Origin of the sequence: Rhizobium sp. BK212, from assembly GCF_014197475.1 — a bacterium.
In the GTDB taxonomy this organism is placed as follows: domain Bacteria; phylum Pseudomonadota; class Alphaproteobacteria; order Rhizobiales; family Rhizobiaceae; genus Rhizobium; species Rhizobium anhuiense.
Genome location: NZ_JACIFS010000004.1, coordinates 280110 through 336818, shown reverse-complemented (window position 1 = coordinate 336818; position 56709 = coordinate 280110). Strand labels below are relative to the sequence as shown.

The following is a 56709-nucleotide window of genomic DNA, read 5'->3' as shown; positions in this document are numbered from 1 at the left end:
AGATCAAGCACAACAATATCCTCGGCTATTTCATCGAGGTCACCGCCGGCAATGCCTCGCCGATGACCGATACGGCGGAGGCCAAGGCGCGCTTCATCCACCGCCAGACGATGGCGAGCGCGATGCGCTTCACCACCACTGAACTTGCCGATCTGGAAAGCCGCATCGCCAACGCCGCCGACCGGGCGCTTTCGATCGAACTCGCAGCCTTCGACAGGATGACGGCGGCCGTGGTTGCGGAAGCCGAGGCGATCAAATCGGGCGCGAAGGCGCTTGCCGTCATCGACGTCGCCGCGGGCCTGGCGCTTCTCGCCGAAGAGCAGGCCTATTGCCGCCCGCAGGTCGACGGCTCGAAGATGTTTGCCATCGAGGGCGGGCGCCATCCGGTCGTCGAGCAGGCGCTGCGGCGGCAGGCCGGCGGCCCCTTCGTCGCCAATCATTGCGATCTGTCGCCGAAGACCGGCGACCGGGACGGGGCGATCTGGCTCTTGACCGGCCCGAACATGGGCGGCAAGTCGACCTTTCTGCGCCAGAACGCGCTGATCGCTATCCTGGCGCAGATGGGCTCCTTCGTGCCGGCGACATCAGCCCATATCGGCATCGTCGACCGGCTTTTCTCCCGTGTCGGCGCCTCCGACGATCTGGCGCGCGGGCGCTCCACCTTCATGGTCGAGATGGTGGAAACGGCTGCGATCCTCAACCAGGCGAGCGACCGTTCGCTCGTCATCCTCGACGAGATCGGCCGCGGCACCGCCACCTTTGACGGCCTGTCGATCGCCTGGGCGGCCGTCGAACACCTGCATGAGGCCAATCGCTGCCGCGGCCTCTTCGCCACGCATTTCCATGAGCTGACCGTGCTTTCGGAAAAGCTTGGCCGGCTGTCGAACGCCACGATGCGCGTCAAGGAATGGGACGGCGACGTCATCTTCCTGCACGAGGTCGGGCCGGGGGCGGCGGATCGCTCCTACGGCATCCAGGTCGCGCGCCTTGCCGGGCTGCCGGCCTCGGTCGTGGCGCGGGCCCGCGACGTGCTTACCCGTCTGGAAGATGCCGACCGCAAAAACCCGGCGAGCCAGCTGATCGACGACCTGCCGCTCTTCCAGGTGGCGGTGCGCCGCGAGGACACGGCCCGCGGCCCGTCCAAGGTCGAGGAGGCGCTGAAGGCGATGAGCCTTGACGATATGACGCCGCGCGAGGCAATGGACGCACTTTACGACCTCAAGAAGAAACTGAAATAGGAGCGGCGCGCCATGTTCATGGAAAAACTGGTTCGCGAAACCGAGCGCCTCTCGCTCATCTGCTCCATGCTCGACACGATGCGGCGCGCCGATAAGGACCGCAATGCGCGTGGCTGGACCTCACCGATCGGCATGCTGAAAATCACCCGCTGCTGCGCCGTGATCTGCGAGCTCGGCTCCGCGATCGCCAAGGCGGGTTATCGCGAATGCGACAGGCAGACGATCGAGGAGATCATGGGCGAGACACGCCAGGTGCTGCATTTGCTGAATGCGCGGGCCGCCAGCTGAAGTTTTCGCAAAAAGCCCGCGCCTTGCGTCAAAGCGTCCTCGCCTCTTGCCGTGAACCAACACCATTTCGCCAAATTTAAAGGTTCTTGCAGTATGAAAGCCCGTGTCAATCGCCGGGCAAAGGGGCTATAGCGCATGCAGACGAAACAAGCGGCAGGCCGTGAACCGGCAGTCCGGCATGAACAGGAAACCGCCCCGGCGACAGCGATGCGCGACCTCGATTTCTCCAATATCCTCGATGTCGAATTGCTGCAGAAGCAGTGCGACGCCGTTGCCGAGGCCAACAGCAACCGGCCCGACCTCCTGCGCGCCGATCTTCTGGCGGTGCTGAAAAAGGCGAGCGCGGAAGGCCGGCAGAAGGCGCGCGCCGCCCTCTTGGCCGACGGCGGCGGGCTCAATTGCGCCTACCGGATTTCCTGGCTGCAGGACCAGATCATCACCGTCCTCTACAATTTTGCCACCGCCCATATCTTTCCGCGGCAGAAGGACAAATTCGCGGTCACCGCCGTTGGCGGCTATGGCCGCGACACGCTGGCGCCGGGTTCGGATATCGACCTGCTCTTCCTCTTCCTGCCGAGACCGGCCGAAGAGACGCACAAGGCGGTCGAGTTCATGCTCTATGTGCTCTGGGATATGGGCTTCAAGGTCGGCCACGCCACCCGCACGGTGGAGGAATGCATCGCGCTTTCCAAATCCGACATGACGATCCGCACCGCCATCCTCGAGATGCGCTACATCTGCGGCCTGCAGCGGCTGGAAACCGAGCTCGAGACCCGCTTCGACAAGGAGATCGTCACCGGCACCGGCCCGGAATTCATCGCCGCCAAGCTTGCCGAGCGCGACGAGCGCCACCGCAAGGCCGGCGACACACGTTATCTCGTCGAACCGAATGTCAAGGAAGGAAAGGGCGGGCTTCGCGACCTGCACACGCTGTTCTGGATCTCGAAATATTATTATCACGTGCGCGACCAGGCGGAGCTGGTCAAGCTCGGCGTGCTGTCCAAACACGAATACCGTCTGCTCGAGAAAGCCGACGATTTTCTCTGGGCGGTGCGTTGCCATATGCACTTCCTGACCGGCAAGGCCGAGGAACGCCTGTCCTTCGACATCCAGCGCGAGATCGCCGAAGCCTTCGGCTACCACACCCGCCCGGGCCTTTCGGCCGTCGAGCGCTTCATGAAGCACTATTTCCTGGTCGCCAAGGATGTCGGCGATCTCACGCGCATCCTCTGCGCCGCGCTCGAAGACCAGCAGGCGAAGACGATTCCCGGCCTGACCGGCGTCATCAGCCGCTTCACCCATCGCAACCGCAAGATCGCCGGCAGCGTCGAATTCGTCGAAGACCGCGGCCGCATTACGCTCGCCGATCCGGAAGTCTTCAAGCGCGATCCGGTCAACATCATCCGGCTCTTCCACGTCGCCGACATCAACGGGCTGGAATTCCATCCGGACGCGCTGAAACGCGTCACCCGGTCGCTTGCCCTGATCGACAACAGCCTGCGGGAAAACGACGAGGCGAACCGCCTGTTCATGTCGATCCTGACGTCGAAGCGCGATCCGGCCCTCATCCTGCGCCGCATGAACGAGGCCGGCGTGCTCGGCCGCTTCATCCCCGAATTCGGCAAGATCGTCGCGATGATGCAGTTCAACATGTATCACCACTATACGGTCGACGAACATCTGATCCGCACCGTCGACATTCTCTCCGAGATCGACAAGGGGCGCGCCGAGGAGCTGCATCCGCTTGCCAACAAGCTGATCTCGGGCATCGAGGACCGCGAGGCGCTTTATCTCGCCGTTCTTCTCCACGACATCGCCAAGGGCCGCCAGGAGGATCATTCGATCGCCGGCGCCCGCGTCGCCCGCAAACTCTGCGCCCGCTTCGCCCTGTCGCAGAAGCAGACCGAAATCGTCGTCTGGCTGATCGAGGAACATCTGACGATGTCGATGGTGGCGCAGACCCGCGACCTCACCGACCGCAAGACGATCACCGATTTCGCCGATCGGGTGCAGTCGCTCGAGCGGCTGAAGATGCTGCTGATCCTGACGATCTGCGATATCCGCGCCGTCGGTCCGGGCGTCTGGAACGGCTGGAAGGGCCAGCTGCTGCGCACCCTCTATTATGAAACCGAATTGCTGCTCGCCGGCGGCTTTTCCGAGGTTTCGCGCAAGGAGCGGGCCAATGCCGCCGCCGAGGCGCTGCATGCGGCCCTTGCCGATTGGAGCCAGAAGGACCGCAACACCTATACCAAGCTGCACTACCAGCCCTATCTGCTCTCCGTGCCGCTGGAAGACCAGATTCGCCACGCGAATTTCATCCGTCAGGCCGACAAAGCGGGCCAGGCGCTCGCCACCACGGTGCGGACCGACAGTTTCCACGCGATCACCGAGATCACCGTGCTGTCGCCCGACCATCCGCGGCTGCTCGCCGTCATCGCCGGCGCCTGTGCCGCGGCCGGCGCCAACATCGTCGACGCGCAGATCTTCACGACATCGGACGGGCGGGCCCTCGACACCATCCATGTCAGCCGCGAATTTCCCGACGATGCCGACGAGCTGCGCCGGGCCGCGACGATCGGCCGGATGATCGAGGATGTGCTTTCCGGCCGCAAGCGGCTGCCCGAGGTCATCGCCACGCGCACGCGCAACCGCAAGAAAAGCAAGGCCTTCGTCATTCCGCCGTCGGTCAACATCACCAACAGCCTGTCGAACAAGTTCACGGTCATCGAGGTCGAATGCCTCGACCGGCCGGGATTGCTGTCGGAAATCACCGCCGTGCTCTCCGATCTGTCGCTCGACATCCAGTCGGCCCGCATTACCACCTTCGGCGAGAAGGTGATCGACACCTTCTACGTCACCGATCTGGTCGGCCAGAAAATCTCCGGCGACAGCAAGCGCGCCAACATCACCGCCCGGATGAAGGCGGTCATGGCCGAGGAGGAAGACGAGCTGCGCGAGCGCATGCCTTCCGGCATCATCGCGCCGGCCGCCACCGCCCGGACCCCGACTTCCGCCGAAAAGAAAGCCGGTTCCCCCATATGAGCATGAGCCCCAACGCATGAGCCTCGTCAAGAAATTCGCGACCGTCGGCGGCGCCACCCTCGGCAGCCGCATCTTCGGTTTCGCCCGTGAAACGCTGATGGCGGCGGCGCTGGGCACCGGACCGATGGCCGACGTCTTCTACGCCGCCTTCCGCTTTCCGAACCTCTTCCGCCGGCTGTTTGCCGAGGGCGCTTTCAACGCCGCCTTCGTGCCGCTCTTTGCCAAGGAGATCGAGGCGAACGGCACGGAGGGCGCCAAGCGCTTTTCGGAAGAAGTCTTCGGCGTGTTGTTTTCGGTGCTGCTGCTCATCACCATCGTGATGGAGCTTGCCATGCCGCTCTTGGTGCGCTTCGTCATCGCGCCGGGTTTTGCCGACGATCCCGACAAATTCTCGATCACCATCCGCATGGCGGCGGTGATGTTTCCCTATCTGATGTGCATGTCGCTGACGGCGATGATGAGCGGCATGCTGAATTCGCTGCATCATTTCTTCGCCGCCGCCATCGCGCCGGTTTTCCTCAACGTGGTGATGATCGGGGCGCTGTTTTATGCGCTCTATACCGGCGCCGATCCGCTGGCGACGGCCTGGTATCTCTCCTGGGGCGTTCTTGCCGCCGGCGTGCTGCAGCTCGCCGTCGTCTATGTCGGCGTGCTTGCGGCCGGCATGAGCATCGGCTTCCGCTTCCCGAAGATGACGCCCAACGTCAAGCGGCTGCTGATCCTGGCGGTGCCGGCCGCGGTGACCGGCGGCATCACCCAGATCAACCAGCTGATCGGCCAGGCGATCGCCTCCTCGCGCGACGGCGCCATCGCAGCGCTGCAATATGCCGACCGCATCTACCAGCTGCCGCTCGGCGTCGTCGGTGTGGCCGTCGGCGTGGTGCTTCTGCCGGAGCTTGCCCGGGCGCTGAAGGGCGGCAACCTGCGCGAGGCTGGAAACCTGCAGAACCGCTCGATCGAATTCGTGCTGTTCCTGACGATTCCCGCCGCCTTCGCGCTCTGGATCCTCTCCGACGAGATCATCCGCGTGCTCTATGAGCGCGGCGCCTTCCATCAGGAAAACACCGCCGTCGTCGGCGCGATCCTGGCGATTTACGGCATCGGCCTGCCGGCCTTCGTGCTGATCAAGGCGCTGCAGCCGGGGTTTTATGCCCGCGAGGACACCAAGACGCCGATGCGCTTTTCGGCCATCGCAGTCGCCACCAACTGCGCCACGGCGCTGACCCTCTTCCCCTATATGGGCGCGCCCGGCATCGCCGTTGCCGAAGCCACCGCCGGCTGGATCAGCACCGTGCTGCTGTTCACCACGCTGTTGCGCCGCGGCCATCTGACATGGGAATGGGCGCTGGCAAAACGCGCCGCCCTGTTGATCGTCGCCGCAGCCGTCATGGGGGCGGCCATCGTCTTCCTCAAGCAATATTGGGCGCCGTGGCTCGCCTCCGGCGCGCCGCTTCTTACCAAGATCGGCGCCCTCGGACTGCTGATTGCGATCGCCATGCTGGTCTATTTTGCCGCCGCCTTCCTGATCGGCGGGGCAGATCTCGGCATGATAAGGCGCAATCTGAACCGCAAGCCGGCCCCGGCAGAAGACGCGTAATCGCGCCCTAGCGCATCGGCCCGAAAATCGGAATCGATTTTCGGAAAGCGCGATGCGAAGATTGAAAGTGTTAGAGCGTCCTTTGTGTGTCCGAAAGGACGCACGGCGCTCTAGCAGTCGACCCAGCGCCTTTGCGGTCCGACGTCGACATGGACGATGCCATTGCAATAGGTGCCGATGCCGCCGATGCCGGGCGCACTTCTTGCCGCCGCGATGATGGTGCGTTCCGAGAGACCGGGCATCCTGATATCGGCCGCCAGGCATTTCCCATGTAGGGAGCCATGGCGGCGGGGATGCGGTCTGTGGCCAGAGGTTATTACCGGGCGTCGCCCGGTCTTTGCGGCAATATGCGACAAGATCGCCCGCAGCCGTTCGGGAAAGCAGCCGGCCCGGACGCTGACGGTCTGCACTGTGTAGGCGGTGCGCGCCTCATGTTTGGGAAGATGGACGGCGTGCCTTTTGATCTCTTGACCGACAGCACCCGTTGCTGATTGTAGGGCGAAAAGGCCTGCCATGGCGAGCAAAGTTGCGTTCTGCATGGTCGCTCCGATCGGCTATCCGGCGACCCCAACGGCACCGGCATCAGGCGGAGGATTTTCAGTTCAAAAAAAGCTTTTCTGTGAAATTTTATACTCAATTGTGAGTAAACAGCTTGATCAATTCGGCTTAAAATAACGGATATTTCCGATCCAAAATGGAATAAACGTCTCAATCGGGAGATAGACATGACGATCCAGTCGCTTTTCCTCGTCACCCTCGTGGTCGACGACTACGACCGCGCCAAGACCTTTTATTGCGATGCCCTCGGCTTCGACTGCCTGCAGGATGAGCGACAGCCAGAGGGCAAACGCTGGGTGGTGGTGAAGCCCAAGGGCGAAGACGGAGCGGCGTTTCTGCTGGCGCAGGCGGCAAATGCGGCGCAGCGGGCGGCAATCGGCAATCAAACGGGCGGGCGTGTCGGCTTCTTTCTGAAGACCGACGATTTCATGCGCGACCATGCCGCGATGCTGGCCGCCGGCGTGCGTTTTCTGGAGGCGCCGCGCCATGAGCTCTACGGCACGGTCGCGGTCTTTGCGGATCCCTACGGCAACACCTTCGATCTGATCCAGCATCACGCGGCCTGAACCCCTTGATTGCGACCGGGCGGCCGTGCATAAGCCGCGGCGTTAGCAACATGGGTGAAAACCCTGCCGCATAACGCAGCAATTTGAACTGTTACAGCGTCCTTTGCGCGCCTGAAAAGACGCGCGGCGCTGTGGGCCCTCCACCAGCCTATTGAGGACGACATGAGCGAATTCAAGAAACTCGTATTCTCCGGCGTGCAGCCGACCGGCAATCTGCATCTCGGCAATTATCTCGGCGCGATCCGCCGGTTCGTGGCGCTGCAGGAAGGCAATGACTGCATCTATTGCGTCGTCGACATGCATGCGCTCACCGCCCAGCTCGTGCATGAGGACATGCCGAGCCAGACGCGCTCGATCGCCGCCGCCTTCATCGCCGCCGGCATCGATCCGGAAAAACATATCGTCTTCAACCAGTCGGCCGTGCCGCAGCATGCCGAACTCGCCTGGATCTTCAACTGCGTCGCCCGCATCGGCTGGATGAACCGCATGACGCAGTTCAAGGACAAGGCCGGCAAGGACCGCGAGCAGGCCTCGCTCGGGCTTTACGCCTATCCGAGCCTGATGGCCGCCGACATTCTCGTCTATCGCGCCACCCATGTGCCAGTCGGTGAGGACCAGAAGCAGCATCTGGAGCTTGCCCGCGACATCGCGATGAAGTTCAACCTCGATTATGCCGAGCATATCGGCAGGACCGACTACGGCATCGACATCACCGTCGGCAACGAGCCGGTGCATGCCTATTTCCCGATGGTCGAGCCGCTGATCGGCGGACCGGCGCCGCGGGTCATGTCGCTGCGCGACGGCACCAAGAAAATGTCGAAATCCGATCCTTCCGACCTCTCGCGCATCAACCTGATGGACGACGAGGACGCGATCTCGAAGAAGATCCGCAAGGCAAAGACCGATCCGGACGGTTTGCCGAGCGAGGTCGACGGGCTGCAGGGCCGTCCGGAAGCCGACAATCTGGTGGCGATCTATGCAGCACTTGCCGACAAGTCGAAGGCGGATGTGCTGGCCGAATTCGGTGGCCAGCAATTCTCCGTCTTCAAGCCGGCGCTGGTCGAACTCGCCATCCAGGTACTGGCGCCGATCACCGGCGAAATGCGCCGGCTGATGGACGACACCAGCCACATCGACGCCATCCTGCGCCAGGGCGGCGAGCGCGCCAGGGCCCGCGCCGAGGTGACGATGCGCCAGGTGCGCGACGTCATCGGCTTCCTCTACTGAGATAGATCTCCTCTTCTCCCCGCCGCGGGAGAAGAGGATTTTCTTCTCGGACATCAGGGCAAAAACTGGGCTTGCAAATTTCCCGCTTCGGGTGTCAGAGTCCGCGCCATGGTATCGAAACGACTCTCACGGCTCGAAGGTCATCGCCGCAAATTCATGGCGGTGATCGACGGTACACCCGAATGCCAACGCGCCGTTCATTATGCCGGCCGGCGCGCGAAGAATTCCAATGGCGGGCTGGTGCTGCTCTACGTCATCCCCGACGGGGATTTCCAGCAATGGCTTGGAGTCGAGGAGATCATGCGGGCGGAAGCGCGCGAGGAGGCCGAGGCGGTCGTTGCCAAGATCGCCCAGATCGTGCGCGAAACGATCGGTATCGAGCCCGAGATCGTCATCCGCGAGGGCAGTGCGGCCGAACAGATCAATACCGTGATCGAGGAAGACCGCGACGTGGCGATCCTGGTCCTGGCCGCCGGTTCGGCCAAGGAAGGCCCGGGGCCGCTGGTCTCGTCGGTCGCCGGCCGCGCCGCCGCCTTTCCGATCCCGGTCACCGTGCTGCCGGATACGCTGACCAACGAGGAAATCGACGCTCTCTGCTAGCTTTTCTTGAGTACAAGTCTCTTGATTAGCTCAGGCAATGGGCTTATCTTCTTTTGAAGAATTCTAAAGACGGCGGAGCCGACGGGCCGTCCGCATGGAGAACCAGATGTTCATTCAGACCGAAGCCACGCCGAACCCCGCCACGCAGAAGTTCCTGCCGGGCAAGGTGGTGATGGAAAACGGCACGGCCGAGTTCCGCAGCGCGCAAGAAGCTGAAGCGTCGCCGCTCGCCGCCCGCCTGTTCGAAATCCCCGGCGTCACCGGCGTCTATTTCGGCTATGATTTCATATCCGTCTCCAAGGACAATGCCGAATGGCAGCATCTTAAGCCGGCTATATTGGGCTCGATCATGGAGCACTTCATGTCCGGCAAGCCGGTTATGGGCGATGCCTCCATCCTCTCCGAAGACGCCGATGCCGGCGACGAATTCTTCGACGAAGGCGATGAATCGATCGTGCTGACCATCAAGGAGCTTCTGGAGACCCGCGTGCGCCCGGCCGTTGCCCAGGACGGCGGCGACATCACCTTCCGCGGCTTCAAGGACGGCAAGGTCTATCTGAACATGAAGGGTTCTTGCGCCGGCTGCCCATCCTCGACGGCAACGCTGAAGCACGGCGTGCAGAACCTGCTGCGCCATTTCGTTCCGGAAGTGCAGGAAGTGATTGCCGCTTAAAAATCTTGAATTCGTCCCTGTCGTTCATCTCAGGTTCGGCCAGGCGAATTTATCGATAGGCGACACTGGTTTATTCGGAAATTGATGGCATGATCATTCTGGCGCTCGACACGGCAGGTGTAGATTGCGCTGCCGGCGTCTACGACAGCGGCAGGAATACGATGCTGGGGGAGGCATCGGACATGATCGGCAAGGGGCATGCTGAACATCTGATTGAGACCGTCGATCGCGCGCTGGATCAGGCGGGACTCGCCCTTTCTGATATCGACCGGCTTGCCGTCACCATCGGTCCCGGCTCCTTCACCGGTATCCGCGTCGGTGTTGCCGCAGCCCGCGGTTTTGCGCTTTCCCTCAATGTGCCGGCCGTCGGCGTTACCACGCTCGAAGTCATGGCCGCTGCCCAGCGCGACAAGACGCCTCATCGCGGCGTGCTCGCGGCGATGGACGCCAAACGGGACGAAATCTATCTCCAGGCCTTTGCAGCCGACGGTTCTCCGCTCGACGCCCCCCGGGCGGTCAGCATTGGGGAGGCCCAGGCTTTTGCCGCCGGCTTCGACGGCGAGATTACCGGTTCGGCAACACCGCTGCTGAAGGCGGATGCCGGCGGCGATCACGCCAACCGATTCCCGATCTCCGTGGTGGCGCGCCTCGGTGCTGCCGCCTCCCCCGATTCCGGAAAGCCGAAGCCCCTTTATCTGCGTGGACCCGATGCCAAGCCGCAGGCCGGGTATGCGATTGCCCGACGAGTATGACGATGCTGGAAGCCTATCTGACGCTGAAACCGGAATTCGAAATCATCGCCATGGAGCGCGAGGATTGCCGCGATGTCGCCATCCTGCACGGCGAGCGCTTTGCCCGACCCTGGGGCGACGGTGAATTTCACGGCCTGCTGATGCAGGAGACCGTGTTCGGCTTCGTCGCGCGCCAGACCAACGCCATCCTGAAAAAGCCGCTTCCGGGGTTCATTCTTGCCCGCCATGTCGCCGGCGAGGCGGAGATCCTGACGATCGCCGTGCAGGCGAAGGTCGCCCGCGCCGGGCTTGGCTGGCGGCTGATGCAGGCGGCGATGCGCGAGGCGCGCGCACGCGGTGGCGAGAGCATGTTTCTCGAGGTCGACAACGGCAACACGGCAGCGCTTGGCCTCTACCGCAAGCTCGGCTTCGAAAAAGTCGGCGAGCGCCAGGGTTACTACAAGCAGGAAAACGGCGCCCTCTCCACGGCGCTTGTCATGAAGCGCGTTCTTCGGTAGTTCCCTGTCAGCGAGATGACATGCAGGCCGGCGCGAACGCCGTGCGGCGTTGTCGAAACACGAATTTCTTTAAAGGCGGGCCATGTCTGATGTAGCCAAGACCCTTGAGGAGCTTTGCACCGAACGCGGCATGCGCATGACCGAGCAGCGCCGCGTGATCGCGCGCATCCTGGAAGACTCGGAAGACCATCCCGACGTCGAAGAGCTCTACCGCCGCTCGGTGAAGGTCGATGCGAAGATCTCGATCTCGACCGTCTATCGCACCGTGAAACTGTTCGAGGACGCGGGCATCATCGCCCGCCACGATTTCCGCGACGGGCGCTCGCGCTACGAAACGGTGCCGGAAGAACATCACGACCATCTGATCGACCTGAAGACCGGGACGGTGATCGAATTCCGTTCGCCCGAGATCGAGGCGTTGCAGGAGCGTATTGCCCGCGAGCATGGGTTCCGGCTGGTCGACCACCGGCTGGAGCTCTACGGCGTTCCGTTGAAGAAGGAAGACCTCTGAAGCAATGGCAGCCCGGGAGACCAGTATTTGATCGCCTGGCTGCGCATCGCCTTGGCCGCTGTCGTCATTCTCACGGCCAGCATCGTGCTGATGCCGCTGCAGCTGCTGGCGCTCTATTTCGACTGGCGGCTGCGCCGCAGGCTCCCGCGCATCTGGCACCGCATTGTCTGCTATTGCCTCGGCATCCGCGTCCGCGTGACCGGCAGGCTGGAAGACCGCCGGCCGCTGATGCTCTGTTCCAACCATTCGTCCTGGATGGATATCATGGTGATGTCGGCCGTTGCCGACGTCGCCTTCATCGCCAAGATCGAGGTGCGCGACTGGCCGATCTTCGGCACGCTCGCCAAGCTGCAGAAGAGCGTCTTCGTCGTGCGCGAGGAGAGGCGCAAGACCGGTCACCAGGCAAACGAGATCGCCGGGCGCATGGCCGACGGCGAGATCGTCGTGCTCTTCCCCGAGGGCACGACCTCGGACGGCAACCGGCTGCTGGAGGTCAAGTCTTCGCTGTTCGGCGCCGCCGCGATGGCCGTGCCCTATTCGCCAACGGGAACCGTCGTGGTGCAGCCGGTGGCGGTTGCCTATACCCGCGTGCACGGTATCGCCATGGGCCGCTATCACAGGCCGCTCGCCGCCTGGCCGGGTGATATCGAACTCCTGCCGCATCTCCTCGATATCGTCCGATGCGGCGCCATCGACGCCGAGGTTTCCTTCGGCGAGGCGGTGGATTACCGCACCGAGACCAATCGCAAGGAGGTGAGCGCGACGATCGCCTTGCGCATCCGCAACCTCCTGAACAGCCGCCTGCGCGGGAGGGAAATCTCCTGAAACAAGATTTCGATTTTCTCGGGCGGCAAAAACCACTAAATAGCGCGCCATGACACAGGACAGCGCCCTTCTCCAGGCCCCGGGGGCAATCCCCGACGGCAGCAACAGCCGCAAGGTCTTCATCAAGACCTATGGCTGCCAGATGAACGTCTACGATTCGACGCGCATGAGCGATGCGCTCGCCCGCGACGGCTATGAGCCGACCGAAGACATGGAAGAGGCGGACCTCGTTCTGCTCAACACCTGTCACATCAGAGAGAAGGCGGCCGAGAAGGTCTATTCGGCGCTCGGGCGGCTGCGCGAGATGAAAAAGAAGAAGGCGGCGGATGGCCGGGAGATGATGATCGGCGTTGCCGGCTGCGTCGCCCAGGCCGAAGGCGAGGAGATCCTGCGCCGGGCGCCTGCCGTCGACGTCGTCATCGGCCCGCAGACCTATCACCGCCTGCCGGAGGCGCTGCGCCGGGCCAAGCAGGGTCAACGCGTCGTCGATACGGAATATGCGATCGAGGACAAGTTCGAGCATCTGCCGATCCCCGAGAGCCGAAAGATCCGCGCCCGCGGCGTCACCGCTTTCCTGACGGTGCAAGAGGGCTGCGACAAGTTCTGCACCTTCTGCGTCGTGCCCTATACGCGCGGCTCGGAAGTGTCGCGGCCGGTTTCCCAGATCGTCGAGGAAGCCGAAAAGCTCGTTGAGGGCGGGGTGCGCGAGATCACCCTGCTCGGGCAGAACGTCAATGCCTGGCACGGCGCCGGGCCGCGTGGCGAGGCGTGGAGCCTCGGCGACCTGCTCTACCGCCTTGCCGAGATCCCCGGCCTGGCGCGGCTGCGCTATACCACCAGCCATCCGCGCGACATGGCCGACCGGCTGATCGACGCCCATCGCGACTTGAGAGCGCTGATGCCCTATCTGCACCTGCCGGTGCAATCGGGCTCGGATCGCATCCTGAAAGCGATGAACCGACGCCACACGGCAGCCGAATATCTGACGCTGATCGAGCGTATCCGCACGGTGCGGCCCGACATCGCGCTGTCTGGCGATTTCATCACCGGCTTTCCGGGGGAGACAGACAAGGATTTTGAGGATACACTCAGGCTTGTGGAGGAGGTTCGTTATGCACAGGCCTTCTCGTTCAAATACTCGACACGGCCGGGCACTCCCGGCGCGGAACTGAAGGACCAGGTGCCGGAAGAGATCAAGGCAGAACGGCTGGAACGCCTGCAAACGCTTCTCCTGAAGCAGCAGCAGGAATTTGCCGAATCCTGCATCGGCAAAGAGATCGACCTGTTGCTCGAAAAGCCCGGTCGCATGCCGGAACAACTGATCGGACGTTCTCCCTGGCTTCAATCCGTGAATGTTGATGCAAAAGCATCGCAAATCGGTGACATTATTAAAGTGCGAATCACCGGAACCGGAACGAACAGCCTGTTTGCCGAACGCGCAGAGGCTGCGGTTTAACCCAAGGAGCCCGACCGCTTGAACGGACAAGAATTGGTTTCTTCTTCACCGCGCCACCCCCGCACGCCGAGCGATACCAATCACTTCGTCCTGACGTTCGAGAACAACCGCTTCGCTAGCGAGCTCTTCGGTCAATTCGACCAGAACCTCAAGCTGCTCGAGGAACGGCTCAATATCGATGCGCGGGCGCGGGGCAATTCGGTCGTCATCACAGGCGATATCGTGACCACCAACCAGGCGCGGCGCACGCTCGACTATCTCTATGAAAAGCTTCAGAAAGGCGGCAGCGTGGAAAGATCCGACGTCGAGGGCGCAATCCGCATGGCGGTCGCCGCCGACGATCAGCTCAGCCTGCCCACAATGGAGCGCAAGGCAAAGCTGACGATGGCACAGGTTTCCACCCGCAAGAAAACGATCATCGCCCGCACCCCGACCCAGGACGCCTATATCAGGGCGCTGGAGCGTGCCGAGCTGGTCTTCGGCGTCGGCCCGGCCGGCACCGGCAAGACCTATCTCGCCGTCGCCCATGCCGCCCAGCTCCTGGAGCGCGGGGCGGTCGAAAAGATCATCCTGTCGCGTCCGGCGGTCGAAGCCGGCGAGCGCCTCGGCTTCCTGCCCGGCGACATGAAGGAAAAGGTCGATCCCTATCTTCGCCCGCTCTATGATGCGCTCTACGACATGATCCCGGCCGACAAGGTCGATCGGGCGATCACCGCCGGCGTCATCGAAATCGCGCCGCTCGCTTTCATGCGCGGCCGGACGCTGGCCAACGCCGCCATCATCCTCGACGAAGCGCAGAACACGACATCGATGCAGATGAAGATGTTCCTGACGCGTCTCGGCGAAAATGCGCGCATGATCGTCACCGGCGACCCGAGCCAGATCGACCTGCCGCGCGGTGTCAAATCCGGCCTCGTCGAGGCGCTGCAGCTTCTGAACGGCGTCGAGGGCATCTCGATCGTGCGCTTCAAGGATACCGATGTCGTGCGCCATCCGCTGGTCGGGCGCATCGTCAGGGCCTATGATTCCACCTATGCCGTCGAAGCCGAAGACGTCAGCCGGCAGGACTGATGGCCGAACTCGACATCCAGATCAGCGTCGAGGATATCGGCTGGCCCGGCGAGGAGACGCTGCTGTCGTTTTGCGAACGCGTGCTCAGCGCCGCGGCAATCTATCTCCGCGACAGCGAGAAGCAGCCCTTCCCCAAGATGCCGCCCGAGGTTTCGCTCGTCTTTACCGACGATGCCTCGATCCAGGACATCAACGCCGAATGGCGCGGCAAGGACAAGGCGACCAATGTGCTGTCGTTTCCGGCCTTTCCGGTGCAGCCCGGCAAAATGCCCGGTCCGATGCTCGGCGACATCATCATCGCCCGGGAGACGGTGGAGCGGGAAGCCCACGAGCTCGAAAAGAGTTTCGACGACCACCTGACCCATCTTCTGGTGCACGGTTTCTTGCATCTTCTCGGCTACGACCATATGAATAGTGCTGAAGCCGAAATTATGGAGGGGCTGGAGACTCGCATTTTGGCGCAGCTCGGCCTATCTGATCCCTACGAGGGTCAAGACCTTAAAATGGAACCATGAGCGACTTTACGACGAAGCCGGCGGCAGACGCCAAGGACTCCGAGCCATCCTCCTCTTCGGACGAGGCGGGCAGTAGTAGTCGGCCATCCGGCCGGTCCCAATCCTTCTGGTCGCGCGCCGCGCGCATCCTCCGCCCGCAGCAGGGCTCGCGACTGCGCGAGGATCTCGCCGACGCGCTGATGACCGATGCGGCCGGCGACGACGCCTTTTCGCCCGACGAACGGGCGATGCTGCACAATATCCTGCGCTTCCGCGAGGTGCGCGTCGCCGACGTGATGGTGCCGCGCGCCGATATCGAGGCGGTCGACCAGAACATCACCATCGGCGAATTGATGATCCTGTTCGAGGAATCCGGCCGCTCGCGCATGCCTGTCTATGCCGATACGCTCGACGATCCGCGCGGCATGGTGCATATCCGCGACCTGCTCTCCTATGTCGCCAAGCAGGCGCGCAACAAGCGCCGCGGCCCGGCGAAACCGGCCGCTGGCGTACCGGCGATCGAGGTTGCGCCTGAGAACATCCAGAAGCCCACGCGTTCTGCCAAGCCGAATTTCGATCTCGCCCGCGTCGACCTGCAGAAGACGCTGGCCGAGGCCGGCATCATCCGCAAGATCCTGTTCGTGCCGCCGTCGATGCTGGCATCCGACCTGTTGCGCCGCATGCAGGTGAACCGCACCCAGATGGCGCTGGTCATCGACGAATATGGCGGCACCGACGGGCTCGCCTCGCATGAGGACATCGTCGAAATGGTGGTCGGTGACATCGACGACGAACATGACGACGAAGAGGTGATGTTCAAGCGCGTCGCCGAAGACGTCTTCATCGCCGACGCCCGTGTCGAACTGGAAGAGATCGCCGAAGCGATCGGGCCGGATTTCGACATCAGCGAGCAGGTCGACGAGGTCGATACGCTGGGCGGGCTGATCTTCTCGGCACTTGGCCGCATCCCGGTGCGCGGCGAGGTCGTCCAGGCGCTGCCTGGCTTCGAATTCCACATTCTCGACGCCGATCCGCGCCGCATCAAGCGGCTGCGTATCACCCGCAAGCGCCATGCGATGCGCCGCCGCGCCAAGGCGGATGGCGACTCCACTCCCGGCTCCGAGACCGGCGACGACCGGCCGGCGGAATCGGCTGCCAATTAGCGCTTCGGCCCGAAAATCGGAATCGATTTTCGGAAAGCATGATGCGTGAAGGTTGGAGCGTCGCATTCAATTTGATTGATGCGATGCGCTTCAGTTGTAGGTTTTTGTGCCTGTCGTTGTCCAGGCACCGCCGCACATGTCCGGGCGACATGCATTAACATCCATTAACAGGACAAAGAGCCGCTTTTTTGAAAGACTGCGAACGGGTTGATTCGCGGTTTGATGGGAGTGCGCATGGAGCGGCTTGCGGACAGGGTTATCCTCGTCTGGGGTTTCAAACGGTCGCTGCTGGCCATCGCCGCCGGAGCATTTGCGGTTCTGGCGCTGCCGCCCATCGGCTTTTTCGCGGCAATGTTCATCTCCTTCACGCTGCTCGTCTGGCTGATCGACGGGGCGGCGGCTTCGCCTGAAAGCGGCCTGGTCGGCAGGCTGTGGCCCGCATTTGCTACCGGCTGGCTGTTCGGCTTCGGCTATTTCGTCGCGGGCCTGTGGTGGCTCGGCCATGCGCTGCTGGTCGATCAGGAGGAATTCGCCTGGGCGCTGCCCTTAGCCATCCTCGGGCTGCCGGCCTGTCTGGCGATCTTCTACGGGCTGGCGACCGCCCTTGCCCGCATCTTCTGGTCGGATGGCATGGGGCGGATCGCCGCACTGGCGGCCGGCTTCGGGCTGATGGAATGGCTGCGAAGCGTGATCCTCACCGGCTTTCCCTGGAACGCCATCGGCTACGGGATGATGCCCGTTCCGCTGATGATGCAGTCGGCGCATGTGATCGGGGCTATGGGGGTGACGGCGCTTGCCGTCTTCATCTTTTCCGCGCCGGCCCTTGCCGGGACACGCCAAGGCGCACGCGGGGGCATCGCGCTCGCCGTCGCGCTGTTTGCCGCCCATCTCGGTTATGGGGCCTATGCCCTCCATCTCGCGCCGCGGCCGGAAGCCTTGCCCGAGGACAAGCGGCCGGTGGTGCGGCTGGTGCAGCCTGATATCGACCAGGCCGCGAAGATGGACAACGACGCCGACCGCAATGCGATCTTCGAGACGCATCTGAAGCTGTCGGCCGAAGCGCCGAGGAATGGCGCACGCAAGCCCGACATCATCGTCTGGCCGGAAACCTCGATCCCCTTCATCCTGACAGACAATCAGGATGCGCTGACGCGGATCGCCGATACGCTCGACGACAACCAGATCCTGATCGCCGGCGCCGTCCGCGCCGAGGAGATGGGACCGGGCACGCCTGCGCGCTACTATAATTCCATCTATGTGATCGACGGCCGCGGCCAGATCATCGCCGCTTCCGACAAGGTGCATCTGGTGCCCTTCGGCGAATATCTGCCCTTCGAGGACGTGCTCACCGAATTCGGCATCCAGAATGTCGTCGAGATACCGGGAGGATTTTCGGCCGCGGCAAGCCGGCACCTGCTGGCGCTGCCCGGCGGGCTCAATCTCTATCCGCTGATCTGCTACGAGATTATTTTCCCCGATGAAATGACCGGCGACATCAAAGACGCCAATGCGATCCTCAATATCACCAATGATGCCTGGTTCGGTGCGACACCCGGCCCCTATCAGCATTTCCAGCAGGCGCGGGTCCGGGCTGTCGAAACCGGGCTGCCGTTGATTCGTGATGCCAATAGCGGCATTTCGGCGCTGGTGAACGCACATGGGGAAATTATCGCCGGTCTCGATCTCGAGCAAACCGGCTTTATCGATGCAACTCTTGATAGGCTCGGCGAAGGGGACGGAACGCCAATCCCCCGGCAAACATACTTCTGGTTGACCGAGGCGCTGCTCATTTTGATTGCGCTAATTTCTCGTAGAGGTTTTATTTCCGGGTTGAATTGACCAAAAACCCCTAAAATTGCATAGTGATGACAATCGGCGTTCTTAGCGTATGTTTGAAGGTGGGTTCTTACCGCCTGCAACGTGGCGTTTTGGGATGGATCAGGGGCATGCCGGTTAGAAACAGTTGAAATTCTTAGCTAGGGCACGACCATGATTGAAAACAAGAAGAAGCCAAATCCCATCGACATCCACGTTGGCAGCCGTATTCGTCTCCGCCGAACGATGCTTGGCATGAGCCAGGAGAAACTGGGCGAAAGTCTCGGCATTACATTCCAGCAGATCCAGAAATACGAGAAGGGAACCAACCGCGTCGGCGCAAGCCGCCTGCAGAACATCTCGAACATTCTCAATGTTCCGGTTTCCTTTTTCTTCGAGGACGCGCCCGGCGAACATACCGGCTCCATGGGCGGCATGGCCGAGGCCTCCAGCTCGAATTACGTCGTCGATTTCCTGTCTTCCTCGGAAGGCCTGCAGCTCAACCGCGCCTTCGTCAAGATTTCCGATCCCAAGGTTCGCCGCAAGGTCGTGGAGCTGGTGAAGGCGCTGGCGGCTGAAGCCGACGCCGACTGAACCACATCAGGCGTGGAATTCGAAAGGCGGTCGAAAGGCCGCCTTTTCTGCGTTTTTGGGGCAAAATTTGTCACTTTGCCGCAGATATAAAGATATATTTATGTCCTTCTGCGCTTGTCATCAAGCCTCGAACTGAGTACCTACTAGCTGGCTTTTATTCTTTGAGGGGAATCCCGAAATGCGCGCGAATTATCTCTTTACCAGCGAATCTGTTGCCGAGGGTCATCCGGACAAAGTCTGTGACCGCATCTCCGACGAGATCGTCGATCTGGTCTACCGCGAAGCGGCCAAGACCGGCGTCAATCCGTGGGGCGTGCGCATTGCCTGCGAAACGCTGGCGACGACCAACCGCGTCGTCATCGCCGGCGAAGTCCGCTTGCCGCCGAGCCTGATGAAGAAGGACAAGGACGGCAAGGACGTCATCAACCCGTCGAAGTTCAAGGCCGCCGCGCGCCGCGCCATCAAGGATATCGGCTACGAGCAGGACGGCTTCCACTGGAAGAAGGCCAAGATCGACGTGCTGCTGCATTCGCAGTCGGCCGACATCGCGCAGGGCGTCGACAGCGCCGCCGACCAGCAGGGCGACGAGGGCGCCGGCGACCAGGGCATCATGTTCGGTTACGCCTGCCGCGAAACGCCGGACCTGATGCCGGCCCCGATCTATTATTCCCACAAGATCCTGCAGCTGCTGGCAGTCGCCCGCAAGAAGGGCGACGGCGAAGTCGCCAAGCTCGGCCCCGACGCCAAGAGCCAGGTGACCGTGCGCTACGTCGACGGCAAGCCGTCGGAAGCAACCTCGATCGTGCTGTCGACCCAGCATCTCGACGAGAGCTGGGATTCGAACAAGGTTCGCGCCGTCGTCGAGCCCTATATCCGCGAAGCGCTGGGCGAGCTGAAGATCGCTGACGATTGCAAGTGGTACATCAATCCGACCGGCAAGTTCGTCATCGGCGGACCGGACGGCGATGCGGGCCTCACCGGCCGCAAAATCATCGTCGACACCTACGGCGGTGCCGCTCCGCATGGCGGCGGCGCATTCTCCGGCAAGGACACGACGAAGGTCGACCGTTCGGCGGCCTATGCCGCCCGTTACCTTGCCAAGAACGTCGTCGCCGCCGGCCTTGCCGACCGCTGCACGATCCAGATCTCCTACGCGATCGGCGTCGCCCAGCCGCTATCGATCTATGTCGACCTGCACGGCACCGGCAAGGTTACCGAGGATCAGATCGAGGCAGCGATCCGCAAGAACATGGACCTTTCGCCGACCGGTATCCGCCGCCATCTCGACCTCAACAAGCCGATCTACGCCAAGACCTCCGCTTACGGCCATTTCGGCCGCAAGGCCGGCCGCGACGGCTCGTTCTCCTGGGAGCGCACCGACCTCGTGAAGGCGCTCAAGGAAAGCGTAAAGGCCTGAGATAAAGCATGACGGATATGGAACGTCGCGGCCGGGCGACCGAAGCCTTTTTCGGTCGCCGCAAAGGCAAGGCTCTGCGCGAACAGCAGGCCGAGACGCTGAACAGCCTGCTGCCGGCATTCCTGATCGATCTCTCGGCGGCGCCCCCGGCGCCGCTGACGTCCCTCTTCCCGGTTCCGGTCGAGCGCTTGCGGCTGGAAATCGGTTTCGGCGGCGGCGAACATCTGATCCACCGCGCCCTGGAAACGCCGTCGACCGGCTTCATCGGCGTCGAACCCTTCGTCAATTCCATGCAGAAGCTGCTGTCGCGCATCGGCGAGACCGGCACCTCCAATATCCGTGTCTACAATGACGACGCGACGCAGCTGCTCGACTGGCTGCCGGACGCCTCGCTCGATCAGATCGATCTGCTCTATCCCGATCCCTGGCCGAAACGGAAACACTGGAAGCGGCGCTTCGTCTCAAAGACCAATCTCGACCGCTTTCATCGCGTGCTGAAGCCCGGCGGCCTCTTCTGTTTCGCCTCCGACATCGACACCTATGTGAACTGGACGCTGCTCAAATGCCGCGACCATGGCGGCTTCGACTGGGTGGCCGAGAATGCAGCGGATTGGCTCACCCCCTATGCGGGCTGGCCGAGCACGCGCTACGAGGCCAAGGCCCGGCGCGAGGGCCGCTCTTCGGCCTATCTGACGTTCAGGAAGATCTGAGGCTCAAGGAAAGTCGGCGGACAGACGCAATGTTCGGCTGCGCGAAGGATTGCCCGGGGCTGCTGGAACTTTCTGGTATTCCGTCACAAGTGGCACCCGCCGAGCCATTTCGGCCGTGGAGTAATCGGCCACCGCAACGAAAAATTTAAGCGCCACAAGTTGCATCTTTCACTACGCGCCAAGCAAATTGCCACTGTCGGAAGCACCCTCCGGGAACGCTCCACGTACCAGCACCAACAGGTGTCACCCGGCACTGCCGGGTGACAGATCGTCCGGCCGACGTTGGATGAAGGCCGCGGTCCGGTCGATGTCGTCAAGACCTGATGAACGAGAGCAGGTCGGGGTTGAGGACATCTGCATGTGTGGTCAGCATGCCATGGGGGTAGCCCGGGTAGGTCTTCAGCGACCCGCTCTTGAGGAGGTCGACCGCACGCGGCACAGAACTTGCGAAGGGGACGACTTGATCGGCCTCGCCATGCATCACCAGCACCGGCACGGTGATCTTCTTGAGGTCTTCGGTATAATCTTCCAGCCAAGAGTCGACAGTCGCGTAGTGAGCCAGGGCACCACCGGCCATGCCCTGGCGCCACCAGTTCGCAATGATCGCCTCCGAAGGCTCGGCCCCGTCGAGGTTGTAACCGTAGAACGGGTTCTCAGGGACGAACCGGAAGAACTGCGACCGGTTGCCCAGCACGCCCGCTCGGATCGCTTCGAACCACTCCGGCGGCTGACCGGACGGGTTTTCCTCGCTCCGGTACATGTTCGGCGTCAGGGAAGCGACCAGTACCGCCTTCGAGACGCGCTCCGGGTGGCGAGCGACATAGCGAGCCACCTCACCGCCACCTGTGGAGTGGCCGATGTGGATCGCGTCGCGCAGGTTGAGGTGCTCGGTCAGGGCCGCGAGGTCGGCAACCCAGTGGTCCATGTCGTTGCCGGTGCCGGGCTGGTCGGATCGGCCGTGGCCGCGCCGGTCGTGGGCGATCACCCGGTAGCCCTGGCGAAGGAAGAAGGTCATCTGGGCGTCCCAATCGTCCGCCGACAGCGGCCAGCCGTGGCTGAAAACGATCGGCTGGCCTGAGCCCCAGTCCTTGTAGAAGATGTTTACGCCGTCCGTGGTAGTGATTGTAGGCATCGAGTCTCTCCCTCTGCGCTGTTAAACATTCCTTTGAAGGTCAAAATAATCAATTAGAGCCATTCATCCACGCGCCACTGCAATAATCAACGCAATATTGCCACGCATGCCTCATCTTTCTTTTCGAAGCGCAGGCGAAATACTCCGGTGAGGCGCGTTCGATTTTATCCCGAAATTGCGACGTTAATTAAATCCCCCTTCTATCGAAGACAAATACCTTGTACGTTCGAGCTATGCCTTAAAGGTATAGCGAGGATCCGATGGAGCTGAGGCATTTGCGCTATTTTGTTGCTGTTGCGGAGGAGGGAAGCTTACTGACCGCATCAGAGCGGCGACTTCACACGTCCCAGCCCTCACTCAGCAGGCAAATTCGCGATCTGGAAACCGAAGTCGGTGTAAAGCTGCTGGAACGGCAGTCGCGCGGCGTGACGCTCACCGCCGCCGGTAAAGTGTTTCTTGATCACGCGCGGCTGGCGTTATTGCAAGTCGAGGCGGCTGCGGAAGGAGCCCGGCGGGCAGAACGACCAGAAAAGCAGTCGTTCACTATCGGTTTTCTCGCAGGGCAAGAGGTCGTGTGGCTACCCCATGCATTGCGCATTATTCGTGAGGAAGCGCCGGAGGTTGAAATCATATTGTCCAGTCAGTCTTCCCCGGACCTTGCTTTGGCACTGATGCGAGGCAAGCTGGACGTCGCGTTCCTTCGCCCCGAGACGCAGAGTGTTGGTGTGTCCTTCAAGTTTTTAGCCAAGGAGCCACTGATCGCCGTACTGCCAGCGGACCATCGCTTGACGTCGCGCAAAAAGATCCGGCCGCAGGACCTTGCCCGCGAAACTTACGTCAGTTCGGCTAGAATTTCTCCCGTATTGCAATCCGTGATCCAAGATTACGCGTCGAACGTTGGGATCACCCTCAAGGCAGAGTACGAAGGCGAAGGCCTACCGTCAGCAATGTCGCTCGTCGTGTCTACAGGTGGAATAACGCTTATTCCGCTTTATGCGCAAAATATGCTGACGCCAAATGTCGTTGCTAGAGCACTTGAGGGTGTGCCTCCGACAATTGATCTCACCTTAGGATACAACGATTCAAATTCCTCACCTTTGCTCCGCCGATTTTTGTCTCGTTCTGATGAATTAGTCGCCAACGTCCAAAATCAGAGCATCATCCGCTATGCTGAAATTCCATAGTAGAGATCAAGCTCATGCGATTTCTGCTTGTTGGCGTGCTCCCTAATCTTGTTCAGCATTCTCGAATTTCGGGTATCGACCCATCTCGACTTTTCCGATCAAGGAGCGCGAGGCAAAATTGGACGGCAGGCTTCACCACTATCAGAGGTCGGCACTATTCAAGGGCTGTGACACCGATTCATTGCAACCAAGCGGCAACGTCCACACCAGCTCGCCTGTGGCTGAATTCGGTTCCTCAGTCGCAATACTAACTCAGATGTCGGGGAAATGCTCTCTAGACCCAAATCCGTCGAAGCTGAAGATCTTACTCGAAGAGTTGGTGTTTGGTCGCATAGTTACCGCTTGCTCACCGCTTTTGGCCGCAAAGCGGAAGAAACGCTCCTAGTGATCACGCGTCCGCATCGGTCAGGGATGGCGCTAATCTTTCCTCGCTGGATGTCTGTTATCGCGTGTGAGCGCCAAAAAGCTGCCGGTCGGCTTACGGCCCCAATGCGGTCACTAATCCAACCCGACGCCAATCTCTCCTGCTGGCGCACAGTTGCCATACCCCTGTCAGTCTGGTGGGATTTGATACCGAATCCTGGAGCTTCCAATATCATCGCACGGAAAACGTCGAAAGCAGGCTACGCGCATATATCGTGGCATCAGCCCCGACCGCAGCAAAATCGGATAAGCGACCGCGCACCGCAAGAGCGGTGAAACGCGACGGACGGACACTCTCTGACGGTCAGTGCAGGCTGACCGTCTTCAGTTCATCCTCGGCAGCCTTGAAGAAGGTGCTGGAGCGATTGTCCGTCAAGAGGATCGGCGTGCCGTCGGCGCCGAAGAGTGCCCAGAGATCGACGTTCGGATCGATATCCGGCGCCTCGGGAAAGCACTTGGCGACCTCTTCGGTGCGCATTTTTCTGATGTAGGCGACCTCGCCGTTGCCGATGTGGGCAAGCTCGGATTTGGTCAAGTGAGACGTGGCTTCTTTCATCAACATTCCTGTTCCTCCGGAAGAAGGGACCAACGGTTCGACAAACCGTTGTGCTACTGTGAAACCGAAATGTTAATTTTCTTGACCATGCGCGCGGGTTCCGGACGAATTAGATCGACGGAGAGCAGACCGTTCTTCAGGCCGGCGCCGAGCACCTGCATGCCGTCGGCAAGAACGAAGGTGCGCTGGAACTGGCGGGCGGCGATGCCGCGATAGAGATAGTCCCGTTCGCCCTGTTCCACTTGGCGGCCGCGGATCAGAAGCTGGTTCTCCTCGATGGAGACATCGAGTTCCTCCTCGCTGAAACCGGCGACGGCAAGGGTGATGCGCAGACGTTCCGGGGCGCCGTTGTCGGCGGCGATGCGCTCGATATTGTAGGGCGGATATCCGTCGCTCGCCTTGGAAATGCGCTCCAGCGTCTTTTCCATGGCATCGAAGCCCAGAAGCAGCGGGCTGGCGAAAGGGGTAATGCGGCTCATCTCTTTTCAAGTCCTTGATGCAAGCGACCATCCCGGACCTTAAACGCAGCGTCCGGATGCCGCTAATATGGGGAGAGCAGCCCAGTGCTGCAAGGCACGGTGCGACGTGCCGGCGGCGCCTCACAATTTTAAAGCGGTGCCGCCGGCTGCTTGCTTGACAAAGCGGCGGCTGCCTCGCATCAAAACATGCCCGCACGGACTGTGCTGATTTGTGACGGGAAATGAACAAATCGGTGCATGCCGAGGCAAAGCGCACCCGCGAGGATGGAACGATCGGAATGGCAAGCGCAAGAAAGATCATCATCGACACGGATCCCGGCCAGGACGATGCGGCCGCCATCATGCTGGCCTTCGGCAGTCCCGAGGAGCTGGAGGTGCTGGGGATCACGACGGTCGCCGGCAACGTGCCGCTTTCCTTCACCAGCCGCAATGCGCGCATCGTCTGCGAGCTCTGCGGCCGGCGGGAGACAAAGGTTTTCGCCGGCGCCGACGCGCCGATCGCCCGCAAGCTGGTGACGGCCGAACATGTGCACGGCAAGACCGGCCTCGACGGGCCCGACCTCAGCGAGCCGACGATGGCGCTGCAGCCCGACCATTCGGTCGATTTCATCATCGAGACGCTGCGCCGCGAGCCGACAGGCACGGTGACGCTCTGCACGCTCGGGCCGCTCACCAATATCGGCCTGGCCTTCCAGAAGGCGCCCGACATCGTTCCCCGCATCCGCGAACTGGTGATGATGGGCGGCGGCTTCTTCGAGGGCGGCAACATCACCCCGGCCGCCGAATTCAACATCTATGTCGATCCCGAGGCCGCCGATATCGTCTTTCGCTCAGGCGTGCCGATCGTGATGATGCCGCTTGACGTCACTCACCAATTGCTGACCCGCAAGGACCGGGTGAAGCGCATGGCCGAAATCGGCACGGCGCCTGTTAAGGCCATGGTCGAGATGCTGGAATTCTTCGAGCGGTTCGATATCGAGAAATACGGCTCCGACGGCGGGCCGCTGCACGACCCGACCGTGATCGCCTATCTGCTGAAGCCGGAGCTTTTCAAGGGTCGGGAGTGCAATGTCGAGATCGAGGTCCGGTCCGAACTCACCGTCGGCATGACCGTCGTCGACTGGTGGCATGTGACCGAGCGCAAGCGCAATGCCAAGGTCATGCGCCATGTCGATGCGGACGGCTTCTTCGATCTGCTGATCGAACGCTTCGCCCGCATCTGAAGCTTTGGTTTCCCTTCCTCAGCGGAAGGGAAACGACCTTAAGCGTCCTTCTCGTCGAAGACGGAGTTGGTTTCGGCTTCGGCCGGCTTGGGGCCGCCCTTGGCGACGCCGACCATGGCCGGGCGCAGCACGCGTTCGCCAATGGTGAAGCCTGCCTGCACGACCTGGACGACCGTATTGTTCGGCACGTCGGGGTTCGGCACCTCGAACATCGCCTGGTGGAAATTCGGATCGAACTTCTGGCCGACCGGCTCCAGCTTGCGAACGCCGTGGCGCTCAAGAGCCGACAGCATGGCGCGCTCGGTCATCTCGACACCTTCGATCAGGGTGCTGAGGCCGGCATCGGCCGCGGCCTTGGTCTCCGGAGAGATGGCATCAAGCGCGCGGCGCAGATTGTCCGAGACGGCGAGCATGTCGCGCGCAAAACCCGCGACGGAATAGGACTTGGCGTCCTTCACTTCGCGCTCGGTGCGCCGGCGCAGATTGTCCATCTCGGCGGCAAGGCGCAGATAGCGGTCGCGCAGCTCACCGTTTTCGGCTTTCAGAAGCTCGAGCGGGTCCGGCTGGGCAGCCTCTTCCTGCGCAATATCGTTCTCGACGTAGGCGGCAGCGTCGGCTGCGGCATCGGCCGCAGTTGCGTCAGGTCCGTTTTTCGTCGTGTCATCGGTCATGACGGTCTCCGGTTGGTGTCTTCAGATGCGCCCGATATCGAGGTTTGACCGAAAAAAATCAAGTCTGCGTGACAAAGAAGCGAAAATTCCGCACGTTCGCCAGTTGCGGCATCAAAGCTGATTGCGCGAAAGGCGGGAGACGAGCTGGGCGGTGTAATCCACCATCGGCACGATGCGGGAATAATTGAGCCGCGTCGGGCCGATGACGCCGACGGCGCCGACGATGCGATCGTCATCGTCACGATAGGGCGCGACGATCAACGACGAGCCGGACAGCGAGAAGAGCTTGTTTTCCGAACCGATGAAGATGCGCACGCCGGAACCGGTTTCGGCGAGATTGAGAATCTCGATCAGGCTGTCCTTCTTCTCGAGATCGTCAAACAACAGGCGCAGCCGGTCGAGATCCTCGGCGCCGGCGAGGCCCTCGAGCAGGTTGGCGCGGCCGCGGATGATCAGTTGCGCGGGCTTGCCTTCGTCCGGGCTGCCGGCCCAGACAGCGATGCCGCGCTCGACGAGATCGCGCGACAGGGCATCGAGCTCGTGGCGGACGTCATCCTTCAGCCGGCTCAACTGCTTGCGGAGTTCCGGCAGCGTCTGGCCGGACATATGGGCATTGAGAAAATTCGCCGCCTCGGTCAGTTGCGAGGAGGTGACGCCCGCCGGCAGCTCGATGATGCGGTTTTCCACCTGATCGTGATCGCCGACGAGCACGGCCAGCGCCTTGGTCGGTTCGAGCCGGATGAACTCGACATGTTTCAGCACCGGATCGCTTTTCGAGGTGATGACGAGGCCGGCGCCGCGCGAAATGCCGGACAGCATGCGGCTTGCCTCGTTCATCATCGATTCCACCGGATTGCCGCCGCTTTCGGCCCGCACCTGCCGGTCGATGTTGGCGCGCTCCTCGGCGGAGAGGTCGCCGACCTGCATGAAGGCATCGACGAAGAAACGCAGGCCGATCTGGGTCGGCAGCCGTCCGGCGCTGACATGCGGCGAATAGATCAGGCCGAGTTCTTCGAGATCGCTCATGACGTTGCGCACCGAGGCCGGCGACAGCGACATCGGCAGAAGACGGGACAGGTTGCGCGAACCGAGCGGCTCGCCACTTTCCAGATAGCCTTCGACGATGCGCCGAAAAATTTCCCTGGAGCGCTCGTCCAGTGCGGCAACAGCATCCGAAACCGACGTCGACCTGATGCCCATGAAGCTTACGAACCCGCGCTGATGATACTTCCCGAAAAGTAAGTCAAACTCGCACCTGTGGCAAAAGGGAATTTGCAAATAGGCGCCGCCAATCGTAGAAGCGGTCAACAAACCCCAGGAGATAAGAATGCGGCCTTCAGGCAGAAAAATCGACCAGATGCGCAAGGTCTCGTTCGAGCGCAATTTTTCCAAGCATGCGGAAGGCTCCTGCCTGGTCAAGTTCGGCGATACGCATGTGCTCTGCACGGCCAGCCTTGAAGAAAAGACGCCGCCCTGGCTGCGCAATACCGGCAAGGGCTGGGTCACCGCCGAATATGGCATGCTGCCGCGGGCGACCGGCGAACGGATGAAGCGCGAGGCCGCCGCCGGCAAGCAGGGCGGCCGCACCCAGGAAATTCAGCGGCTGATCGGCCGGTCGTTGCGCGCCGTCGTCGACCTGCAGGCGCTCGGCGAACGGCAGATCACGCTCGACTGCGACGTCATCCAGGCCGATGGGGGTACGCGGACCGCCTCGATCACCGGCGGCTGGATCGCGCTTTACGACTGCCTGAAATGGATGGAAAGCCGCAACATGATCAAGGTCGACCGGGTCCTGAAGGATCATGTCGCCGCCATCTCCTGCGGTATCTTCGCCAGCCAGCCGGTGATCGATCTCGATTACCTCGAGGATTCCTCGGCCGAGACCGATGCGAACTTCGTCATGACCGGCACCGGCGGGATCGTCGAGATCCAGGGCACGGCCGAGGGCACGCCGTTCAGCGAGGGCGAATTCACCTCGCTGATGCAGCTTGCCAGAAACGGCATCGGCGAACTGGTGGCGCTGCAGAAGCAAGCCGTCGAAGGATGAACCCCATGCTGGAAGGCATGTTGGAAACGGCGCTCTATGCGCGGGATCTCGATCAGGCCGAGGCGTTTTACGAAGACGTCCTCGGACTGGAGAAGATCGCCCGCGCCGCCAACCGGCATGTCTTCTTCCGCTGCGGGCCCGGCGTTCTGTTGATCTTCAACCCCGAGGAAACGGTGAAGCCGCCGGCGCCTGATGCCCTGCAGGTGCCGCCGCACGGCACGACCGGCCAGGGCCATGCCTGTTTCCGGGTATCCGGCCGCAATATCGACGCCATGGCCGAGAAGCTGACGGCGGCTGATGTGGCGATCGAATCCGAGGTGCGCTGGCCGAACGGCGGCCGCTCGATCTATTTCCGCGATCCGGCCGGCAACAGCCTGGAATGCGCAGAGGCTAAAATCTGGGGCATCGAACAGGATATCTGAATGCGCAAGCTTGAAACGAAGACCATCGTCGTCGCCAGCCACAATGCCGGCAAGATCCGCGAGATCCAGGAATTGATCGGGCCGCTCGGCTTCACCGCCAAATCGGCGGCGGAGCTGAATTTCGTCGAGCCTGACGAGACCGGCACGAGTTTCGAGGAGAATGCGACGATCAAGGCGGTCGCCTCGGCCAATGCCGCCGGCATGCCGGCGCTTTCGGACGATTCCGGACTGGTGGTCGACGCGCTCGGCGGCGATCCCGGCGTCTACACCGCCAACTGGGCGGAGAGGGCCGACGGCACGCGCGATTTCGACATGGCGATGGCCAAGGTGGAAAAGGCGCTGCAGGATGCCGGCGCGACGAAGCCGGAACAGCGCACCGCACGTTTCATCAGCGTGCTCTGCCTCGCCTGGCCGGACGGGCACACGGAGCTGTTCCGTGGCGAAGTGGAAGGCAGCGTCGTCTGGCCGCCGCGCGGCACCCAGGGCTTCGGCTACGATCCGGTCTTCCAGCCTAAGGGTTACGACATCACCTTCGGCGAAATGAGCGGCGAGGAAAAACACGGCTGGAACGTCGGCAAGCCGCAAGCGCTGTCGCACCGGGCCCGCGCCTTCAAACTCTTCGTCGAAACCTGCCTGGAGGCATAAGGTCGGTACGTGGGCACATCAGACACGCCAAGCAGCTCGCGCGATGCAGCACTTTTGCCCGATACCGGTGAGCCCGGCTTCGGCGTCTACGTGCATTGGCCCTTCTGTGCGGCGAAGTGTCCCTATTGCGATTTCAACAGCCATGTGCGCCACCAGCCGGTGGATCAGGAGCGCTTCACCGCTGCCTTCTTGAAGGAGATGGCAACGGTGCGGGCGATGAGCGGGCCGAAGACGGTCACCAGCATCTTCCTCGGCGGCGGCACGCCCTCGCTGATGAAGCCGGAAACGGTCTCGGCCATTCTCGACGGCATTGCCCGGCACTGGCACGTGCCTGCCGGCATCGAAATCACCATGGAGGCCAACCCTTCGAGCGTCGAGGCCGACCGCTTCCGCGGCTATCGGGCCGCCGGCGTCAATCGTGTCTCGCTCGGCGTGCAAGCGCTGAATGATCGGGACCTGAAATTCCTCGGCCGTCTGCATGATGTCGCCGACGCGCTGAAAGCAATCCGGCTGGCGCGCGACATTTTTCCCCGCATGTCCTTCGATCTGATCTATGCCCGGCCGCAGCAGACGGTCGAGGAATGGGAGAAAGAGCTGAAGGAGGCTATCTCCTATGCGGTCGACCATCTCTCCCTCTATCAGCTGACCATCGAGGAAGGCACGCCCTTCTACGGCCTGCACAAGGCGGGCAAGCTGGTCGTGCCGGACGGCGAGCAATCGGCATTGCTCTACGAGGCGACGCAGGAGATCACCGCGCGCGAGGGCATGCCGGCCTATGAGGTTTCCAATCACGCCCGGCCGGGTGCCGAAAGCCGGCATAACCTGACCTACTGGCGTTACGGCGATTATGCCGGCATCGGCCCCGGCGCCCATGGCCGGCTGACACGCGGCCCGGAGAAGATCGCCACGGCGACCGAGCGCAAGCCGGAAGCCTGGCTCGACATGGTCGAGCGCGACGGCCACGGCATTCTCGACGAGGAGCGGCTCGGCTTCGAGGAACAGTCCGACGAGCTCTTGCTGATGGGGCTGCGGCTCCGGGAAGGTGTCGATCTTGCCCGCTGGCAGCAGCTTTCGGGCCGCGACCTCGACCCGAAACGCGAGGAATTCCTGCTGGAACACAAATTCATCGAGCGGATCGGCAATTCACGCCTGCGCTGCACGCCGTCCGGCATGCTGATCCTCGACTCCGTCGTCGCCGATCTCGCCTGCTGACATCAATACGACGTGCGAATTTACAACGCGGCGGCATCGATATCGCCGCCGCGCTGGAGCGCATTTATCAGCCGTGGCTGGTCGCGCCTGATTTGAACAGGCTGCCGGTCGGCGTCTTCAAGAACATCTCCAGCGGAATATGCTCCTGGTGCAGGAAGCCGGTCGCCGGCAGCAGGCCGTCGCGGACCATTTCGATGACGGCCACGACCGAGGCCGAGGTCGTCCAGGCAATTGCGGTGCGGCGGGCGCCGGCAATCTCGATCGGGTAATAGGCGCGCACGAATTCCTTGCGGCGCAGGCTGCCATTCTCCGTCCCTTCAGCGGCGACATGGACATAGACGACATCGTCTTCAACCGGCGGCTTGGCGTTGGTCAGGATCTCGCCGGCGAGCTTGCGCTTGTCGCGCATCAGCAGTTCGTGGAAGAAGAAGTTCATCAGCTCCATATGGCCGGGATAACGCATCGTCTTGTAATCGAGATTGTCGATCTTGCCGAGCATGGTGTCGCACATGGTGCCAAGACCGCCCGAGGTGGTGAAGGCTTCGAGTTTGACGCCGCCGACATAGACGGTCTCGTGCCATTCCATCGGCGAGACCAGCTTGCGGACACCGCCCTCGATCACCTCGCAGTCGTTCAGATATTCGTTGACGACGCCCTCGGGCGACCAGTTGAAGGCGTAGCCGAGCAGCCCGGTCGGGTGCTGCGGCAGGGCGCCGACGCGCATGCGGATCGAACGGCAGCGATCGAAGCCGTCGGCCAGGCTCGCGCCGACGATACCGACGAAACCCGGCGCCAGGCCGCATTGCGGCGCCATCAGGCCGCGGGCGGTCTTCGACAGTTCGATGATGAAATTGGTTGTGGGAACATCTTCGGTCAGATCGAAATAATGAATGCCGGCAAGATGGGCGGCGCGCGCCAACTCGATGTTCAAATGATAAGGCAGGCAGGACAGCACCGCCTCGACACTGGAGAGCAGTTCGCCGATCACCGCGGGATCTGAAATATCGCCGGTGCGGCACTTGAAGGGGACGTCGCTCAGCGGCAGCTGCGCATCGACGCCGATCACCTCGAAGCCGCCTTCATGCAACAGCGTCGCCGCCAGCCGTCCGACCTTGCCCAGGCCGAGAACGGCGATCTTTTCGAAACTCATTCATTCCTCCCACGCGCTCATTTCAGCGCTTCAGTCTTTGACATGCACTGGATGCGCCGGAGGTATAGAATAAAAAACTTATAAAGGAAAACGGCCGGAATCGCTTCCGGCCGTCGAATTCAGAAGAGAATCGTCGATTATTCGTTGATCAACCGCTTCAGAAGCTCGACTTCGTGCGAAAGCTTGGTGTCTCCCGAAATCAGTTCCTCGATCTTGCGTACGGCATGCAGCACGGTCGTGTGATCACGACCGCCGAAACGGCGGCCGATCTCCGGGAAGGAGCGCGGCGTCAGCGTCTTCGACAGATACATGGCGATCTGGCGCGGCTTGACGATGACGCGGGTGCGGCGGTTCGAGACCAGTTCCTGGCGCGAGACGTTGTAGTGCCTGGCGACGATGCGCTGGATATCCTCGATGCGCACCCGGCGGGGCTCGCCGGAGCCGACCAGATGGGCGAGCAGTTCGTCCACGCGCTCGATCGACAGGTTCGGCTCGAAGGAGCGGCGGAAGACCAGCTGGTTGAAGGCGCCTTCGAGTTCGCGGCCGCTGGCCGTGACGTTGCGGGCGACATGCTGGAGCAGTTCGGCCGGAATTTCGAGTGATGGATCTTCGAGCCGGGCTGCAGCAAGGCGACGCCTGAGGATTTCGAGACGCATCTCGTAATCCGGCGCGTCGAATTCGATCGCGACACCGCCCTGCAGGCGCGAACGGACGCGGGGATCGAGTGACTCCAGCTCCCAGGGCGCACGGTCGGCAGCAACGACGACCTGCTTGGCGCTGTCGAGCAGCATGTTGAGGAGATGGCAGAATTCATGCTGGATCATCTTGCCCTGCAGGAACTGCATGTCGTCGATGATCAGGAGATCGATGTTGCGCAGCGAATCCTTCAGCGTCAGCGCATCATTGTCGCGGATTGCGGTGGCGAAGCGCCACATGAAATATTCGGCCGTCAGATAGACGACGCGCAGCGCTCTCGGGTTCTGCACCGCCGCATTGGCGACCGCCTGCAGCAGATGGGTCTTGCCGAGGCCGACCGTCGAATGGATGAAGAGCGGATTGAAGCGCACGGCGCCGGAACCGGCTTCCGCGATCGTCTTGGCAGCCGCAAGCGCGACCCGGTTCGAGCTGCCTTCCACAAAGGTATCGAAGGTGAAGCGGCTATCGAGCGGCGAGCCAAAGAGCGGCGAACCGAAGCTTGCGGGCCTTGCCGCAGCAACAGCCGACACCGCCTGCTGGACGGCCTGACCGGCCGGCTGGGCGCTCGTCGGGCGGCGCATCTGGGGGGCAACGACCGGCTCGGGCTGAACCGCCTCATCCAGCGCCTTGGTGCCGCTGCGCGTTGCCGTGCGCACCAGGACTTCGATCTTGAGAATTTCCGGGTCCTCGGCCTGGAACAGACCGGTGATGAGATCGAGATAACGATTGTTGATCCACGACTTCAGGAAGGTCGTGGGAACAGAGAGGCGAACGACGCTCTTCGATACCGAATGCAGCTTCAGCCTGGCGAACCAGCTGGCATAGACGTCAGGACCGACCTGGGCCTTCAAGCGCGCGCTGACGCGCTCAAACAAGATGCTGTGCTTCATGTCCGCCTTTGCTTCCCCCACTTCCAGGCGAATGGTGCCGAACGTCTGCGGTGCCGCATCCCCATTGTCGAGCCCGCCCGTCGTCATCGTATTCATGTGCATAATGCCGCCTTTCAATTCCACCGGGCGGCTTCCGCTAAAATAGCCGCCCGATCATTCCCCGCTTTGGCGGGCTGACGGCATCCTCATGAAGCCGCTCACCTGCCGGTTCACTCAAACACTGCCCCCGAAGGGACCGGCAACAGAATTACGTTGCAGGGACCGCATTCATGCGGAACCTTCAGCGGCTTTCCGTGCCAGGCTGGCGGTCGATCCTCGTTTTCGGCCGACCAGCCCGAACGCAATATCACTTTAACCCTCTCCGGCGGCCTCGCCTTAAACGTGTGGCCGCTGAAGGCACAAAACATCCCCGCTCCGTAACAGCCACGTTACGGCCCAAATCCGTCAAGTGCTTGAAAAAACGGAAACGCAATGCTCCGTAACAAGGGGCACAAACTTATCGCCCTGCCGACGTGGCAGTTAAGACCGAGCCTCTGCAGGTGATGTCCGCGCCCTTTGTTGAAAGCCATTTAGGCAGGATCAAAAGGCAATATCAACGATGAATTTTACGCAAAATTAAGAAGCGGCCATTGACTCCGCCTGCCCTTTTCGGGCGTCACACCAGCGTCAAAAAAGAATCGCTTTTGAATCAAGGAGATTCCCCGTTCGGGCTATTTTGACACGCATGGAAAGAAAAAAAATAAAAATCTTCTTGACTCACCCCTGACCCCGAAAGCGTGGGGTAGAGTCGCGCGGCGTGAAAGCATCCTAGCGCAAGCCATTGTTTTTAAACAATTTTTCCTGTCATGGCACTGACACGAAACAGTCGTGAGATTAACCATGCAGGGGCTGATTGGATGAATCGAAAAAGCCCGGTAAAATTACCGGGCTAATCATAAAGAGGAAGTCGTTAAAGGAAGATTATGCGGTCGTGGTGACCGAAAGAGCCTTCACACGAGCAGCCAGGCGCGAGACCTTGCGCGATGCCGTATTGGAGTGCAGCACACCCTTGCTGGCGGCGCGGGCAAGCTCGGGCTGAGCCGCCAGGAAAGCTTCCTTCGCCTTGGCGGCGTCACCGGATGCGATGGCCTCTTCGACCTGGCGAACGAAAGTACGAACGCGCGAGCGACGAGCCTTATTGACGTCGGTACGGCGGGCGATCTTGCGGGTCGCTTTTTTCGCCGAAGTTGTATTGGCCATGGATGCCTCTCTCAAGAATTCGAACAAACTCCGCCATTACCGCGGGCCCTGCGGCCACAAAATCCAGCAATGCGGGAGCAATCGCGGAAAACCAAACCGGCTTTCCGAACCGTGGGCGGGCATATAACTCTAAAGCCGGCCCACGTCAACGCGGATTTTCAAGCTTTACCACCGGCAAGCGCCGAAAAACATTCAACGGTGCGTAAAAGCCGGTTTGCGCTTCTCGACGAAGGCCGCCATGCCTTCTTTCTGGTCGTCGGTGGCAAAGAGACTGTGAAACAGCCGGCGCTCGAAACGCAAGCCCTCCTCCAGCGTCGTCTCGAATGCGCGGTTGACCGCCTCCTTGGCCATCAGGACCGAGGGGCGCGACAGCGAGGCGATCTTTTCGGCCGCGGCAAAAGCCTCGTCGAGCAGACGCTCGGGCGCCACCACACGCGAAACGAGTCCCGATCGTTCGGCTTCCGCCGCATCCATCATCCGGCCGGTCAGGATGAGGTCCATCGCCTTCGCCTTGCCGACGGCGCGCGTCAGCCGCTGCGAGCCGCCCATGCCTGGAATGACGCCGAGGGTGATTTCCGGCTGGCCGAACTTCGCCGTCTCCGAGGCGATGATGAAATCGCACATCATGGCGAGCTCGCAGCCGCCGCCGAGCGCAAAACCGCTGACGGCAGCGATGACAGGCTTGCGCGCCTTGGCGACATCATCCCAGCCGCTGATGAAATCACTCTTATAGATGTCGGCAAACTGAAGCGCCTGCATTTCCTTGATATCGGCGCCGGCGGCAAAGGCGCGCTCGGAACCGGTAAGCACGATCGCGCCGACCGTCTCATCGGCGTGGAAGCCGGCATAGGTCTCCTTCAGCTCCTTCAGCACGGTGGAGTTCAGGGCATTCAGCGCCTGCGGACGGTTCAGCGTGACGAGGCCGACATTGCCTCGGGTTTCGACGATCAGGGTCTCGTAGGTCATGCTGTTCTCCCGGTTTCTCACTCTTACTTCTGGCAGGCGGCGCAATAGAAGGTGGAGCGACCCGCCTGGACGATGCGGGCGACCGTACCGTCGCAGCCGGGCATGCGGCAAGCCTGACCTTCGCGATCGTAGACGGAGAAGGAATGCTGGAAATAGCCGAGCGATCCGTCGGTCTGGATATGGTCACGCAGCGACGATCCGCCGGCCGCGATCGCATCGGCGATGACGTCGCGGATCGAGGCGACGAGCAGGTCGAGCTGCGCCTTCGGCCTGCCGGCCGCCGTCACCAGCGAGCCGGCGGCGCGGACCGGCGAAAGATGCGAGCGCCACAGCGCCTCGCAGACATATATATTGCCGAGACCGGCAATGTTCTTCTGGTCGAGCAGCGCGCTCTTCAGCGGCTGCGCCTTGTCGCGGAAGCGGTCGGCGAGATAGGCGGCGCCGAGTTCGTTTCCCGTCGGCTCCGGGCCGAGATCGCGGAAGAAGGGATGGGCGGCAAGATCGGCCCGCCCCACCATATCCATGAAGCCGAAACGACGCGGATCGTTATAGACGACGCGGCGCGGGCCGCTTGCACCCTGCAAATGGAAGACGACGTGATCGTGCTTCTCGTCCTTCGAGCGGGCATGATGGAATTCGCCTGGCGCAGCGGAGGCAACCCCCTCCTCGATGCGGCCCTCCTCGATGCGAAAGGAACCGGACATGCCGAGATGGGAAATCAGCGTGTTGCCGTCGTCGAGGTCGACCAGCAGATATTTGGCGCGGCGGCCAAGACCGACAATAGTGCGGCCGGAAACCCTGTCGGCGAAAGCGTCGGGAAAGGGGAAGCGCAGATCGCCGCGCCGCAGTTCCAGCCTGGTGATGCGCGTGCCTTCCATCGCCGGCGTCAGGCCGCGTTTCACCGTTTCGACTTCTGGCAATTCCGGCATCTTAACCCATCTATATCTAACGTGTTTCAACCGACGACGATGTGCGCTATAGCGCCAGTGTGCCGCGGAGAACGCGGTCCATAGATAACGTCGCGCACGGTCTTTCGCTATGGCCGCCGCGCCCGAATCTTCAGGAATGGAGCAGTCTGATGTCAGAAAGCCGCACTTCCGCCGATGGCGGCATGGAGACCTCCTACGGCTTCCGCGAGGTGCCTGACGGCGAGAAGCAGGGCCTGGTCAACCAGGTGTTCCACAAGGTCGCCAAGCGCTACGACATCATGAACGACGTCATGTCGATGGGCATGCACCGCGCCTGGAAGGATGCGATGATTTCGGCGCTGAACCCGCGCAAGGAGCCGGGTTACAAGGTGCTCGACGTCGCCGGCGGCACGGGCGATATCGCCTTCCGCATCGTCGAGGCCTCGGGCCGGCAGGCGCATGCCACCGTGCTCGACATCAACGGCTCGATGCTCGGCGTCGGTGCCGAGCGGGCGGAAAAGAAGAAGCTTTCCGGCAATCTCACCTTCGTCGAGGCGAATGCCGAGGAACTGCCTTTCGAGGCCGGCAGCTTCGATGCTTATACGATCGCCTTCGGCATCCGCAACGTGCCGAGGATCGACGTCGCGCTGTCGGAAGCCTATCGCGTGTTGAAACGCGGCGGACGGCTGCTGGTGCTGGAATTTTCCGAAGTCGATATGCCGCTTCTCGACAAGATCTACGACGCCTGGTCATTCAATGCCATTCCGCAATTCGGCAAGGCGATCACCGGCGATGCCGAACCCTACCAATATCTGGTGGAATCGATCCGCAAGTTCCCGAACCAGGAGAATTTTGCGGCCATGATCCGCCAGGCCGGCTTTTCGCGCGTCACCTACACCAATTATACCGGCGGCATCGCCGCTCTCCATTCCGGCTGGAAGCTCTGACGCATGACGTCGAAAAATGTAGAGCGGTTTTCGGATAGCGTCGCGCGAGAATCACACAGGACATGAGCACTTTCGGGGCATATTTCAGGCTCGTTCGGGTCGGTTGGATTCTTGTGCGCGAAGGCGTGATCTCGGCGCTGCCGTCGGAGGGCCTGCCGCCCCCGATCAGCCTTGCCAAATCCTTCGTCGGCGTGTTTGCGCGCAACCGCGCCAAGGCGATTGCGCGCAGCGACCGGCTGGCGCAGGCCGTCGAACGGCTCGGCCCCTCCTATGTGAAGATCGGGCAGTTCCTGGCGACGCGGCCGGATGTCGTCGGCGTCGAATTTGCCAACGACCTGTCGCAGCTTCAGGACCGGATGGCCTTCTTTCCCTCGGCCGCCGCCAAGGCCAATATCGAAGGCTCGCTTGGACGGCCGATCGGCGAGCTGTATGCGAGCTTCGGCGAGCCGATCGCCGCCGCCTCGATCGCCCAGGTGCATCCGGCCGAGGTCGAGACATCGGCGGGCCGCAAGAAGGTCGCCGTCAAGATCGTGCGGCCGGGCGTGCGCCAGCGCTTCGCCCATGACATCGAGGCGATGTATCTCGTTGCCCATATGCAGGAGCGTTTCCTGCCGTTCAGCCGGCGGCTGCGACCGGTCGAGGTGACGAAGACGCTAGAGCAGACGACCAAGGTGGAGATGGATCTTCGCCTGGAGGCGGCCGCCCTTTCCGAGATCGCCGAGAATACCGAAGAAGACCCGGGCTTCCGGGTGCCGAAGGTCGACTGGGAGCGCACCGGGCGCGACGTCATCACCATGGAGTGGATCGACGGCACGAGAATGTCCGACGTCGAGGGCCTGCGGGCGGCGGGTCACGATCTCAACCTGCTTGCCGATACGCTGATCCAGTCGTTCCTGCGCCACACGCTGCGCGACGGCTTTTTCCATGCCGACATGCATCCGGGCAATCTCTTCGTCGATGCCGACGGCATGATCGTCGCCGTCGACATGGGCATTGTCGGGCGGCTGGGCAAGAAGGAGCGGCGGTTCCTCGCCGAAATCCTCTACGGCTTCATCACCCGCGACTATATTCGCGTCGCCGAGGTGCATTTCGAGGCGGGCTATGTGCCCGGCCATCACAATGTCGAGAGCTTTGCCCAGGCGATCCGGGCGATCGGCGAGCCGATCCACGGGCAGCCGGCCGAGACGATCTCGATGGGCAAGCTGCTGACGCTGCTGTTCGAAGTGACCGAACTGTTCGACATGGCGACGCGGCCGGAACTGGTGATGCTGCAGAAGACCATGGTCGTGGTCGAGGGCGTGTCGCGCATGCTCAATCCGCGCTTCAACATGTGGAAGGCCTCCGAGCCCGTCGTCGGCGACTGGATCCGCACCAATCTCGGGCCGAAGCGGATCGCCACCGATATCAAGGACGGGCTGAAGGCGGCGGTCAAGCTCGCCGAAGCCGTGCCGGAAATTGCGGCGAAGACCGAAAAATTCCACCACCAGCTTCTGCATATGAGCGAGCACGGGCTGCGTTTCGATGCGCAGACGGCGGATGCGATCGGCAAGGCCGAGGCGCGCCACAATCGCTCGGCCAGGATCGCGCTGTGGATCATCGCATTGACGCTTCTCTATATTGCCTGGATGCTGAGCTGACCGTCTGCCAAAAACATGCTGTGTTCGGCATTTGGGATATCCCATGTGACGGAGGGCTCGCTTAGTCTCATTTTCAAGGAGATAGGCACATGAAGCACGAACGCCTTGGCATCGAACTTTCCGGACGACCGCTCGGTTTTGCCGAGATGGTGACGATTGGTGCGGGCAAGGCTGCGATTTCGGCTTCGGCGACAGGCATGTCCCGCATCGCGATCGCCCGCGAGATCGTCGAGGATGCAATTGCCTCCGGCATGCCCGTCTACGGCTCGACGACAGGCGTCGGCGCCATGAAGGATGTGGAGTGGTCGGCCGACGAACTCGACACTTTCAATCTCGGCCTGGTGCGCGCCCATCATTTCGGCACCGGCACACCCTTTTCCTGCAACATCGTGCGCAATGCCATGGCGATCCGCATCAATACGGCGCTGACCGGCCAGGTCGGCTGCACGCCGGAGCTGATCGAGGCCTATATCCGGATGCTCGAGGCCGATCTCATCCCGGTCGTGCGCCGCACCGGCTCCATCGGCTGTGCGGATATCGGGCTGATGGGACAGATCGGCGCGGTGCTGACCGGCGTCGGCGAAGCGATCTATCGCGGCAACCGGATGCAGGCGGCCGAGGCATTCCGGGCGGCCGGGCTGGAACCGATGCGGATGGCGCCGCGCGACAGCCTCGCCTCGCTCAGCATCAACGCGGTGAGCTTTGCCTCGGCGGCGGAAACGACGCGCAATGCCGCGGCCTCGATCCGCATCCTGCTGGCGACGGCGATGATGGCGGCCGGCGCGCTCGGCGCTTCCCGCGATCCCTGGAAGGCGGTCCGCCATGTCGGCACGGCGCGCGAAGCGCTGATCGGCGCCTGGCTCTGCAATGCTTCCGAAGAATGGAACTGGCCGGTCGCGACCCATGTGCAGGATCCGCTCAGCCTGCGCATGATCGCCCAGGTGTTCGGCGCGGTGATCGAAAACCTTTTGTCGACCGGCCACAAGATCCTTGCCGCCACCGGCCGCTCGGACGACAATCCCGTCGTCGTCGAGGGCCGCGTGATGACGTCGGGCGGTTCGCTGCCGCTCGATGTAACGATCCTGCTCGAATCGGCCGCGCTCTGCATGGCGCATGCGGCGCGCAACGCCTTCAATCGCTGTGTCATTCTCGGCAACGGCCAGCGACGCGACCTGCCGGTCAATCTCGTGCCGCCGGGGCGGATCGCCACAGGTTTCGGGCCGATCATCAAGCTTGCCGGCGAGATCTTCTCGCGCGTGCTGTCGATGTCCAATCCTGTTTCGGCCCAGTCGCTGGTCGTCGCAGCCGGGTTGGAGGACGAGGCGGCCTTCCTGCCGCTCGTCATCGAGCGCTTCGACCGGCAGATGCGGGCGCTGAAACGCCTCGCCGCCCTCGAGGCGCTGCTGTCGGCTCAGGCGATCGACATACTCGGCGATGAACCGAAGGGTGTTGCCGCCATGCTCTACGAGGTCGTGCGCAAACATGCGGATTTCTATGTTGTCGACCGGCCGCTTTCGGCGGAAGTGGAGGCGATCGAGGAGGAGCTCGGTTCGGACGACTTCGTCTCGAAGCTGACCGAGCAGGTTCCAATCGCCTCCTTCGACGACTTCTTCGCCCTCGGCTCGCTGGAGCGAGTCGAGGAGCGGCTGACCCATCACGAGCCGGCAGCACTCTGATTTCAGTTTAGGGAGGAAGCGGCATGGACTTCGATCTCGTTCTGCAGGGCACGGTGGTGCTGCCGGACCGCATTCTTGAACAGGGCTATGTCGCCGTGCGCGACGGCAAGATCGCCGAGGTCGGCCTCGGCGTGCCGCCGGCGGGCCGTGAACGGCATTTGCTCGGAAAAGCGCTGATCCTGCCCGGCGCGATCGACGCGCAGGTGCATTCACTCTCGCAGAAGGACCAGGAGGATTTCATCTGGTCGACGCGCTCGGCGGCGGCCGGCGGCGTGACAACAATCGTCGACATGCCCTATGACGAGGGCAATCTCGTCTGCTCGGCTGCGGCGCTACAGCGGAAGATCGACCATGCCGGACCGCAGGCGCGCGTCGACTTCGCGCTTTACGGCACCATCGATCCGGAAGAAGGCCCGGCTCGGATCCGCGAGATGGTGGAGGCAGGCGTTGCCGCCTTCAAGTTTTCGACCTTCGGCACCGATCCCAAGCGCTTTCCGCGCATTCCGCCGGCCCTGCTCGACGCCTGCTTTGCGGCGATCGCGCCGACAGGGCTGACGGCGGGCGTGCACAATGAAGACGACGAGGCGGTGCGAACCTATATGGAGCAGGTGAAGGCGAGCGGCATCACCGACTGGCGGGCGCACGGCCTGTCGCGGCCTGCGATTACCGAGCTGTTGGCGATGCACACGATCTTCGAGACGGGTGCGGCCACCGGCTGCCCGGCGCATGTGGTGCACTGCTCGCTCGGGCGCGGCTACGATATCGCCCGCGCCTATCGCCGCGACGGATTTGCGGCAACGGTCGAATGCTGCATCCACTACCTGACGCTCGACGAGGAAAACGACGTGAAGCGCTTGGGCGGCAAGGCGAAGATCAATCCGCCGCTACGGGCGCGCGCCGAGGTGGAGACGCTCTGGCGGAAGGTGGCCGAGGGCAATGTCTGGCTGGTCTCGACCGATCACGTCAGCTGGTCGGAAAACCGCAAGATCAATCCCGACATGCTCGCCAACGCATCCGGCGTTCCCGGCCTGGAGGTGATGGTGCCGCTGTTCGTCAAAGGCGCCACCGAGCGCGGCATTCCCCTGACATGGGCGGCCAAGCTGATGGCGGAGAACCCGGCGAAGCATTTCCGGCTCGAGCATATCAAGGGCGCGCTGGCACCGGGCAAGGACGCCGATATCACCGTGCTGGAGCCGCACGACAGCGTCTATGATGCCGCCGCGAGCGGCAACAACGTCGTCGGCTGGAGCCCCTATAACGGCATCCGCCTGCCCTGGACCGTCTCGGCCACCTATCTGCGCGGCGAAAAGATCGCCGAGGGCGGAAAGGTGCTGGCCGAGCCCGGCACCGGCCGGTTCGTGCGGCCGCTGCCGCGCCAGGTCATGGCAGGAACTGCCGCATGAGCCGCAATCTTCCCGTCAATGCCGGCCGGATCGCTGGCGATATCGAGGCGCTGGCCGCAATGACCGAGCCGGGGCGTCCCTGGACGCGGCGGGCCTTCTCGCCGCTCTTCCTCGATGGCCGGGCCTATATCGAAGCGCGGATGAAGGCGGCGGGACTGGAAACGCGGATCGATGCCGCAGGCAATCTGGTCGGCCGGCGGACAGGCCAGAAACCATGGCTCGGCACGATCATGATCGGCTCGCATTCCGACACCGTGCCGGACGGCGGCCGCTTCGACGGCATCGCCGGGGTGATCTCGGCGCTGGAGGTGGCGCGGGCGCTTGCTGAGCAGGATATCAAGCTCGATCACGATCTCGAAATCGTCGATTTCCTGGCCGAGGAGGTCAGCATCTTCGGCGTGTCCTGCATCGGCAGCCGCGGCATGACCGGCCAACTGCCGGAGGCCTGGCTTTCGCGCGTCAGCGACGGGCGCGACCTGGCCGAGGGCATCGCTGAGGTCGGTGGCAGGCCCGATGTGCTGATGCAGCAGAACAGGCCCGATATAGCAGGCTTTCTCGAGCTCCATATCGAGCAGGGTCCGGTGCTCGAAGCCGAGAGGCAGGATATCGGCATCGTCACCGCGATCTCGGGCATCACCCGGATCGAGATCACCGTCGAAGGGCGGGCCGACCATGCCGGCACGACGCCGATGGACCGACGGGCGGATGCGCTGGTGGCGGCATCGCAGCTGGTGCTCGACATCCGCAATGCCGCCGCAGAGCTTGCCAAAACGCCGGGGCATTTTGCAGCGACGGTCGGGGAATTCCGCATCGAGCCGAATGCCGCCAATGTCGTGCCGTCGAAGGTCACGCTGCTGATCGATGGGCGCGCGGAGATCCGCGCCGACATGGAGGCTTTCTGCCGCTGGCTCGACGGCCATGTCGAAAAGCTGGCAGGAGCCTACGGCGTGACGATCAAGACGCCGAACCGGGTTTCCGACAATCTGCCGACGCCAGGCGATGCCGGGCTGCTGTCGACACTGGAGGCGGCCTGCGAGCGGGTCGGCGCAAAAAGCCGGCGCATCGCCTCAGGCGCGGGACACGATATGGCCTGGATCGCCAAGGTGGCGCCGGCGGCGATGATCTTCGTGCCCTGCCGGGAAGGCCGCAGCCATTCGGCCGACGAATGGGCCGAGAATGACGATATCGCCCTCGGCGCCGCCGTGCTGTTCGAAGCGGTGCGCGAGATGGACACGAGCTTGAGGCAGGAGAGGACCGATGGGACGCATACTCGTTGAGAAGGACGTGGAAGCAGCCGTCAAGGGCGGCTCCGTCTATGCCGCCGGCGGCGGCGGCTGGGCCGATCATGGACGGATGCTTGGGCTTGCCGCCGTCAATGTCGGCAAGCCGGAGCTGGTCTCGATCGACGAGTTGCAGGATGAGGACTGGATCGCCACCGCGGCCGCAATCGGCGCGCCGGCCTCCACCACCCCCTGGGAAATGCAGGGCATCGACTATGTGAAAGCAGTGCAGTTGCTGCAGGAGGCGCTTGGGGAAAAGCTTTCCGGGCTGATCATCGGCCAGAACGGCAAATCCTCGACGCTGAACGGCTGGCTGCCGTCGGCCATCCTCGGCACCAAGGTGGTCGATGCGGTCGGCGACATCCGGGCGCATCCCACGGGCGACATGGGCTCGATCGGCATGGCCGGTTCGCCCGAGCAGATGATCCAGACCGCCGTCGGCGGCAATCGGGCGGAGAATCGCTATATCGAACTGGTGGTGAAGGGCGCGACGGCGAAGATCTCGCCGGTGCTGCGCGCCGCCGCCGATCAATCCGGCGGCTTCATCGCCAGCTGCCGCAATCCGCTGAGGGCTTCCTATGTCAGGACCCATGCCGCACTCGGCGGCATCTCGATGGCGCTGGCGCTCGGCGAGGCGATCATCGCGGCGGAGAAGCGCGGCGGGTCAGCTGTCATCGACGCGATCTGCAAGACGACCGGCGGGCATATCCTTGCCGAGGGGATCATCACCCGCAAGGACGTCGTCTACACCAAGGAAGCCTTCGACATCGGTACGATCACCGTCGGCGCGGGCGAAAAATCGGTGACGCTGCATGTGATGAACGAATATATGGCGGTGGACGATGCGGATGGCGGGCGGCTTGCCACCTTCCCGGCCGTCGTCACCACGCTTTCACCGGAGGGCGAACCGCTCAGCGTCGGCCAGCTTCAGGACGGCATGCACGTCTTCATCCTGCATGTGCCGATGGACATCATTCCGCTCTCGGCAAGCGTGCTCGATCCGACCGTCTATCCCGTCGTCGAAAAGGCGATGGGGATCGAGATCGCACGTTATGCGCTGGCAACGAAAGCCTGAGCCATGGCGCGCGATCCCGGTCTCGAAGAACTGATGCGCGAGGAACTCGGCGATCGGCCGGGCCTTACCGAAAAATCCATGTTCGGCGGCTGGGCCTTCATCCTGAACGGCAATCTCCTCTGCTGCGCGCGCCATGACGGCATGCTGATCCGTCTCGGCAAGGGCAATGACGGCTGGGCGCTGGCATTGCCAGGCGTGATCCAGATGCTGTCGGGCGAGCGGGTGATGCATGGCTGGGTGCGCGGTGGTGCCGAGGTTTACGGCGACGATGCCCTGAGACGGCGTTTGCTCGATGCGGCACTTGCCTATGTGGAATCGCTGCCGAGTAAGTGACGATCGAAGGCAGAGCAAAACGAGGAACCCACGATGTCGAAGGCCAATCCACGCCATCCGAAATTTCCGATTCCCGGCGGGCCGGAGCTGCGCGCCAAGGGCTGGCGGCAGGAGGCGCTGCTGCGGCTGCTCGAAAACGTGCTCTCCGTCGGCGAGGATCCCGACAACCTCATCGTCTACGCCGCGCTCGGCAAGGCGGCCCGCAACTGGGCGGCCCACAAAGGCATCGTCAAGGCGCTGACCGAAATGGACGAGGACCAGACGCTGCTCATCCAGTCCGGCAAGCCGATCGGGCTCGTTCGGACGCATGCCAAGGCGCCGCTCGTCATCATGGCGAACTGCAATATCGTCGGGCAATGGGCAAAGGCCGAGGTGTTCTACGAGCTGCAGCGCAAGGGGCTGATCTGCTGGGGCGGGCTGACGGCCGGCGCCTGGCAATATATCGGCAGCCAGGGGGTCATCCAGGGCACCTACGAGATCTTCATGCGCATTGCCGAGCGGCGCTTCGGCGGCGATCTCCTCGGCCGCTTCGTGCTGACCGCCGGCCTCGGCGGCATGGGCGGGGCGCAGCCGCTGGCCGGCCGCATGGCGGGGGCGGCAATCCTCTGCGTCGACATCGATCCGGAGCGCGCCCGCAAGCGACAGCAGATCGGTTATCTCCAGGAAATCGCGCCTGATCTCGATACCGCCCTGCAGATGATCGATGCGGCGGTGAAGGAGAAACGGGCGCTGTCCGTCGGGCTCGTCGGCAATGCGGCGGAGGTCTATCCCGAGATCGCCCGGCGCGGCATCGTGCCCGATATCGTCACCGACCAGACCTCGGCGCACGACCTCGTCTATGGCTACGTGCCGAAGGGCATGAGCCTCGATCAGGTCAAGGGCCTGCGCGACGATGGCCAAGGGCAATTGATGGCGGCAAGCCGCGCCTCGATCGTCGAACATGTGACGGCGATGCTGGAATTCCAGAAGAAGGGTTCTGAAGTCTTCGACAACGGCAACCTGATCCGCACGCAGGCCAAGGAGGGCGGCGTCGCCAATGCCTTCGACATTCCGATCTTCACCGAAGCCTATCTCAGGCCGCTGTTTGCCCGGGCGATCGGCCCGTTCCGCTGGATGGCGCTATCGGGCGAGGAGAGCGATATCGCCCGGATCGATGACCTGCTGCTCGAGATGTTCCCCGACAACAAGATCATCACCAACTGGATCCGGCTGGCGCGCGAGCATGTTCCCTTCGAAGGGCTGCCGGCCCGCATCGCCTGGCTCGGCCACGGCGAACGCACGGCACTCGCGAGGCGCGTCAACACGCTGGTTGCGAGCGGCGAACTGAGAGGCCCGGTCGCCTTCTCCCGCGACCATCTCGATGCCGGCGCCATGGCGCACCCGAACATCATGACCGAGCGGATGAAGGACGGCTCCGACGCGATCGCCGACTGGCCGCTGATCGATGCGATGATGCTCTGCTCGTCGATGGCCGATCTCGTCGTCATTCATTCCGGCGGCGGCGGCTATGCCGGCTATATGACGAGCTGCGGCGTCACCGTCATCGCCGATGGCACGGATGCCGCCGACGAACGGCTCGATCATGCGCTGACCAACGATACCGCACTCGGCGTCATGCGGTATGCCGATGCCGGTTACGAGGAGGCGCTGGATGAAGTGGCGAAGAAAGACGTGCCCTATCTCCGGCTTGGCTGATGTGCGGGAGCAGACATCCAGACCTTTCCAGAATTATCAGGCATCAGGCAATCAGATTGGAGACCTCGAGGAGATTGCCGTCGGGGTCCCGGAAATAGACCGAGCGCAGACGTCCGGTCGCGCCGGTGCGTTCGACCGGACCCTCTTCGATCGCAACGCCTGAGGCCTGCAGATGCGTGATGACATCGGCGAGCGTCGTCTCGGCGATGAAGCAGAGGTCGCCGGAGCCGGCTGTGGGATGACTCGCCTTGGGATCGAATTCGCGGCCGGCCTGGTGCAGGTTGATCTTCTGCCGGCCGAATTTCAGCGCCTTGCGGCCTTCCGCGAAGGTTTCGACCGACATGCCGAGGATGCGGGCATAGAAATCGCAGGTGATGGCAATATCGGCGACGGTCAGCACCAGATGGTCGAGGCGGTCGATGCGGATCATGCTGTTCTCCTCGCGAGGTGCTTTGCAAGACAGGCGGAGACAAAGGCCAGCGCCAGCATGGCAAGCGTGAAGATAACGACGGCGGTCCAGCCTTCAACCGCGAAGAACCAGCCGCCCGCCGAACCCATCAAGCTGGAGCCGACATAATAGGCAAGCATATAGAGCGATGAGGCGTGGCCTTTGGTGCCATGCGCCAGCCTGCCGACAAGGCCGCTGGCGATGGAATGGCTCATGAAGAAGCCGGTGGTGAGCACGATGATGCCGAGGATGATGACCGGGAGCGAGGCAAAGAGCGTCAGCGCGCTGCCGGCGGCGGTGAGTGCCAGACCGAAGAGAAGCACGGAAAAATGGCCGATCCGGTCTCCGAGGAGGCCGCCGATCGAGGAGGCGCCGATGCCGAAGAGATAGACGGTGAAGATCAGGCCGAGTTCGGTCTGGTTGAGGCCGTAAGGCGGCGCCACGAGGCGGAAGCCGGCATAATTATAGATCGTCACGAAGGAGCCCATCGCCAGGAAGGCGATGGCGAAGAGGAAGGGCAGCGCCGGACTGCTGAGATGGCCGCGCCACGCGTTGAGATGAAAGCGCGGATCGAAGCCCGGCCGGCGGACGAAATTGCGTGACGGCGGCAGCAGGGCGATGAAGCCGATCGCAGCGGCAAGGCCGATGGCGCCGATCAGAAAGAGCGCCGGACGCCAGCTGAAATATTCGGCGAAGATACCTGTCAGCACGCGGCCGGACATGCCGCCGAAGGCCGTGCCGGCGACATAGAGGCCCATGGTGGCGCCGAGGCCGCGCGGATCGATTTCCTCGGCGAGATAGGCCATGGCGACGGCCGGCACGCCGCCGAGAACGAGGCCCTGCAGGGCGCGGATGACAAGCAGCAGGTGCCAGTTCGGGGCAAAAGCGGTGGCAATGGTCAGCAATGCCGCGCCGACCAGCGATATCGACATCAGGCTGCGGCGGCCAAGGCCTTCCGAGACGGCGGCGGCACAGACGATGGCAAGTGCCAGGAAACCGGTGGAGAGCGAGAGGGACAGCGAGCTTTCGGCCGGGCTGACGGAGAACTCCTGCGAGAAGATCGGCAGCAGCGGCTGGACGCAATAGAGCAGCGAGAAGGTGGAGAAACCGGAAAGGAAGAGCGCCAGGCTGGCGCGGCGATAGGCGCCGGTTCCACGCGCGAGATAGTGCTTCTGCCCTGGGGTCGCTGATATCTCGGAGGTCTTTAATACATGCGCTGACGTCGGCATCTCTTCATCCTTCCGGTCTCCGATCTAGTCAACGCCGCTCCATTTGTCCAATATATGAAACTGGCGATTTCGATAGGTTTTGGAGATGACGATGGAGTTGCGGCACTTGCGATATTTCCTGGCGGTGGCGGAGGAAGGCAATTTCACCCGTGCGGCCGCCAAGCTCGGCATCGGGCAGCCGCCGCTCAGCCAGCAGATCCGCGATCTGGAGAGGGAAGTGGGTGCGGCGCTGTTTCACCGCGTGCCGCACGGCGCCGAATTGACGGCGGCGGGCGCTGCCTTCCTCGGCGAGGCAAAGGCGTCGCTGGCGGCTGCGGAAAAGGCAAAGCTTGCGGCGCAAAGCGCCAATCGCGGCGAGACCGGCCGGCTGTCGCTCGGCTTCACCGCATCCTCCGCCTTCAACCCCGTGGTCAGCGCGACGATCCGACGATTTCGTGCCCGCTGGCCCGATGTCCGGCTGGCGCTGACGGAAATGAATACGCTGGCGCTGATGCAGAAGCTGGAAGGCGGCGAGCTCGACGCCGCCTTCATGCGCCCCAGCCTCGACGACCCCGCCGGCGTCCGGCTGCGGCGATTGCCGGATGAGCCGATGGTGATCGCCCTGCCCGCCAGCCATCCTCTGGCACGGCGCAGCAAACTGCCGCTTGCGGCACTGGCGGACGAACCTTTCATCCTCTTTCCCCGGCTCGTCGGCTTGAGCCTCTACGACGATGTCGTGCTGGCCTGCCGCAAGGCGGGATTCGAGCTGACCGTGGCCCAGGAGGCGCCGCAGATTTCCTCCGTCGTCAATCTGGTGGCGGCAGAGCTCGGCGTCTCGATCGTGCCGGCCTCGATTTCGCAGATCAGGCTCGAAGGCGTCGCCTACCGGCCGATTGAGGGGCCGCCGGCTGTGGCGCGTCTGGCGCTGGCAATGTTGAAGACACATCGCTCGCCGGTCACCGAGAACCTGATGAGCCTGCTGAGCTAAAGCGCGTCGCGATCCTTCAGATTCGCTCTTCGCGCTTTAGAGCCTTTCCGGGTTAGATTGCAGCATTCTGCCGGAGCAGGTTTTCGTCAGGGCAAAGGCGATTGGCGAAGGGCATACCTCTTGGTACGGTCGAGCCGATCGCCTTTGCCCTGGCGGAAAGATGCCCGGCCCTTCGGGTTGGCTGAAACGGGCCGGCTGATCGACCGGCCGGCTTGGCCGTAGAGCTGGGCTACGACGCGCGCCGACCGGTCGACCATCCGACTCCATTTGAGCCAACAGGAATGCTGCAATCTAACCCGGAAAGGCTCTGATCTTTGTTCTTGCTCATGTCGTTTTGCAAAAGCGCTGCACACTTTTGCGCGACATGGTCTAGCCCGCCGGATCCCAATAGGGCGGATCGCCAAAACTCTTCTTCAGGTGATCGGCGATGGCGCGAAGCTTGGCGGAGGGGTTTCGGCCCTCGGGATGGGCCATGTAGATGAATTCGGCCTCCGGCCTGTGACCGACATCGATTTCGGCAAGCCGGCCTTCGCGAATGGCGGGGCCGGCGATGAAGGCGGGCAGCAGCGCGATGCCGAGACCGGCAATGGCGGCGTCGCGGAGCATGTCGCCATTGTTGATGCCGAGCGCCAGTTTCGCACGGACGACGACCGCGCCCTCCGGCGTTTGGAAGCGCCAGTCGGCAACGCCGCGATTGGTATAGAAGATTCCGCGATGGCCGTTGAGATCATCAAGCGACGACGGCACTCCCTGGCGCGCGAGATAATCCGGCGAGGCGCAGACAAGACGGCGGCTGCGCGCGAGCTTCCAGGCGACCAGCCTGTTATCGGCGATCGGACCGTTGCGGATGATGGCATCGTAGCCGTCCGACGCGGCATCGACACGTCGGTCGTCAATATCGAGGGTGAGTTCGATCTCGGGATGTTCGGCAAGGAAGGGATAGAGCGCCGGGCCGAGATGCATGCGGCCGAAGGTGACCGGAGCGGCGATGCGGATCGGGCCGGACAGGCTTCCGCGCCGCTCCGCCATATCGGCCGCAGCCGCCTCGATCTCGCGCACGATGCGCGCGGCACGCTCCAGGAAGACCGCGCCATCCTCCGTCAAACTCAGCTTGCGCGTCGTTCGGTGCAGCAGCATGCCGCCGAGCGACTTCTCCAGCTCGGCCAGCCTTTCGCTGACGACGGATTTCGACAGCCGCAGGCGCCTGGCCGCCTCGCTGACCGAGCCCGCCTCGACGACGGCGACGAAAGCCGTAATACCTTCGATCCTGATCATCGTTCGGCTTTTCCGAATTCGAGTTCCCCAATCTGGAGACTAATCCGAACGAAAGGAAAATGCCATCTTCCCTTCATCGAAAGAGACGGCAGGGGCCGCCTCACCTCGGAATCAGGAGATGGAACCATGAACCGCTTGAACAACAAGGTCGCGATCGTCACCGGCGCAAGCTCCGGCATCGGCCGCGCCACGGCAAAGCTCTTCGCCGCCGAAGGCGCCAGGATCGTCGTCGGCGCCCGCCGCGAGCGTGAACTCGACAGCCTGGTCGCGGAGATCAAGGCAGAGGGCGGCGAGGCCATCGCCATTGCCGGCGACGTGCGCTCGGAAGATTATCACAAGGCGCTGGTCGCGGCCGCCGTGACGCATTACGGCAAGCTCGACATCGCCTTCAACAATGCCGGCACGCTCGGCGAAGCCGGCCCGAGCACCGCCGTTTCCGAAGCAGGCTTCAGCGAGGCGCTGGCGATCAACCTGACGGCCTCCTTCCTCGCCGCCAAACACCAGATCGGCGCGATGGTGGAAAATGGCGGCGGCTCGGTGATCTTCACCTCGACCTTCGTCGGCTACAGCTTCGCCTTCCCGGGCGTTGCCGCCTATGCCGCCAGCAAATCCGGCCTGATCGGGCTGACGCAGGCGCTTGCCGCCGAGTTCGGCCAGCAGGGCGTGCGGGTCAATGCCATCCTGCCGGGTGCTGTCGATACCGACATGTATCGGGACATGAACGATACGCCCGACAAACAGGCCTTCGTCACCAACCTGCATGCGCTGAAGCGCGTCGCAACTCCCGAAGAACTTGCCCGCTCGGTTCTCTACCTCGCCTCCGACGATGCGAGCTTCGTCACCGGCACGGCTTCGCTGGTCGACGGCGGCGCCTCGATCACCCGCACCTGACGAAAGCCAAGCGCGATGACCCGCTCCGGATTGTCGCGCCGCCTTTTCCGGAACATTCTCCCACTGACCCCGGGCCGCGGCCCCACATCCGATTGAAGGAACGCATCATGTCACGTCTGCAGAACAAGACAGCCCTCATCACCGGCGGCACCAGCGGCATCGGCATCGAAACCGCCCGTCAATTCATTGCCGAAGGCGCCCGTGTCGTCGTTACCGGCAGCAGTGCCGCAAGCGTCGAAGCCGCCCGTCGCGAACTCGGCGACAAAGCGATCGTCATCCAGGCCGATGCCGGCGATGCGGCCGGCCAAAAGGCCGTCGCCGATACCGTGAAAGAGGCTTTCGGCACGCTCGACATCCTCTTCGTCAATGCCGGTGTCGCCGAATTCGGGCCGCTGGAACAGTGGAGCGAAGCCGCCTTCGACAGGTCGGTAGCGATCAATGTCAAGGGGCCGTTCTTCCTGATCCAGTCGCTACTGCCGATCTTTTCGAAACAGGCCGCAATCGTGCTCAATACCTCGATCAACGCCCATATCGGCATGCCGAACTCCAGCGTCTATTCACTGACGAAGGGGGCATTGCTGACGCTTGCCAAGACCCTGTCGGGCGAACTGATCGGCCGCGGCATCCGGGTCAACGCCGTCAGCCCGGGGCCGATCGCCACGCCGCTCTACAGCAAGCTCGGGGCGTCGGAAGCCGATTCCAAGGCGATGACCGCGCAGATCCAGTCCCAAATCCCTGTCGGCCGCTTCGGGAGCCCCAGCGAAGTCGCGAAGACGATCATCTTTCTCGCCTCCGATGAGGCCGCCTATATCGTCGGCAGCGAACTCGTCATCGACGGCGGGATGAGCAACCTCTGACCCCACGAAAATGGCGGCTGACGTCCATGAACGGGGCGGCATCCGCCGACTGCGGCCGATGCCTTTCGCCGCGCGATTGCATGTTCTCCGCCAAAGGCTTAGGGTCGGGGCCGGTCAGAAAAGGCGACGGGTAGAAAAAGCCATGGCTCTCAGCGGAAAACGCATCCTCCTCATCATCTCGGGCGGCATCGCCGCCTATAAGAGCCTGGATCTGATCCGCCGGCTGCGCGAGCGCGGCGCCAGCGTGCGCCCGGTGATGACCCGCGGGGCGCAGGAATTCGTCACGCCGCTGGCCGTCGGTGCTCTGGCGGCGGACCATGTGTTCCTCGATCTGTTTTCGCGGCAGGACGAACAGGATATCGGCCATATCAGGCTGGCGCGCGACTGCGATCTCGTGCTGATCGCCCCTGCCACGGCCGATCTGATGGCGAAGATGGCGAACGGGCTTGCCGACGATCTTGCCTCGACCGTGCTGCTGGCAACCAACAGGCCGGTGCTTGCCGCACCGGCAATGAATCCGTCCATGTGGGCGCATCCGGCGACCCGGCGGAATGCCGCGATGCTCAGGGCCGACGGCATCCGCTTCGTCGGGCCGATGGCCGGCGAGATGGCGGAAAGCCGGGAGACAGGGCTCGGCCGGATGGCGGAGCCGCTGGAGATCGTGGCGGCCGCCGAAACCCTGCTCGACGACGGAGAAAAGCCGCTCAAGGGGCGCAAGGCAATCGTCACCTCAGGACCGACGCATGAGCCGATCGATCCGGTGCGTTACATCGCCAACCGCTCCTCCGGCCGGCAGGGACATGCGATCGCCGCAGCCCTTGCAAAGCTCGGGGCGGAGGTGACGCTGGTATCGGGACCGGTGACGATCGCCGATCCGGTCGGCGTCAACGTCATCCACGTGGAACGGGCCGAGGAAATGCGTGATGCGGTGCTTGCAGCACTGCCGGCCGACGTCGCCGTGATGGTGGCGGCGGTAGCGGACTGGCGCGTCGCCTCGGCGGCCGACCAGAAGCTGAAGAAACATCCCGGCGAATCCATTCCGACGCTGGCGCTGACCGAAAATCCGGACATCCTGAAAACCGTCGGCCATCATACGATGCGGCCGAAGCTGGTCATCGGCTTTGCCGCCGAGACGCAGGACGTGGAAAGCAATGCCAAGGCGAAGCTCGAGAGGAAGGGCGCCGACATGATCGTCGCCAATGACGTCTCTCCCGCCACCGGGATCATGGGCGGCAGCCGCAACAGCGTCAAACTCGTCCGCCGCGACGGCGTCGAGCAATGGCCCGACCTGGCGAAGGAAGAGGTTGCCGAAAGGCTCGCAGCGCTGATCGCCCAGCGGCTCCGCTGATCGCGAGCGGCTCAGCTAGCCGAGAGCGGCTCAGGCAGGAATAGCCAGGCGCTGCGGCTTGACCGCATTGCGCTTCTCCGGCCGGAAGTCGGCGACGTCGATGCCGTCTTTGCCGATGGTGACGGCGCTACCGTCCGGAATTTCCGCCCAGGCGTCGACATCATCGTTCAACGGCTCGGAGACGAGGCAATAACCGGCGCTGACGGGTGAGGCATAGAGCGTCGGCGCCTTGCGATCGGTGGCATAACGGATCGCATAGAGCGTGCTGCCATCGGAGAAGGCAGCGGTAAAGCGCAGCAGGATCGAGCCGATGACGCTTTCGGCCAGATCCTCGACGACACCGATCATGTGAGCCATCGCGGCGACCGGCGCCTCGCGCAGGCCGAACTGCAGCGCCAGCAGGAACATCAGTTCGGAATCGGTCGTGCCGCCGCGGGCATTGAACAAATCGTCATCGAGCATTGCCTCCATCGGCCGGCGCAGCCGCTCGAAGCCGGAGATCTGGCCGTTATGCATGAAGGACCAGGTGTCATGGGTGAAAGGGTGGCAATTGTCGCGGCGCGTGCCGCCGCCGGTCGCAGCGCGGACATGGGCGAGAAAGAGCGGCGAACGGATCTGCCGCGCCAGGCTCTTCAGATTGCAATCCGACCAGGCCGGCAGGATATCGCGGTAACGGCCGGGCTCGGGCCGGTCACCATACCAGGCGATGCCGAAGCCATCGCCATTGGTCGCCGTCTTGGCGCGGGTGGCGCAATGGGACTGCTCGATCAGGGAATGGGCAGGCGAGGATACCAGTTCCTCGAGATAGAGAGGGTCTCCACGATAGGCTGCCCAGCGACACATGGCTTTCTTGCTCCGGAACCCGCCGCCGCACCGGCGGGAATACTCTAAATTGTCTGATCTCGCGGCTAATAACAGCTTAACGCGCCGCCGGTTTGCAAGCGCAAGATGACAGTTTCGTGGCGTCCGGCATCTTCAAATTCTGCGAAACACTGTGTTCTCTCGTGAACATCCGCATTGCCCAGGGTTGCGTCCTATGTGGAATTTCTTCTTGCATCTGTGAAGAATCAGCCTAACTTTAAGTCATCAGCAACAGAACGAAAGGAAGGTGATCCAATGTCTAATGAGATTTCGGACCTCGTAACGGGCATGGAAGAGGTGAAGAAGGCGAGGCAGCCCTCGCTCTAATCCCCGCCTTCCTGGGGCTGCATAGACAGTCCAGGCCAGTTCGAGGCCAAACTCATGGAAAGGGTCGCTGAGGCGACCCTTTTTTAATGCCCGGATTTCAAATTGACGGAACTTCGAAATTCCATTACTCATAAAGTCATCAGATGACTTTATGAGTAATGGAATGCGGGCACTCAGCAAGACCAATCTCGCCGATGAGGCGATCGAGGCGATTCGCGGCGACATTCTCGGCAAACGCTGGGCGGTCGGCGAGAAACTGCCGAATGAAGCCTCGCTGTCAGCCATGCTGTCCGTCAGCCGCGGCACGGTGCGCGAGGCAGTGCGCGTTCTCGTCTCGCAGGGTTATCTCGAAACCCGCCAGGGCTCGGGAACCTATGTCCGCTCGACCCGCGATGCCGGCCGGCCGCTGACGATGGCACGGCGCGCCAGCCTGCGCGACCAGTTCGAGGCGCGATGCGCACTCGACGTCGAGGCAGCCCGTCTGACGGCGATCCGCAAGACCCCGGAAACGGTGGCCGAGCTGCGCAGGCTGCTTGCCGAACGCGGCAATTACGATGGCGGCAATCAGGCCGGCTTCATCGAACGCGACCTCGCCTTCCACAAGGCCGTCATCGCCGCTTCCGGCAACCGGGCGATGATCGAGATCTATGATTTCTTCTCGGCCTCGATTGCCGACACCATCGCCGCAACGCTCGGCAAGGATATTCCGGAACCCGATATGCAGGCGCATGCCAATATCGTCGACGCCATCGAGACCGGCGATGCCGACAAGGCGGACGCGGCGGTGCGCCGTTTCATGGCGCCGGTTCTTGCCGCACTCGACCGGATGATCCTGTCATGAACACGCCTTTCAATCACGCTGCCAGCACGCTCGAGGCGGCCGACGAACTGCTGATCGACGCCGAGACCGGCAGCCTTCCGCCGCCGCAGGCAACGTCGAAGCGGGGAGCTGCGGGTCGTTTCCTGCTCGGCGCATGCCTGGTGCTGATCGCCTTCAACCTGCGCCCGGTCTTTTCGAGCGCCTCGGCGCTGCTGCCGGAAATCCGCTCGGAGCTCGGCCTCAGCGCGCTGGGCGCCAGCCTGCTGACGACGCTTCCGGTCGTCTGCCTCGGCGCCTTTTCGCCGCTTGCGCCTCGTCTTGCCCAGCGCCTCGGGACTGAGCGCACGCTGCTCGGCGTTCTGCTGCTTCTCGCGCTCGGCACTGCATTGCGCGGGCTTTCCTCCGTGCCGCTACTCTTCATCGGCACGGCCCTTGCGGGCGCCTGTATCGCTGTCGGCAACGTGCTGCTGCCGGGGCTGGTGAAGCGGGATTTCGCCGGGCGCGCCGCGCTGATGACCGGTTTCTACACGATGGCGCTTTGCGCCGGTGCGGCAAGTGCGGCCGGGCTGACGCTGCCGATCGAGCATGGATTGGGCGGGTCTCTCGCGGGCGCGCTCGCCATCTGGGCGCTGCCCGCCCTGATCGTCAGCCTGCTCTGGCTGCCTGAGGTTCTTCGCAGCGGCCGGCAGGCAAGACGAAATGG

55 protein-coding genes (2 of these 55 running past the window's edge) are annotated in these 56709 nt (G+C 62.8%); 40 read left to right on the top strand and 15 right to left on the bottom strand.

The genetic code is table 11. The features are described from left to right. The 4 genes from mutS to murJ form a co-directional block, all read left to right on the top strand. Nucleotides 1-1238, top strand: partial view of a DNA mismatch repair protein MutS gene (gene mutS, locus FHT79_RS16320; protein ID WP_183903698.1) — the 3' portion only. The gene continues 1489 nt to the left of window position 1, outside the view; 1238 of the gene's 2727 nt are visible here — the last part of the coding sequence; the start codon falls outside the window, past its left edge; it ends in the stop codon at nt 1236-1238. Nucleotides 1239-1250: 12 nt separating this feature from the next. After that, nucleotides 1251-1526, top strand: a complete 276-nt coding sequence (locus tag FHT79_RS16315; protein WP_028755478.1) for a hypothetical protein — start codon at nt 1251-1253, stop codon at nt 1524-1526. A 135-nt stretch (nt 1527-1661) separates the two neighbouring features. Continuing rightward, nucleotides 1662-4568 carry a [protein-PII] uridylyltransferase gene (locus FHT79_RS16310; RefSeq protein ID WP_127431043.1) on the top strand — a complete coding sequence of 969 codons (2907 nt, stop codon included), beginning with the start codon at nt 1662-1664 and terminating at the stop codon, nt 4566-4568. A gap of 16 nt (nt 4569-4584) precedes the next feature. Then, a complete protein-coding gene (murJ, locus tag FHT79_RS16305) occupies nt 4585-6165 on the top strand; it encodes a murein biosynthesis integral membrane protein MurJ (protein WP_127431044.1) in 1581 nt (526 codons plus the stop codon). A gap of 110 nt (nt 6166-6275) precedes the next feature. On the opposite strand, the gene FHT79_RS16300 is transcribed toward murJ, so the two are convergent. Next, a complete protein-coding gene (locus FHT79_RS16300; protein ID WP_047617189.1) occupies nt 6276-6704 on the bottom strand; it encodes a D-Ala-D-Ala carboxypeptidase family metallohydrolase in 429 nt (142 codons plus the stop codon). 186 nt (nt 6705-6890) lie between these two features. Here FHT79_RS16300 and FHT79_RS16295 point away from each other — a divergent pair, with 186 nt between their 5' ends. From FHT79_RS16295 to FHT79_RS16220, 16 genes are all read left to right on the top strand, one after another. Further along, nucleotides 6891-7289, top strand: coding sequence for a VOC family protein (locus FHT79_RS16295; protein ID WP_028755482.1), 399 nt, complete (start codon nt 6891-6893; stop codon nt 7287-7289). A 162-nt stretch (nt 7290-7451) separates the two neighbouring features. Next, nucleotides 7452-8516, top strand: coding sequence for a tryptophan--tRNA ligase (gene trpS / locus FHT79_RS16290; RefSeq protein ID WP_048338210.1), 1065 nt, complete (start codon nt 7452-7454; stop codon nt 8514-8516). A gap of 108 nt (nt 8517-8624) precedes the next feature. Then, on the top strand, nt 8625-9116 hold the full coding sequence (locus FHT79_RS16285) for a universal stress protein (protein WP_028755484.1): 492 nt from the start codon (nt 8625-8627) through the stop codon (nt 9114-9116). 106 nt (nt 9117-9222) lie between these two features. Next, nucleotides 9223-9789 (top strand): NifU family protein, encoded by a 567-nt coding sequence (locus tag FHT79_RS16280; RefSeq protein WP_028755485.1) that lies wholly within the window; start codon nt 9223-9225, stop codon nt 9787-9789. A gap of 89 nt (nt 9790-9878) precedes the next feature. Further along, on the top strand, nt 9879-10541 hold the full coding sequence (gene tsaB, locus FHT79_RS16275) for a tRNA (adenosine(37)-N6)-threonylcarbamoyltransferase complex dimerization subunit type 1 TsaB (protein ID WP_183903697.1): 663 nt from the start codon (nt 9879-9881) through the stop codon (nt 10539-10541). Next, entirely contained in the window at nt 10538-11038 is a 501-nt protein-coding gene (locus FHT79_RS16270; protein WP_183903696.1) for an N-acetyltransferase, read from the top strand. The genes tsaB and FHT79_RS16270 overlap by 4 nt, the downstream gene beginning before the upstream one ends. A gap of 82 nt (nt 11039-11120) precedes the next feature. Beyond that, entirely contained in the window at nt 11121-11549 is a 429-nt protein-coding gene (locus tag FHT79_RS16265; RefSeq protein ID WP_007633774.1) for a Fur family transcriptional regulator, read from the top strand. A 27-nt stretch (nt 11550-11576) separates the two neighbouring features. Beyond that, nucleotides 11577-12374, top strand: coding sequence for a lysophospholipid acyltransferase family protein (locus FHT79_RS16260; RefSeq protein WP_097594955.1), 798 nt, complete (start codon nt 11577-11579; stop codon nt 12372-12374). A 49-nt stretch (nt 12375-12423) separates the two neighbouring features. Beyond that, on the top strand, nt 12424-13830 hold the full coding sequence (miaB, locus tag FHT79_RS16255) for a tRNA (N6-isopentenyl adenosine(37)-C2)-methylthiotransferase MiaB (RefSeq protein ID WP_183903695.1): 1407 nt from the start codon (nt 12424-12426) through the stop codon (nt 13828-13830). A gap of 18 nt (nt 13831-13848) precedes the next feature. Further along, complete coding sequence (locus tag FHT79_RS16250; protein WP_028757284.1) at nt 13849-14901, top strand: PhoH family protein; 1053 nt, start codon at nt 13849-13851, stop codon at nt 14899-14901. Next, nucleotides 14901-15416 carry an rRNA maturation RNase YbeY gene (gene ybeY / locus FHT79_RS16245; RefSeq protein ID WP_028757285.1) on the top strand — a complete coding sequence of 172 codons (516 nt, stop codon included), beginning with the start codon at nt 14901-14903 and terminating at the stop codon, nt 15414-15416. The genes FHT79_RS16250 and ybeY overlap by 1 nt, the downstream gene beginning before the upstream one ends. Next, nucleotides 15413-16558, top strand: a complete 1146-nt coding sequence (locus tag FHT79_RS16240; protein ID WP_047617198.1) for a hemolysin family protein — start codon at nt 15413-15415, stop codon at nt 16556-16558. Before ybeY ends, FHT79_RS16240 begins: the two co-directional genes overlap by 4 nt. 234 nt (nt 16559-16792) lie before the next feature. Beyond that, the gene (gene lnt, locus FHT79_RS16235; protein ID WP_183903694.1) at nt 16793-18397 is read left to right on the top strand and encodes an apolipoprotein N-acyltransferase; all 1605 of its coding nucleotides are present in this window, start codon (nt 16793-16795) and stop codon (nt 18395-18397) included. Nucleotides 18398-18547: 150 nt separating this feature from the next. Next, nucleotides 18548-18967: a helix-turn-helix domain-containing protein gene (locus tag FHT79_RS16230; protein WP_028757650.1), complete on the top strand. Its 420-nt coding sequence runs from the start codon at nt 18548-18550 to the stop codon at nt 18965-18967. A gap of 178 nt (nt 18968-19145) precedes the next feature. After that, complete coding sequence (gene metK, locus FHT79_RS16225) at nt 19146-20384, top strand: methionine adenosyltransferase (protein ID WP_018485328.1); 1239 nt, start codon at nt 19146-19148, stop codon at nt 20382-20384. A gap of 8 nt (nt 20385-20392) precedes the next feature. Beyond that, complete coding sequence (locus tag FHT79_RS16220) at nt 20393-21094, top strand: tRNA (guanosine(46)-N(7))-methyltransferase TrmB (RefSeq protein WP_097543225.1); 702 nt, start codon at nt 20393-20395, stop codon at nt 21092-21094. Nucleotides 21095-21407: 313 nt separating this feature from the next. Here FHT79_RS16220 and FHT79_RS16215 read toward each other — a convergent pair whose 3' ends face one another. Next, on the bottom strand, nt 21408-22226 hold the full coding sequence (locus FHT79_RS16215; RefSeq protein ID WP_183903693.1) for an alpha/beta hydrolase: 819 nt from the start codon (nt 22224-22226) through the stop codon (nt 21408-21410). A 260-nt stretch (nt 22227-22486) separates the two neighbouring features. Here FHT79_RS16215 and FHT79_RS16210 point away from each other — a divergent pair, with 260 nt between their 5' ends. Then, complete coding sequence (locus FHT79_RS16210) at nt 22487-23410, top strand: LysR family transcriptional regulator (protein WP_183903692.1); 924 nt, start codon at nt 22487-22489, stop codon at nt 23408-23410. A 727-nt stretch (nt 23411-24137) separates the two neighbouring features. Here FHT79_RS16210 and FHT79_RS16205 read toward each other — a convergent pair. Both FHT79_RS16205 and FHT79_RS16200 read right to left on the bottom strand, forming a co-directional pair. Continuing rightward, the gene (locus FHT79_RS16205; RefSeq protein ID WP_008524631.1) at nt 24138-24395 is read right to left on the bottom strand and encodes a DUF1150 family protein; all 258 of its coding nucleotides are present in this window, start codon (nt 24393-24395) and stop codon (nt 24138-24140) included. Between the two features lie 47 nt (nt 24396-24442). Further along, nucleotides 24443-24868: an Hsp20 family protein gene (locus FHT79_RS16200; protein WP_047617210.1), complete on the bottom strand. Its 426-nt coding sequence runs from the start codon at nt 24866-24868 to the stop codon at nt 24443-24445. 278 nt (nt 24869-25146) lie between these two features. Here FHT79_RS16200 and FHT79_RS16195 point away from each other — a divergent pair, with 278 nt between their 5' ends. Beyond that, nucleotides 25147-26091: a nucleoside hydrolase gene (locus FHT79_RS16195; protein ID WP_183903691.1), complete on the top strand. Its 945-nt coding sequence runs from the start codon at nt 25147-25149 to the stop codon at nt 26089-26091. A gap of 38 nt (nt 26092-26129) precedes the next feature. Here FHT79_RS16195 and grpE read toward each other — a convergent pair whose 3' ends face one another. Beyond that, complete coding sequence (grpE, locus tag FHT79_RS16190) at nt 26130-26762, bottom strand: nucleotide exchange factor GrpE (protein ID WP_047617212.1); 633 nt, start codon at nt 26760-26762, stop codon at nt 26130-26132. A gap of 111 nt (nt 26763-26873) precedes the next feature. After that, nucleotides 26874-27962, bottom strand: coding sequence for a heat-inducible transcriptional repressor HrcA (hrcA, locus tag FHT79_RS16185; protein WP_047617213.1), 1089 nt, complete (start codon nt 27960-27962; stop codon nt 26874-26876). A gap of 127 nt (nt 27963-28089) precedes the next feature. On the opposite strand from hrcA, the gene rph reads away from it, so the two are divergent. Genes rph through hemW form a run of 4 tightly spaced genes read left to right on the top strand, consistent with a single transcriptional unit; the run spans nt 28090 to nt 31088 of the window. Further along, nucleotides 28090-28809, top strand: coding sequence for a ribonuclease PH (gene rph / locus FHT79_RS16180; RefSeq protein ID WP_011650181.1), 720 nt, complete (start codon nt 28090-28092; stop codon nt 28807-28809). Further along, entirely contained in the window at nt 28806-29231 is a 426-nt protein-coding gene (locus tag FHT79_RS16175) for a VOC family protein (protein ID WP_063474777.1), read from the top strand. Before rph ends, FHT79_RS16175 begins: the two co-directional genes overlap by 4 nt. Further along, on the top strand, nt 29232-29876 hold the full coding sequence (gene rdgB, locus FHT79_RS16170) for an RdgB/HAM1 family non-canonical purine NTP pyrophosphatase (RefSeq protein WP_047617217.1): 645 nt from the start codon (nt 29232-29234) through the stop codon (nt 29874-29876). 9 nt (nt 29877-29885) lie between these two features. Then, nucleotides 29886-31088 (top strand): radical SAM family heme chaperone HemW, encoded by a 1203-nt coding sequence (hemW, locus tag FHT79_RS16165; protein ID WP_047617219.1) that lies wholly within the window; start codon nt 29886-29888, stop codon nt 31086-31088. 67 nt (nt 31089-31155) lie between these two features. Here the strand turns inward: hemW and FHT79_RS16160 are convergent, their stop codons facing one another. The 5 genes from FHT79_RS16160 to mutM form a co-directional block, all read right to left on the bottom strand. Continuing rightward, nucleotides 31156-32238, bottom strand: coding sequence for a saccharopine dehydrogenase C-terminal domain-containing protein (locus FHT79_RS16160; protein WP_047617221.1), 1083 nt, complete (start codon nt 32236-32238; stop codon nt 31156-31158). A 137-nt stretch (nt 32239-32375) separates the two neighbouring features. Continuing rightward, nucleotides 32376-33926: a chromosomal replication initiator protein DnaA gene (gene dnaA / locus FHT79_RS16155; RefSeq protein WP_047617290.1), complete on the bottom strand. Its 1551-nt coding sequence runs from the start codon at nt 33924-33926 to the stop codon at nt 32376-32378. Between the two features lie 858 nt (nt 33927-34784). Beyond that, nucleotides 34785-35063: a 30S ribosomal protein S20 gene (gene rpsT, locus FHT79_RS16150; RefSeq protein ID WP_003544819.1), complete on the bottom strand. Its 279-nt coding sequence runs from the start codon at nt 35061-35063 to the stop codon at nt 34785-34787. A gap of 192 nt (nt 35064-35255) precedes the next feature. Then, complete coding sequence (locus tag FHT79_RS16145; protein WP_183903690.1) at nt 35256-36029, bottom strand: enoyl-CoA hydratase; 774 nt, start codon at nt 36027-36029, stop codon at nt 35256-35258. Nucleotides 36030-36052: 23 nt separating this feature from the next. Further along, on the bottom strand, nt 36053-36958 hold the full coding sequence (gene mutM, locus FHT79_RS16140; protein WP_183903689.1) for a bifunctional DNA-formamidopyrimidine glycosylase/DNA-(apurinic or apyrimidinic site) lyase: 906 nt from the start codon (nt 36956-36958) through the stop codon (nt 36053-36055). Nucleotides 36959-37107: 149 nt separating this feature from the next. On the opposite strand from mutM, the gene ubiE reads away from it, so the two are divergent. From ubiE to FHT79_RS16100, 8 genes are all read left to right on the top strand, one after another. Next, on the top strand, nt 37108-37884 hold the full coding sequence (gene ubiE, locus FHT79_RS16135; RefSeq protein ID WP_063474780.1) for a bifunctional demethylmenaquinone methyltransferase/2-methoxy-6-polyprenyl-1,4-benzoquinol methylase UbiE: 777 nt from the start codon (nt 37108-37110) through the stop codon (nt 37882-37884). Nucleotides 37885-37946: 62 nt separating this feature from the next. Next, entirely contained in the window at nt 37947-39521 is a 1575-nt protein-coding gene (ubiB, locus tag FHT79_RS16130; protein ID WP_127431568.1) for a 2-polyprenylphenol 6-hydroxylase, read from the top strand. Between the two features lie 89 nt (nt 39522-39610). Next, entirely contained in the window at nt 39611-41197 is a 1587-nt protein-coding gene (locus FHT79_RS16125) for an aromatic amino acid lyase (RefSeq protein ID WP_127431567.1), read from the top strand. Between the two features lie 23 nt (nt 41198-41220). Then, nucleotides 41221-42600 (top strand): amidohydrolase family protein, encoded by a 1380-nt coding sequence (locus FHT79_RS16120; RefSeq protein ID WP_132573741.1) that lies wholly within the window; start codon nt 41221-41223, stop codon nt 42598-42600. Beyond that, complete coding sequence (locus FHT79_RS16115; protein ID WP_183903688.1) at nt 42597-43877, top strand: Zn-dependent hydrolase; 1281 nt, start codon at nt 42597-42599, stop codon at nt 43875-43877. Before FHT79_RS16120 ends, FHT79_RS16115 begins: the two co-directional genes overlap by 4 nt. Next, entirely contained in the window at nt 43858-44955 is a 1098-nt protein-coding gene (locus FHT79_RS16110) for a DUF917 family protein (protein WP_127431564.1), read from the top strand. The genes FHT79_RS16115 and FHT79_RS16110 overlap by 20 nt, the downstream gene beginning before the upstream one ends. 3 nt (nt 44956-44958) lie before the next feature. Continuing rightward, complete coding sequence (locus FHT79_RS16105) at nt 44959-45288, top strand: TfoX/Sxy family protein (protein WP_047617233.1); 330 nt, start codon at nt 44959-44961, stop codon at nt 45286-45288. A 33-nt stretch (nt 45289-45321) separates the two neighbouring features. Beyond that, a complete protein-coding gene (locus FHT79_RS16100) occupies nt 45322-46983 on the top strand; it encodes a urocanate hydratase (protein ID WP_127431563.1) in 1662 nt (553 codons plus the stop codon). A 43-nt stretch (nt 46984-47026) separates the two neighbouring features. On the opposite strand, the gene FHT79_RS16095 is transcribed toward FHT79_RS16100, so the two are convergent. Then, nucleotides 47027-47413, bottom strand: coding sequence for a VOC family protein (locus tag FHT79_RS16095; RefSeq protein ID WP_025570552.1), 387 nt, complete (start codon nt 47411-47413; stop codon nt 47027-47029). Next, nucleotides 47410-48660 (bottom strand): MFS transporter, encoded by a 1251-nt coding sequence (locus tag FHT79_RS16090; protein ID WP_183903687.1) that lies wholly within the window; start codon nt 48658-48660, stop codon nt 47410-47412. Before FHT79_RS16090 ends, FHT79_RS16095 begins: the two co-directional genes overlap by 4 nt. A 91-nt stretch (nt 48661-48751) precedes the next feature. Between FHT79_RS16090 and FHT79_RS16085 the strand changes: the two genes are divergently transcribed. Then, nucleotides 48752-49627, top strand: coding sequence for a LysR family transcriptional regulator (locus FHT79_RS16085; protein ID WP_025570548.1), 876 nt, complete (start codon nt 48752-48754; stop codon nt 49625-49627). A 369-nt stretch (nt 49628-49996) separates the two neighbouring features. On the opposite strand, the gene FHT79_RS16080 is transcribed toward FHT79_RS16085, so the two are convergent. After that, nucleotides 49997-50902, bottom strand: coding sequence for a LysR family transcriptional regulator (locus tag FHT79_RS16080; RefSeq protein ID WP_025570547.1), 906 nt, complete (start codon nt 50900-50902; stop codon nt 49997-49999). 126 nt (nt 50903-51028) lie between these two features. On the opposite strand from FHT79_RS16080, the gene FHT79_RS16075 reads away from it, so the two are divergent. The 3 genes from FHT79_RS16075 to coaBC all read left to right on the top strand — a co-directional run bounded on the left by FHT79_RS16075 (nt 51029) and on the right by coaBC (nt 53998). Beyond that, complete coding sequence (locus tag FHT79_RS16075) at nt 51029-51793, top strand: SDR family oxidoreductase (RefSeq protein ID WP_025570545.1); 765 nt, start codon at nt 51029-51031, stop codon at nt 51791-51793. 107 nt (nt 51794-51900) lie between these two features. Next, entirely contained in the window at nt 51901-52650 is a 750-nt protein-coding gene (locus tag FHT79_RS16070; RefSeq protein WP_025570543.1) for an SDR family oxidoreductase, read from the top strand. Nucleotides 52651-52792: 142 nt separating this feature from the next. Next, nucleotides 52793-53998 carry a bifunctional phosphopantothenoylcysteine decarboxylase/phosphopantothenate--cysteine ligase CoaBC gene (gene coaBC, locus FHT79_RS16065; RefSeq protein WP_047617240.1) on the top strand — a complete coding sequence of 402 codons (1206 nt, stop codon included), beginning with the start codon at nt 52793-52795 and terminating at the stop codon, nt 53996-53998. Nucleotides 53999-54028: 30 nt separating this feature from the next. Here coaBC and FHT79_RS16060 read toward each other — a convergent pair whose 3' ends face one another. Continuing rightward, nucleotides 54029-54841: a class II glutamine amidotransferase gene (locus FHT79_RS16060; protein ID WP_025570539.1), complete on the bottom strand. Its 813-nt coding sequence runs from the start codon at nt 54839-54841 to the stop codon at nt 54029-54031. 508 nt (nt 54842-55349) lie between these two features. On the opposite strand from FHT79_RS16060, the gene FHT79_RS16055 reads away from it, so the two are divergent. Then, the gene (locus tag FHT79_RS16055; protein WP_127431560.1) at nt 55350-56027 is read left to right on the top strand and encodes a FadR/GntR family transcriptional regulator; all 678 of its coding nucleotides are present in this window, start codon (nt 55350-55352) and stop codon (nt 56025-56027) included. After that, nucleotides 56024-56709 carry the 5' portion of an MFS transporter gene (locus FHT79_RS16050; RefSeq protein WP_047617244.1) on the top strand. It continues 607 nt past the right edge of the window, so the window shows 686 of its 1293 coding nt (coding positions 1-686); the start codon lies at nt 56024-56026; its stop codon lies beyond the right edge, outside the window. Before FHT79_RS16055 ends, FHT79_RS16050 begins: the two co-directional genes overlap by 4 nt.

Excerpts from the sequence above, each read along its gene's own strand:
- ybeY (WP_028757285.1), top strand. The coding sequence starts at position 14,901 with ATGGCCGAACTCGACATCCAGATCAGCGTCGAGGATATCGGCTGGCCC.
- lnt (WP_183903694.1), top strand. The coding sequence starts at position 16,793 with ATGGAGCGGCTTGCGGACAGGGTTATCCTCGTCTGGGGTTTCAAACGG.
- murJ (WP_127431044.1), top strand. The coding sequence starts at position 4,585 with ATGAGCCTCGTCAAGAAATTCGCGACCGTCGGCGGCGCCACCCTCGGC.
- dnaA (WP_047617290.1), bottom strand. The coding sequence starts at position 33,926 with ATGCACATGAATACGATGACGACGGGCGGGCTCGACAATGGGGATGCG.
- ubiB (WP_127431568.1), top strand. The coding sequence starts at position 37,947 with ATGAGCACTTTCGGGGCATATTTCAGGCTCGTTCGGGTCGGTTGGATT.
- FHT79_RS16285 (WP_028755484.1), top strand. The coding sequence starts at position 8,625 with ATGGTATCGAAACGACTCTCACGGCTCGAAGGTCATCGCCGCAAATTC.
- mutM (WP_183903689.1), bottom strand. The coding sequence starts at position 36,958 with ATGCCGGAATTGCCAGAAGTCGAAACGGTGAAACGCGGCCTGACGCCG.
- FHT79_RS16110 (WP_127431564.1), top strand. The coding sequence starts at position 43,858 with ATGGGACGCATACTCGTTGAGAAGGACGTGGAAGCAGCCGTCAAGGGC.
- FHT79_RS16080 (WP_025570547.1), bottom strand. The coding sequence starts at position 50,902 with ATGATCAGGATCGAAGGTATTACGGCTTTCGTCGCCGTCGTCGAGGCG.
- hrcA (WP_047617213.1), bottom strand. The coding sequence starts at position 27,962 with ATGGGCATCAGGTCGACGTCGGTTTCGGATGCTGTTGCCGCACTGGAC.
- FHT79_RS16095 (WP_025570552.1), bottom strand. The coding sequence starts at position 47,413 with ATGATCCGCATCGACCGCCTCGACCATCTGGTGCTGACCGTCGCCGAT.
- FHT79_RS16085 (WP_025570548.1), top strand. The coding sequence starts at position 48,752 with ATGGAGTTGCGGCACTTGCGATATTTCCTGGCGGTGGCGGAGGAAGGC.
- FHT79_RS16195 (WP_183903691.1), top strand. The coding sequence starts at position 25,147 with ATGGCAAGCGCAAGAAAGATCATCATCGACACGGATCCCGGCCAGGAC.
- FHT79_RS16125 (WP_127431567.1), top strand. The coding sequence starts at position 39,611 with ATGAAGCACGAACGCCTTGGCATCGAACTTTCCGGACGACCGCTCGGT.
- FHT79_RS16310 (WP_127431043.1), top strand. The coding sequence starts at position 1,662 with ATGCAGACGAAACAAGCGGCAGGCCGTGAACCGGCAGTCCGGCATGAA.
- grpE (WP_047617212.1), bottom strand. The coding sequence starts at position 26,762 with ATGACCGATGACACGACGAAAAACGGACCTGACGCAACTGCGGCCGAT.
- FHT79_RS16205 (WP_008524631.1), bottom strand. The coding sequence starts at position 24,395 with ATGTTGATGAAAGAAGCCACGTCTCACTTGACCAAATCCGAGCTTGCC.
- FHT79_RS16300 (WP_047617189.1), bottom strand. The coding sequence starts at position 6,704 with ATGCAGAACGCAACTTTGCTCGCCATGGCAGGCCTTTTCGCCCTACAA.
- FHT79_RS16210 (WP_183903692.1), top strand. The coding sequence starts at position 22,487 with ATGGAGCTGAGGCATTTGCGCTATTTTGTTGCTGTTGCGGAGGAGGGA.
- FHT79_RS16055 (WP_127431560.1), top strand. The coding sequence starts at position 55,350 with ATGCGGGCACTCAGCAAGACCAATCTCGCCGATGAGGCGATCGAGGCG.
- trpS (WP_048338210.1), top strand. The coding sequence starts at position 7,452 with ATGAGCGAATTCAAGAAACTCGTATTCTCCGGCGTGCAGCCGACCGGC.
- FHT79_RS16175 (WP_063474777.1), top strand. The coding sequence starts at position 28,806 with ATGAACCCCATGCTGGAAGGCATGTTGGAAACGGCGCTCTATGCGCGG.
- FHT79_RS16280 (WP_028755485.1), top strand. The coding sequence starts at position 9,223 with ATGTTCATTCAGACCGAAGCCACGCCGAACCCCGCCACGCAGAAGTTC.
- FHT79_RS16240 (WP_047617198.1), top strand. The coding sequence starts at position 15,413 with ATGAGCGACTTTACGACGAAGCCGGCGGCAGACGCCAAGGACTCCGAG.
- FHT79_RS16160 (WP_047617221.1), bottom strand. The coding sequence starts at position 32,238 with ATGAGTTTCGAAAAGATCGCCGTTCTCGGCCTGGGCAAGGTCGGACGG.
- tsaB (WP_183903697.1), top strand. The coding sequence starts at position 9,879 with ATGATCATTCTGGCGCTCGACACGGCAGGTGTAGATTGCGCTGCCGGC.
- FHT79_RS16315 (WP_028755478.1), top strand. The coding sequence starts at position 1,251 with ATGTTCATGGAAAAACTGGTTCGCGAAACCGAGCGCCTCTCGCTCATC.
- rdgB (WP_047617217.1), top strand. The coding sequence starts at position 29,232 with ATGCGCAAGCTTGAAACGAAGACCATCGTCGTCGCCAGCCACAATGCC.
- metK (WP_018485328.1), top strand. The coding sequence starts at position 19,146 with ATGCGCGCGAATTATCTCTTTACCAGCGAATCTGTTGCCGAGGGTCAT.
- FHT79_RS16100 (WP_127431563.1), top strand. The coding sequence starts at position 45,322 with ATGTCGAAGGCCAATCCACGCCATCCGAAATTTCCGATTCCCGGCGGG.
- FHT79_RS16230 (WP_028757650.1), top strand. The coding sequence starts at position 18,548 with ATGATTGAAAACAAGAAGAAGCCAAATCCCATCGACATCCACGTTGGC.
- FHT79_RS16120 (WP_132573741.1), top strand. The coding sequence starts at position 41,221 with ATGGACTTCGATCTCGTTCTGCAGGGCACGGTGGTGCTGCCGGACCGC.
- FHT79_RS16105 (WP_047617233.1), top strand. The coding sequence starts at position 44,959 with ATGGCGCGCGATCCCGGTCTCGAAGAACTGATGCGCGAGGAACTCGGC.
- FHT79_RS16145 (WP_183903690.1), bottom strand. The coding sequence starts at position 36,029 with ATGACCTACGAGACCCTGATCGTCGAAACCCGAGGCAATGTCGGCCTC.
- FHT79_RS16265 (WP_007633774.1), top strand. The coding sequence starts at position 11,121 with ATGTCTGATGTAGCCAAGACCCTTGAGGAGCTTTGCACCGAACGCGGC.
- rph (WP_011650181.1), top strand. The coding sequence starts at position 28,090 with ATGCGGCCTTCAGGCAGAAAAATCGACCAGATGCGCAAGGTCTCGTTC.
- rpsT (WP_003544819.1), bottom strand. The coding sequence starts at position 35,063 with ATGGCCAATACAACTTCGGCGAAAAAAGCGACCCGCAAGATCGCCCGC.
- FHT79_RS16200 (WP_047617210.1), bottom strand. The coding sequence starts at position 24,868 with ATGAGCCGCATTACCCCTTTCGCCAGCCCGCTGCTTCTGGGCTTCGAT.
- FHT79_RS16090 (WP_183903687.1), bottom strand. The coding sequence starts at position 48,660 with ATGCCGACGTCAGCGCATGTATTAAAGACCTCCGAGATATCAGCGACC.
- coaBC (WP_047617240.1), top strand. The coding sequence starts at position 52,793 with ATGGCTCTCAGCGGAAAACGCATCCTCCTCATCATCTCGGGCGGCATC.
- FHT79_RS16295 (WP_028755482.1), top strand. The coding sequence starts at position 6,891 with ATGACGATCCAGTCGCTTTTCCTCGTCACCCTCGTGGTCGACGACTAC.
- FHT79_RS16075 (WP_025570545.1), top strand. The coding sequence starts at position 51,029 with ATGAACCGCTTGAACAACAAGGTCGCGATCGTCACCGGCGCAAGCTCC.
- miaB (WP_183903695.1), top strand. The coding sequence starts at position 12,424 with ATGACACAGGACAGCGCCCTTCTCCAGGCCCCGGGGGCAATCCCCGAC.
- ubiE (WP_063474780.1), top strand. The coding sequence starts at position 37,108 with ATGTCAGAAAGCCGCACTTCCGCCGATGGCGGCATGGAGACCTCCTAC.
- FHT79_RS16270 (WP_183903696.1), top strand. The coding sequence starts at position 10,538 with ATGACGATGCTGGAAGCCTATCTGACGCTGAAACCGGAATTCGAAATC.
- FHT79_RS16215 (WP_183903693.1), bottom strand. The coding sequence starts at position 22,226 with ATGCCTACAATCACTACCACGGACGGCGTAAACATCTTCTACAAGGAC.
- FHT79_RS16115 (WP_183903688.1), top strand. The coding sequence starts at position 42,597 with ATGAGCCGCAATCTTCCCGTCAATGCCGGCCGGATCGCTGGCGATATC.
- FHT79_RS16070 (WP_025570543.1), top strand. The coding sequence starts at position 51,901 with ATGTCACGTCTGCAGAACAAGACAGCCCTCATCACCGGCGGCACCAGC.
- FHT79_RS16060 (WP_025570539.1), bottom strand. The coding sequence starts at position 54,841 with ATGTGTCGCTGGGCAGCCTATCGTGGAGACCCTCTCTATCTCGAGGAA.
- FHT79_RS16220 (WP_097543225.1), top strand. The coding sequence starts at position 20,393 with ATGACGGATATGGAACGTCGCGGCCGGGCGACCGAAGCCTTTTTCGGT.